Genomic DNA, 57671 nt, shown 5'->3' with positions numbered 1-57671 from the left:
CGGCTGGACCGCCTGATGCTCGAACAGGTGCTCAAGCAAATGGTTGGGCACGAAGAGGCTCTGGCGCTGAACCTGTCTTCGGCCACCCTGGCCGACCCGCAGGCGCTGAACAAAGTTTTTGAGATTCTGCGGGCCCATTCCAATCTCGGGTCGCGCCTGACCCTGGAAATCGGTGAGGAACAATTGCCTGAGCAAGCGGTGCTGGAGCAACTGACCCGGCGTCTGCGTGAGCTTGGTTTTTCCTTGAGCCTGCAGCGTTTTGGTGGGCGTTTCAGCATGATCGGCAACTTGTCGCGGTTGGGGTTGGCCTATTTGAAAATCGATGGCAGTTATATTCGAGCGATCGATCAGGAGAGTGATAAGCGTCTGTTTATCGAGGCTATCCAGCGTGCTGCCCACAGTATCGACCTGCCGTTGATTGCCGAACGGGTGGAGACCGAGGGGGAGTTGGCGGTGATTCGGGAGATGGGGTTGTTTGGGGTGCAGGGGCAGTTGGTGGGGGGGCCGCGGCGTTGGGGGTGAGGTTTGGGGTTTTAGGTTTGAGTACATATCCGTTGCTGCGGTAGCGGCCACTGGCGGTTCCGCTCTTACAGCGGGTTACTTTGGCAAACGCCCCAAAGTAACCAAAGGTCTTTGCCCCACCACTCGGCACCTCGCCAAGGCGAGGTGTTCCTTAACGAAGGCATTGCTACGTGGGCCCGCCGCGAAGGGCCATCCATGGCCCAGCGCGGCTAACCCGGCATCCATGCCGGGTTGCCCACTGCGCAATGCCTGCGTTCGGCCGTCGTGGTTAACGGGGCTTTCAGATCAAAAGCAAAAGCAAAAGCAAAAGCGAGGCGGCCTTAAGGCCGGCCTATTTCTTGCGGCTGACCTTGTTTCCCCCTGTGGGAGCGGGCTTGCTCGCGAAGGCGGCCTTACAGCCAACCTGCTCTCCGGACGTACCCCGATCCACTGTGGGAGCGAGCCTGCTCGCGATGGCGCCAGCCCAGACAACCCAACCTTGGGATATGCAGAGGGCAGCCAGGTCCTAGGAGATTTCCTTCAAGTTGTAGCGAAGTCGGTGAACTTGTCCAGCGCCGGACGGGTGGCTAGTCTGGGTTTGTCACTGAAAAAACGGTGACACGGACGTGCAAGTCCGGTTAAAAGGAGCCAAATAATGCCACCAGCCATTAACGAACATTCGTGCCTGTGTTTTATGGCGGCTGTGTGTGGGGAGACCTTCGGGTCTGCCGAGGTTTTTTGGTGTTTCCTACTCGGTCTTGCACACCCTCACATAGCTGCCACCCTTTGTATCGCGTGCAAGCGAGCCAGGGCGGCTCTTATTGAATAGGAAGCCAAAAATGTTCAAGGTCACTCCAAACCCGCCAGGCAACTTCTCTGACACATCCTCGAAAACCAAAAAACTCGACGAAGCCGCCGAGCGCGCCCTCGACTATTACCTCAAGCCCAAACCCGTCGACGAGTCCCCATCCGGTCAGCTCTTCGTCGTCGCCCCGGACATCGATACCGAAACCCTGCTGGCCAACGCTTCCGAAGACTTGCTGTCCATCAGCGCCATTGCCTCCGATCTGGCGGATGATGTCGACGGTTCACGCCGCAGTGTGATCCTGGCGATCAGTCGGATGGCCGATGGGGTGCATCTGTTGGTGGAGCGAGCGATGGACCGGCTGGAAGCCCGGGCGTCGGGCTGAGGGGGGCGGGGGCTTGGAGATCGCTATCGTCGGATCGCCGCCCGGAGCAGGCTCGCTTCCACAAGGGATGGGTGTTGCCTGAAATATTGCGGTCAACTCCGATCAACGGTGGGAGCGAGCCTGCTCGCGATGACGTCAGTCCAGGCGCCTAGATCAACCCCTTTTCATCATCATCGATCAACCGGCTCAGCCCGCCCAGGGCTTCCCGGGCCTGGTTGCGGTCCATCAGCTTGGCCTGGGCGGCCGGGGGCAGGTCGGTGACGCGGATGATGCCTTTGCTGGTCAGCACCTGGATCAGGTCGTCGAGTACCCGGATCATCTCCAGGTCGCTCTGCTTGAGTTGTTTCAGGCTGTTTTCCACGGCCTGGTTGGCGAACCAGTCCTGGATCTCGTGGCTGTCGGCCGGCAGGGTTTCGGTGGCTTCGGCATAGGCGATGGCTTCTACGCGCACCAGCAGGCCTTGTGCATCGCGTTGCACATAAAACATCGGGCATCCCTCATGGATTAAGCGGCGTCATGCCGAGCAGCATAGGCCAACTGTGCGCGAGTATGAACACTTATTGTGGCGAGGGAGCTTGCTCCCGCTGGGGCGCGAAGCGGCCCTTTCTTGGGGTCGCTTCGCAGTCCAGCGGGAGCAAGCTCCCTCGCCACGGGGCGTGTCAGGTTCAGCTGTTGTTGTGATCGACCTTGATGGTCGGGTCACTGCCAGCGATCAACGTGTTCAGGTTGACGTTCGACCAGTTGTTGCCTTCCAACTTGATTGTCACGTCCGGCGCGGCCGATGCACCGTTGGCGCCGTTGAACTGGCCGGTGGTGCTGACCTGCAACGACGACACGCCATCGACCGTGCTGATCTGCAGGAAGTGGTCGATGGTGCTGCCGGACTCGCCTTGCAACAGATCCCGCAGGTCGATTCGGTCGCCATCGGCAGCCTTGAAGTCCTTGATCACGTCGTTGCCGGTGTCCCCGGCCTTCCAGACAAAGGTATCGCCGCCCAGGCCACCGATCAGCGTGTCATGACCCTGACCGCCGATCAGCGTGTCGTTGCCAGTACCGCCGAGCAGGATGTCATTGCCCTTGCCGCCGTCGAGCGAGTCGTTACCGCCCTGGCCGAAGAGAATGTCGTTGCCGCCGCCACCCAGCAGCGTGTCGTTGCCATCATGGGCACCGGATACGTCGAACGCGGTATAGTGCTCGGTGATGTACTGGTGCACGTTGCTGGTGGTGACTTTGCTGACGTCCACGCCGCTCTGCTGGGCCACGAACGCCTGGATGGCCTGGTAACCCTCGCCGGTGACGCCGTTGAAACTCACCAGGTCGCCGAAGAGGATGTCGTTGCCTTCGCCACCGTTGACCGTGTCGGCGCCCGGCAGGGTCGCTTCGGTGTGGCCGATGATCGAGTTGGCCAGGTTGCTTGGGTCGATGTTGGTCTGCGGTACTCCATCCGAGTCGTACGGCTTGAGGTCGTTCAGGGTCACACCGTTGTTCAGGCCAATGGCTTCGACATTGCTCAGACCCTTGAGCAGGGTGAAGCTGGCGCTCGAACCCGTCGCTGCCCAGGAATCGGCGTAGCCGCTACCGTCCACGTAGGAGAACTCGAAGGTGCCGTTGCCCTCGGCGTGCACGGTACCGACATAGTTGTCGTTCCAGTTTTTGCCGTTTTTGGTCGACAGGTACATGTCACCGTTTTCGTAGATGGTGTATTTGTGCGTGCTGTCGATCGACTGGGTGTAGTACTTGCCGAGGGTGTAGTTGGCCGCGCTCAAGACGTCATCGAGCTTGACGGTGCCGTACAGGGTCGGGTTCGTCTGTTCGCCGGACTGGTAGAGCGTCGGTTGGCCGTCGGTAATGAAGTACGTCAGGTTTTTCGCGCCAGTATTGCTCAGGGCCTGGGTGCTGTTGAAGAAGTTCGCCGTGGTCTTGAACACGTCTTCGTAGTTGGTACCGCCGCCGGAGACCATCGAATCGATGACGTTCTTGAGCAACGTCAGCGCGTTCGGATCATTGAGGTTCACCGCAACGTTTTTGTTCACCTGGTTGTCGAAGTCCGCCAGGAAGATGTTCACGGTCCCGGAGTTGCTGCCCAGGCTCTGCTTGAGGGTATTGAATACCTGGGTCAACGAGTTCTTGGCTGCGGCAATGGACGACGAACTCATGCTGCCGGAGCTGTCGACCATGAACGCGATGTTGTAGTTGACGCCCGGCACGACGGTCAGCCCGCCGATGTCGGCAACCATGACGTCGTTGCCATCGGTACCGGTGACGTTGTCACTGCCCGAGGTGGCGGTCGCCGCGTTGTAGACCGCCGGGTACACGGTGACCGGGATATGCGCGGTAGTCACGGCGGACCCGCCGAGGGTTTCGGTGGATGTGGAGGTTACGGTCAGGTCCAGGTGGCCGTTGTAGTAGGCCGGTGGTGTCAGGGTCAGGCTGCCCAGGTTCCAGCCGCTGACCGTGGCTTCGCCGTTGCTGCCCACGGTCGCGGTGTGGCCCGCGCCGTCGGTCAGCACGCTGCCCTCCGGCATGCCACCGATCTTCACGCTCAGCTTCTCGGAGCCGTCGGTGTCGGTCAGCGCGGTGGTGATCTTCGACAGATGCACGCTGGTGCCTTCGGCGCCTTCGTTGAGTTTGTAGCCGTCGTAGTAGCCTTCACCATTGGTACCGTGCAGGTCGGAGACGGTCACGCCGGCTTTCGTCAGGTCGGTCACGCTGGTGTACAGCGGTACGCCAGCGCCGCTCAAGTCGACGGGCGTGCCGCCGTTGACCGACAGGTTCACGTCATAGCTGCCCGGGCCGGTCTGGTTGTGGTGATAGATATCGAGGGTGTAGTAACCGCTGGTGGTCGGCGTGAACGAGCCGTTCAACTTGCCGCCCGCGCCCCAGGTGATGGCCGCCACGTCCTTGCCGCCGACGGTAACCAGCAAGCTGTCGTCGCCGGTGCCGCTGAAAGTGTAGGTCTTGCCCGCTTCGAGGTAGATCAGGCCCGATGTCTTTGAGGCCGTGCCGGCGTTCACGTTGCTATCGGACTGCACATTGGTCACGGTGCTGGTGCTGTTCGGTGTGCCGGCGGCATCGATCACCGACTTGAGCGTGCCGGACGGCGCGCCGCTGCCATCGGTGCCCAGGCCCGACAGGCCGGTCCAGACTTCCTTGATCAGGCCGGTGGAGGTCACATTGTTGCCGGCCACGCTCAGGCTCGGTGCATCCGCTACCGGGGTGATGTCGATCTTCACGGTCCCGGTGTTGCCCAGTGCCTGGCCATCGGTGGGCTGGAACTGGATCTGTGCGTAATCGGACTTCTGATCGCCCACGCCGGTCGGGTTACCGTTGGCGCCGGATTCGTTAGCGTCCGGTGTGAAGCGCAGCTTGCCGCCGTCGATGTCAGCCTTGGTGAAGGTCTGGTTGTTGGTCACGTCTTTCCAGGTCGTGCCGTCCAGGTACTGCAACTTGCCGTCGCCTGGCAGACCGGTGATTTTCACGCCCTGGCTGGCGGCGGCACTATCCACGTCGCTGACGCCAAAGGTCGACCAGCCGAGGACCAGCGAAGTGTCTTCGGTGCCCGTCACTGTGCCACCCGTGGCAACCGGTGCATCGTTGACCCCGACCACGTTCACGGTGGTGGTGGCGGTGTTGGAGTAGTTGCTGCCATCGGTCACCGTCACGGTGATGATGCGCGGCACACTGCTCGGGTCTTCGCTGTTGTTGATGAAGGTGATGTTCTTGATCTGCTGCATGTAGTCGGCCAGCGTCGCATTTCCCGACAGCGTCAGCGTGACGGTGCCGTTGGTGCTGTTGGCGTTGATGCTGATACCGTTGACGCTGTTGCCCAGGTTCAGCGCATCGCCCGGCTGGCGGTTGGTCAGCACGACGGTGGCGCCGGTCAGCAGGGTGCTGTCCGGGTCGGTGATCTTCAGGTCGGTATCGCCAATCGACACGCCTGGCCCCGTGGTGCCTTCGGTGAACGTGACCTGATAATCGGCTCCGGTCTTGCCGCTGGAATTGTTGGCGTCCAGGTCGAGTACCGGTGGCGCATCGTTGTCGATGATCGAAGTGCTGACGCTGCCATTGGTGTTGCTGATCGCCAGGTGCTCGAAGTTGCCACCGGTCGCCGAATCGATCTTGACCACGAAGTTTTCCGTGCCTTCGGTGATCTTGTCGTCCAGCGTCGCCACGTTGAAGGTCGCGCTGGTGGCGTTGGCCGGGATCTTGACGGTGTAGACGCCAGTGAAGTCCGTGCCGTCGGCCGCGGTGCCGCTGTAGACGAGCTTGAGGGTCACCTCGGTCTGCGCCGGGTTGGTCAGGCTGACGGTGTAGGTCGCGGCCTGGCCTTCGGTGACCGACGAGCTGCCACTGATGCTGACGGTGGTGTTGTCGACCGTGTCGGAGACGGCGGTCACCGCTGGCGCGGTGCTCGGCACCAGGTGCTCGAAGTTGCCGCCGGTGGCGGACTGGATCGTCGCCTGGACATTGCCGGCATCCTGATAGACATCGTCCTTCGGCGCGTCGACGGTGACAGTACCGGTGGTCTTGCCGGCATCGATATTAATGACCGCGCCGTTGCTCAAGGTCACGGTAACCGGTGTGCCGGCGGCATGGGTCAGGGTCGCGGTGTAGGTGATCTGACCACCCTCGGCAACCGTGCCGGTGGCGCTCAGGCTCAGGCCGGTGTCGTCCTGGACATCGGTGACCGCGGTATTGGCCGGCTTGCCGTCGATGTCGAGTTTTTCGTAGTTGCCGCCCTTGGCGTCGTCGATCTTGACGCTGAGGCTATTGCCGCCAGCGAGGGCATCATTCGGTGCGATGAAGTTCACCGAACCGGAGCTCGCGCCGACCGGGATGGTGATGGTCTGGCCGTTCGACAGGGTGACAACCAGCGGCGCATCGGTCACTGGTGCGTTGACCGAAGCGGTATAGACGACAGTGCCGCCTTCCGCGATGGTCGACGTGGCGCTGAGCGAAACGGTGCTGGTATCGATGGTGTCGGTGATTGTGGTGACCGCTGGCGTGGTGCTTGGTACCAGATTCTCGAAGTTGCCGCCGGTGGCGCCGGTGATGGTGGTGCTGACGGTGCTGCCGTTGTTATAGACGTCATTCGCAGGTGTATTCACCGCGACGGTGCCGGTGGTTTCGCCAGCCGCGATGGTGATGACCGAGCCATTGCTCAGGGTCACGGTCACTGGCGTCTGCGCGGCGTTGGTCAGCGTTGCGGTGTAAACAATCGAACCTCCTTCGGTGATGCTCTCGCTGGCACTCAGAGTCAGGCCAGTGTTATCCACCGAATCGGTGATCGTGGTGACCGCAGGCGTAGTGTCCGGGACCAGGTTCTCGAAGTTTCCACCGGTGGCGCCGGTGATGGTGGTGCTGACGGTGCTGCCGTTGTTGTAAACGTCATTCGCAGGTGTGTTCACCGCGACGGTGCCGGTGGTTTCGCCAGCAGCGATATTAATGACCGAGCCGTTGCTCAGTGTGACGGTGACTGGTGTTTGAGCGGCGTTGGTCAGCGTCGCGGTGTAGGTGATCTGGCCGCCTTCGGTGATGGTTTCGCTGGCGCTCAGGGTCAGGCCGGTGTTATCCACTGAATCGGTGATCGTGGTGACCGCAGGCGTAGTGTCCGGGACCAGATTCTCGAAATTGCCACCGGTAGCACTGGTGATGGTGGTGCTGACAGTGCTGCCGTTGTTGTAGACATCATTCGCGGGTGTATTCACCGCGACGGTGCCGGTGGTTTCGCCAGCCGCAATCGTGATGACGGAGCCATTGCTCAACGTGACGGTGACCGGAGTCTGCGCGGCGTTGGTCAGGGTTGCGGTGTAAACAATCGAACCACCTTCGGTGATGGTTTCGCTGGCACTCAGCGTCAGGCCAGTGTTATCCACCGAATCGGTGATCGTGGTGACCGCAGGCGTAGTGTCCGGGACCAGGTTCTCGAAGTTTCCACCGATGGCGCCGGTGATGGTGGTGCTGACGGTGCTGCCGTTGTTGTAAACGTCATTCGCAGGTGTGTTCACCGCGACGGTGCCGGTGGTTTCGCCAGCAGCGATATTAATGACCGAGCCGTTGCTCAGTGTGACGGTGACTGGTGTTTGAGCGGCGTTGGTCAGCGTGGCGGTGTAGGTGATCTGGCCGCCTTCGGTGATGGTTTCGCTGGCGCTCAGGGTCAGGCCGGTGGTGTCCACCGAATCAGTGATAGTGGTAACCGCAGGCGTAGTGTCCGGCACCAGGTTCTCGAAGTTGCCGCCAGTTGCGCCAGTGATAGTGGTGCTGACGGTGCTGCCATTGTTGTAGACGTCGTTGGGCGATGTTTCCAGAGCAATGGTGCCGGTGGTTTCGCCGGCGGCGATGGTGATGACCGAGCCGTTGCTCAACGTCACGGTGACCGGGGTTTGGGCTGGGTTGCTCAGGGTGGCGGTGTAAACAATCGAACCGCCTTCAGTGATGTTCTCGCTGGCGCTCAAGGTCAGGCCAGTGGTGTCCACCGAGTCGGTGATCGTGGTAACCGCAGGCGTAGTGCTTGGCACCAGGTTTTCGAAGTTGCCGCCAGTTGCGCCAGTGATAGTGGTGCTGACGGTGCTGCCATTGTTGTAGACGTCATTCGCAGGTGTATTAACCGCAACGGTGCCGGTGGTTTCGCCCGCAGCGATGTTGATCACTGAGCCGTTGCTCAGCGTCACGGTCACTGGCGTTTGAGCGGCGTTGGTCAGCGTTGCGGTGTAAACAATCGATCCACCTTCGGTGATGCTCTCGCTGGCACTCAGAGTCAGGCCTGTGTTATCCACCGAATCGGTGATCGTGGTGACGGCTGGCGTGGTGTCTGGCACCAGGTTTTCGAAGTTGCCGCCAGTTGCGCCAGTGATAGTGGTGCTGACGGTGCTGCCATTGTTGTAGACGTCGTTGGGCGATGTCTCCAGAGCAATGGTGCCGGTGGTTTCGCCGGCGGCGATGGTGATGACCGAGCCGTTGCTCAACGTCACGGTGACCGGGGTTTGGGCAGGGTTGCTCAGGGTGGCGGTGTAAACAATCGAACCGCCTTCAGTGATGTTCTCGCTGGCGCTCAAGGTCAGGCCAGTGGTGTCCACCGAGTCGGTGATCGTGGTAACCGCAGGTGTAGTGCTTGGCACCAGGTTTTCGAAGTTGCCGCCAGTTGCGCCAGTGATAGTGGTGCTGACGGTGCTGCCATTGTTGTAGACGTCATTCGCAGGTGTATTAACCGCAACGGTGCCGGTGGTTTCGCCCGCAGCGATGTTGATCACTGAGCCGTTGCTCAGCGTCACGGTCACTGGCGTTTGAGCGGCGTTGGTCAGCGTTGCGGTGTAAACAATCGATCCACCTTCGGTGATGCTCTCGCTGGCACTCAGCGTCAGGCCAGTGTCGTCCACCGAATCAGTGATCGTGGTAACCGCAGGCGTAGTGTCCGGGACCAGATTTTCGAAGTTACCGCCGGTCGCACCGGTGATAGTGGTGCTGACAGTACTGCCGTTGTTGAAGACGTCGTTGGCAGGCGTATTCACCGCGACGGTGCCAGTGGTTTCGCCGGCTGCGATGGTGATCACCGAGCCATTGCTCAGCGTGACGGTGACCGGAGTCTGCGCGGCGTTGGTCAGGGTTGCGGTGTAAACAATCGAACCGCCTTCAGTGATGTTCTCGCTGGCGCTCAAGGTCAGGCCAGTGTTGTCCACCGAGTCGGTAATGGTAGTGACGGCAGGCGTGGTACTCGGCACCAGGTTCTCGAAGTTGCCGCCGGTGGCGCCGGTGATGGTGGTGCTGACGGTGCCGCCATTGTTGTAGACGTCGTTGGCTGGCGTCTCGACATTGACGGTACCCGTAGTCTGACCGGCAGCGATGGTGATAACCGAACCATTGCTCAAGGTTACAGTGACTGGGGTCTGGGCCGGATTGGTCAGCGTGGCGGTATAGGTAATCTGGCCGCCTTCGGTGATGGTTTCGCTGGCGCTCAGGGTCAGGCCAGTGTCGTCCACCGAATCAGTGATCGTGGTGACCGCAGGCGCGGTGCTCGGCACCAGGTTCTCGAAGTTGCCGCCAGTCGCACCAGTGATGGTGGTGCTGACTGTGCTGCCATTGTTGTAGACGTCGTTGGCAGGTGTCTCGACGTTGACGGTACCGGTGGTCTGGCCCGCAGCGATGGTGATGACCGAGCCATTGCTCAAGGTCACGGTCACTGGCGTTTGCGCCGGGTTGGTCAAGGTTGCGGTGTAGGTGATCTGCCCGCCTTCGGTCACGGTCTCGCCGGCGGTCAGGGTGACGTTGGTGGTGTCGATGGTGTCGGTGATCTGGGTCACGGCTGGCGTGGTGGGCACGGTCACGGCAATGCCGCTGCCACCGGTGGTGCCGGTCACGGTCACGCTGATCTGGCTTGGGTCGTTGTAGACGGTGTCGTTCGGTGCCAGTGGGACGTTGACGCTGCCGGTGGTCTGGCCGGCGGAAATCACGATCACCGAGCCATTGGACAGCGTCACCGTCAGGTCGGTCAGGGGGGCCTGGGTCACGGTCGCGGTATAGACCAGCACGCCGCCGGCTTCGGTCAGTGTCGGGGTGGCGCTCAGCGTCAGCGTCGAATTGATCAGAGTGTTGGCAGCGGTGTTGGCGTTGGCATTGGTGGCCAGGCCGGTGATGTTGTTATCAGCGGCGGCAGCCACGCTCAGGCCTTCAGTCGGGAAACCGACAGTCGGGTCGACGCTGCCAGCCGTAGCATCCAGCACGACAACGCTGTGGCCGCCCCCGGCGGAACCACCGGCACTCGCTTCGCCAGCTCCGGCGGCGGTGGCTTCCAGGGCGGTGGTCGGGTCGGCACCGGCGGCGATGGCTTGCTGCAGCTCTTCTACCGATGGCGCGGCCTGGGCAGTGGCCTGCGCAAGGTCGGTGGAAGAGTCCGGGGCGTTGGCGCTCCACTGGGTGTCTCGGCCCAGGTCGAGGGTGCGGCCGTCGGCCAGTTCCAAGGTGACGGCACCGGCAGGGCCGGTGTCCAACTGATCGCCTGTGAACAGACGATCGCCTTCAATGAGTACGCGCCGGATACCCTCCGGGGATACGGCGAAAACCTGACCGACAATGCTTTTGACGACGGCAATAACGCTGCTCATTGAAGACTCTCCGGGTGCCACGTTCAGTAAACTTCCATGAGTCCGCAAGCTATGGGCGGCGGTCTGGACGTTTTGGCTTTAACTTAATAAGGGTATTTGACGCTCTGCTGTGTCAATATTTTGGCTATAGATCCAATGGGTTTTGTTTCTGCCAAACTATTGACCTTCTGCCGGCCATCCTAAACAATCGTCTAGGTAATGTCACATTGATATTTAAGCGGCGACCTGTCCTTTCGGTGCAAGTTTCAGTACCAGTTTCGAACTTTCCGACATACGGTCATTCCGGTTGCCATCATCCGATGCAGCGCCTCGTTTCGCTGTGATCCAAGACAAGCGTTTCAGGAAAAAAACACATCATGCGTCCGCATTTGTTCATGGCTTTACCCTTTGCTCTGGCCGCCAGCTTCGTACAAGCACAAACCTTGCCGCAGGCTATGCAACAGGCGCTGAACGTGCACCCTGAAATCCAGGCCGGAGTGAACAGCCGCCTGGCGGCTGACTACCAACTCAAGGCGGCGAAGGGCGGTTACCTGCCTCGGGTCGACCTCGCAGCCGGGTACGGTCGCGAAGGCACTGACAGTGTTACCACCCGGTCGGGCAGCAACAATCATTGGGAAACCCTGAACCGCAGCGAGTCGAGCCTGCGTGTGACGCAAATGGTTTTTGACGGTTTTGCGACGTCCAGCGAAGTGGGGCGTCAACAAGCCACCGTTAATGCCCGTGCCTATTCGTTGCTCGATACCTCCGAGCGCACCGGTCTGACCGTGGCCCAGGTTTATCTGGATGTGCTGACCCGGCGCGAGTTCGTGCGCCTGGCCGAAGAGAACCTCAAAAGCCACGAGCGCATCTTCGATCAGATCAAGCTGCGCACCGAGCGCGGCGTGGGCAACCGTGCCGACCACGACCAGGCCGAAGCACGCGTGGCCCAGGCCCGCAACAACCTGATCACCGAGCAGACCAATCTGGCCGACGCCGAGACCAACTACCTCAGTGCCGTGGGGCAATTGCCCGACCAGCTGGAGCGTCCCGCCGATTTTATGGCGCTGCTGCCGGCCAACCTGACGGAAGCTCGCGCCCAGATGCTGGAGAACAGCCCGGTACTGCGTTCAGCTGAAGCAGACATCGTTGCCACCGAGAAACAGTACGAAGCCGCCAAGTCGAGCTTCTACCCGCGCTTTGACGCCGAGCTGGGCCGCACCGCCGACAACGATCTGGACGGCCAGAACGGTCACAACAATGAATGGCAGGCCATGCTGCGCATGCGTTTCAACCTGTATGCCGGTGGCAGTAACAAAGCCGATCTGGAATCCAAGTCTTACCTGTCCAACCAGGCCCTGGACATCCGTAACAACGCCCTGCGCCAATTGACCGAAGAGCTGGGCCTGGCCTGGAACGCCCTCAACAACGCCAATGCCCAGGTGCCGATTGCCCAGCAATACGTGGACCGCAGCTCCAGCGTGCGCAACGCCTACCAAAAGCAGTTCAGCCTTGGCGAGCGGACCCTGCTCGACCTGCTCGACAGCGAAAACGAGCTGTTCAGCGCCTCCCGGCGGTTGGCGGAAATCAAGAACGTACAGTTGTTCACCCAATACCGGATCAAGGCAACCATGGGTGAATTGCTCAAAAGTCAGGGCGTCGTCGCGCCGTTGGCATCCGTTGTGCAGAACGACGTCAAACCCAAGGTCCAGTTACCTGGGATGAATTGAGTCATCCATCCAGTTTGATCAGTAAAGAGTGCAGAGCGTGGAATCAGAAGTCAGTCGAGTCGAACTAGTCCATGACCCGCGCACGCTGCATGACGACCCGTTGCTGGACGGGTTGCTGGCGCTCTGCATGCTGCATCAGAAACCGGCCAGCGCGGCGATGCTGACCACCGGGCTGCCACTGCCCAAGCAGCGGCTGAGCGTCGAATTATTGTCGCGTGCGGCCGCCCGGGCCGGCTTGCAAGGCCGGGTGCTGCAACGCCGGCTCGAGCAGATCCCGACCATTGCCATGCCGGCCCTGTTGCTACTCAACGAGGGTCGCAGTGCGGTGTTGCTGGGCTGGGTCGGCGACGATCAGGCGCGGCTACTGCTCAGTGAAAGCGACGGCGGGGAGGTGACGGTCAGCCGTGAGCTGTTGGCCGACGATTACAGCGGCAAGGTCTTCTTCGCCCAACCTCAGCACAAATTCGATGTGAACCACGGCACGCTCATTCCCCGGGCGCGTTCGTGGTTTCGCGACACCCTCAAGCGTTCTCGTTGGCTGTACGCCGATGCGATTGCCGCCAGCCTGCTGATCAACATCATCGCCATGGCCGCGCCGCTGTTCGTGATGAACGTCTATGACCGCGTGGTGCCGAACCAGGCCGAGTCGACCCTGTGGGTGTTGGCCATCGGCATCACCGGTGCCTACCTGTTCGACCTGATCCTGAAAATGTTGCGCAGCCTGTGCCTGGACCTGGCGGGCAAGAAAACCGACCTGATCATTTCCGCCACGCTGTTCGAGCGAATCGTCGGCATGGCGATGAAGTACCGTCCGGCACGGGTCGGTAGCTTTGCCCAGAATATCCATGAGTTCCAGAGCCTGCGGGACTTCCTCGCCTCGCTGACCCTGACCAGCCTGATCGATTTGCCGTTCACCCTGTTGATCTTCATGGTCATCGCGATTATCGGTGGGCACCTGGTGTGGATTCCGGTGTTGGCTTTCCCGATTGCCCTGTTGATCGGCTATGCCTTGCAGAAGCCGTTGGTGGCGACCATGGAACGAACCATGGCCCTGGGCGCCGAGCGCCAGTCCAGCCTGATCGAGACCCTGGCCGGCCTGGATGCGGTGAAGGTCAACAATGCCGAGAGCGAGCGCCAATACCAATGGGAGCAGACTATCGGCACCCTCAGCCGTCTCGAACTGCGGGTAAAAATGCTCTCCGGGCTGGCGATGAACATCACCTTGCTGATCCAGCAGCTGGCTGGCGTGATCATGATTGTCTTCGGTGTCTACCTGATCATCGCCGGTAACCTGAGCATGGGTGGGCTGGTGGCCTGCTACATGCTCAGTGGCCGCGCCCTCAGCCCGTTGGCATCGCTGTCGGGCTTGCTGACCCGCTATCAGCAGGCGCGGGTGACGATGACGTCCGTCGACCAGATGATGGAACTGCCCCAGGAGCGCAATTTCGAAGAGCGCCCGCTGAGCCGCAAGGTCCTGCAGGGCGCCATTGAATGCCGGCAGTTGAATTTCACTTATCCGAACCAGCAGAACGCCGCGCTGAAGAACATCAACCTGGTGATCAAGCCGGGTGAAAAAATCGGCATCATCGGCCGCAGCGGTTCGGGCAAGAGCTCCCTGGCGAAGTTGCTGGTAGGCCTTTACCAGCCGGACGATGGCGCCTTGCTGGTGGACGGCGTGGACATCCGCCAGATCGATGTCAGCGAGCTGCGCTACAACATCGGCTACGTCCCCCAGGACATCCAGCTGCTGGCCGGTACCCTACGGGATAACCTGACCTCAGGCGCCCGCTATGTCGAAGACGAGCTGGTGCTCCAAGCCGCCGAACTGGCGGGCGTGCATGAGTTCGCGCGCCTGCATCCCCAGGGTTATGAGCTACAGGTTGGCGAACGCGGGCAGAACCTGTCTGGCGGTCAGCGCCAGAACGTCGCCCTGGCCCGAGCGTTGCTGCTCAACCCACCGATCCTGTTGCTCGACGAACCCACCAGCGCCATGGACAACACCGGTGAGGAGCGCCTCAAGCAGCGCCTGGCCGCCGTGGTTGAGAACAAGACCGTGCTGCTGGTGACGCACCGGGCATCCTTGCTGTCGCTGGTGGATCGCCTGCTGGTGATCGACCGTGGACAGATCCTGGCCGACGGCCCGAAAGCTGCCGTGATGGAAGCGTTGAAGAAGGGGCAGATCAGTGTTGCTTAAGTCGGGTTTCAAGGATTCCGTGGGCCGCTATTTCAAAGGCTCCGCTTCGCTTCGCGGACAACCCCTGCCGGAGGTCAACAAGGCCCTGATCGAAGACGCTCCGCGGGTGGTGCGCCTGACGATCTGGGGCATCATCGCGTTCTTTGTGTTCCTGGTGCTGTGGGCCAACTTCGCCGTGGTCGATGAAGTGACCAAGGGCGACGGCAAGGCCATTCCGTCGTCCAAGATCCAGAAGATCCAGAACCTGGAGGGCGGCATCGTCGCCGAGCTGTTTGTCAAGGAAGGGCAGATCGTCGAGGCCGGTGCGCCTTTGATTCGCCTGGACGACACGCGGTTTGTCTCGAATGTGGGGGAAACCGAGGCGGATCGCCTGTCCATGCTGTTGCGAGTCGAAAGATTGAGTGCCGAGGTCGACGACCGGCCGCTGAATTTCCCGGCCGACGTACTCAAGGCGGTGCCGGGTCAGGCCGCCAGTGAAGAGTCGCTGTACATCAGTCGTCGCCAGCAGTTGCACGATGAAATTGGCGGGTTGCAGGAACAACTGGTGCAGCGTCAGCAGGAGTTGCGCGAGTTCGTTTCGAAGCAGGCGCAGTACCGTTCCGGTCTGGCCTTGCAACGTCAGGAAATCAACATGTCCGAACCCCTGGTGGCCCAGGGCGCGGTATCGCCGGTGGAAGTGCTGCGGCTCAAGCGCGCTGAAGTCGAGACCCGCGGACAACTGGATGCCACGACACTGGCGATTCCTCGCGCCGAATCGGCGATCAAGGAAGTGCAACGCAAGATCGACGAGACCCGCGGCAAATTCCGCAGCGAAGCGCTGACCCAGCTCAACGAGGCGCGCACCGACCTGAACAAGGCCCAGGCGACCGGCAAGGCCCTGGAGGACCGCGTAAGCCGCACCCTGGTAACGTCGCCCGTGCGGGGGATCGTCAACAAAATGCTGGTCAACACCATCGGCGGCGTAATCCAGCCTGGCAGCGACCTGGTGGAAATCGTGCCTTTGGACGACACCCTCCTGGTGGAAGCGAAAATCCGTCCCCAGGACATCGCCTTCCTGCACCCTGGCCAGGACGCCACGGTGAAATTCACCGCCTATGACTACACCATCTACGGTGGGTTGAAAGCCAAGCTGGAGCAGATCGGTGCCGATACCGTCACCGACGAAGACAAGAAAACCACCTACTACATCATCAAGCTGCGCACTGAGCGCAGCCACTTGGGCACTGATGACAAACCGCTGCTGATCATCCCGGGCATGGTGGCCTCGGTGGACATCATCACCGGCAAGAAAACCGTGCTCAGCTACCTGCTCAAGCCCATCATCAAGGCCCGGGCCGAGGCGTTGCACGAGCGGTAAGGCTGCGCCTCATTCTCTATGCGGGCGAGCTTGCTCGCGAAAGCATTGGGTCAATGACTGAAATGTCGCTGCCACTCCGCCATCGCGAGCAGGCTGGCTCCCACATTGGTTTTGTACTGCCAGCTAGGCCGTGATTAACACCGATCCCTGTGGGAGCGAGCCTGCTCGCGATAGCGTTGGATCAGACATGAGTCTGTCACTGACACAATGTTTTCGCGAGCAAGCCTGCTCCCACAGGTTCTGTATTCTCGGGCTGAAAATCATATGGTTATTCTTTATCGGTATTTAATTTAATTTTCTTATATCGATAAAGTCATCCTCCTGCGTACCTGCCGACTAATCGGCGCGCCGCACGACACAAACCAACACGGTTCAACCGTGAGTTTTGATCGAGGCGCGTCAGTAAGGCGTGCCGTGCGTGGGAGTGATGTATGCCAGCCGTCTCTTATTCTCCGGATCCAAGCGCCGCCAACATCGCGCCGCAGTCCTTCGAAATCCGTCCGTTCAACGGCGCCGTGGGCGCTGAGATCGTTGGGCTGGATTTGTCCCGGCGGCTCAACGACCAGGACTTTGCCCGCATCCACCGCGCCCACCTGGATTATCACGTGGTGGTGTTTCGCGACCAGCGCATCACCCCCGAACAGCAGATCGCCTTCAGTCGCCGCTTCGGCGTATTGCAGATCCACGTGCTCAAGCAGTTCCTGCTGACCGGGCATCCGGAAATCCTCATTGTTTCCAACATCATCGAAAACGGCCAATCCATTGGCCTGGGTGATGCCGGCAAGTTCTGGCATTCCGATCTTTCCTATAAAGAACTGCCCAGCCTCGGCTCGATGCTCCACGCCCAGGAGCTGCCGAGCGAAGGCGGCGACACATTGTTCGCCGACATGCACAGAGCCTGGGATGGCCTGCCCGAAGCGCTGCGCAAAGCAGTCGAAGGCCGTTCGGCGGCGCATTCCTACACGGCGCGCTACAGCGAGACCAAATTCGAAGGCAACTGGCGGCCGACGCTGACCCCGCAGCAACTGGCCCAAGTCGCTGAAGTCGTGCATCCAATCGTGCGCACTCATCCGGAAACCGGGCGCAAGGCGCTGTTTGTCAGCGAGGGTTTCACCACCCGCATCGTTGGCCTGCCGGAAGACGAAAGCCAGGTGCTGCTGGCCGAGCTGTATGCCCACAGCGTGCTTCCCCAGAACATCTACCGCCATCAATGGCAGCCCCATGACCTGGTGTTCTGGGACAACCGCTCACTGATCCACCTGGCGGCCGGCTGCCCGAGTCATCTGCGCCGCAAGTTGTATCGCACCACCATCCAGGGCGATGCCCCTTTCTGATCGGCTGCGCCTTGCGCAAAGAGCCCGGAGATTCATCATGTCCAAACGCATTGCTTTCGCACCGTTGGCCGCCGCCATCGGCCTGGGGTTCAGCCTGTTGGCCGGCAGTCTGGTGGCGCCGCCCAGCGCCCAGGCCGAGGGCGAGATTCGCATCGCCGAACAGTTCGGCATCGTGTACCTGCTGTTGAACGTGGTGCGCGACCAGCAGTTGATCGAGAAATACGGCAAGCAGGAAGGTATCGACATCAAGGTCGACTGGACCCAGTTGTCCGGTGGCGCGGCGGTCAACGATGCGCTGCTTTCGGGCTCCATCGACATCGCCGGTGCCGGGGTCGGGCCGTTGCTGACCATCTGGGACCGTACCCGCGACAAGCAGAACGTCAAGGCCGTGGCCTCCTTGGGCAACTTTCCCTACTACCTGCTGAGCAACAATCCACAGGTCAAGACCATTGCCGATTTCACCGACAAGGACCGTATCGCGGTGCCGGCGGTGGGCGTGTCGGTGCAGTCGCGATTCTTGCAATACGCCGCTGCCAAGCAATGGGGCGACAAGGAGTTCAACCGCCTCGACAAATACACCCTGGCAGTGCCGCACCCGGATGCCACGGCGGCGTTGATTGCCGGCGGCACGGAGCTGACCGGGCATTTTTCCAACCCGCCGTTCCAGGACCAGGCCCTGGAGAACCCCAATGTCCATGTGGTGCTCAATTCCTATGACGTGCTCGGGCCGAACTCGCCCACGGTGCTGTTTGCCACTGAGAAATTCCGTGAGGAAAACCCGAAGACCTACAAGGCCTTCGTCGAGGCGTTGACCGAAGCGGCCGAGTTCGCCCAGAAGGATAAGGGCGCGGCGGCGGATACCTACCTGCGGGTGACCAAGGCCAAGATCGACCGGGCGACGTTGCTGAAGATCATCGACAACCCGCAGATCGAATTCACTGTTACGCCGAAAAATACCTACCCGCTGGCCGAATTCCTCTACCGCGTCGGCGCGATCAAGAACAAGCCGGCGTCGTGGCAGGACTATTTCTTCCAGGACGCCAAACCGTTGCAAGGGAGCTGATGGTCATGAACGCGCCTTTGCAAGGCCGCGCGGCCAGCAATCCCATCCCCACCGATACGGCGCTGTTGTCGGTGGATAACGTCAGCCTGGAATACCGCACCCCGCAGCGCGTGGTGCGGGCCACGCACCGGGTGAGTTTCGATGTCGATCCGGCGGACCGGTTTGTCCTGCTCGGCCCGTCCGGTTGCGGCAAGTCCACGCTGCTCAAGGCCATCGGCGGTTTCATCGCGCCGTGCGAAGGCCAGATCCGTTTGCAGGGGCAAACCGTCAGTGCCCCGGGGCCGGACCGGATCGTGGTGTTCCAGGAGTTCGATCAGCTGCCACCGTGGAAAACTGTCAAGCAGAACGTAATGTTCGCCCTGTTGGCGTCTCACACTCTCAAGCGTCGCGAGGCCGAAGAGCGGGCACTGCATTACCTGGACAAGGTAGGGCTGGCCGCTTTTGCCGATGCCTATCCCCATACCCTGTCTGGCGGCATGAAAGCCCGTGTCGCCATCGCCCGGGCGCTGGCGATGCAACCGAAAATCCTGCTGATGGACGAGCCCTTTGCCGCCCTCGATGCCCTGACCCGACGCAAGATGCAGGAAGAGTTACTGCTGCTGTGGGAGGAGGTGCGTTTCACGCTGCTCTTTGTCACCCATTCCATCGAGGAGGCGTTGGTGGTGGGTAATCGCATCCTGTTGCTGTCGCCGCATCCGGGGCGGGTGCGGGCGGAGATCCACAGCCATCAATACGACTTGCACAGCCTGGGTGGCGCGGCGTTCCAGCAGACGGCGCGACGGATTCATCGGCTGCTGTTCAATGAGGGCCAGTCGCCGGACAGCGAGCGTGAGCTGGATTTCGCCGACATCCGCATCGCGTATTAAGGGGAGCGTTCCATGAGCCAGTTATCGCCCGTGCGCGAAGAATACGAAGTTGACCTGCAGCCTCTGACCCAGGTGCCGCTGGAGCGCGAATTGCCGCTCGGCCAACGGCTCTGGCAACAGGGTTGGTTGCGCAAGAGCCTGATCCTGTTGCTGCTGGCGGTGTTGTGGGAAGCCGTGGCCCGTTACCAGAATAATGACCTGCTGCTGCCAGGTTTCCTGCAAACAGCCAATGCGTTGTACGACGGTCTGCTCAGCGGCGAGCTGCTGGGCAAGGTGTGGATTTCCCTGGTGGTGCTGCTCAAGGGCTATCTGCTGGGGATCGTGCTGGCGTTCGGGCTGACCACGCTGGCGGTGTCGACGCAGTTGGGCCGCGACCTGCTCAGCACCCTGACCTCGATGTTCAACCCACTGCCCGCCATCGCCCTGTTGCCGCTGGCATTGTTGTGGTTTGGCCTGGGGCAGAACAGCCTGATTTTCGTGCTGGTGCATTCGGTGCTGTGGGCGCTGGCGCTGAACATGTACGCGGGGTTTCTTGGTGTGTCCGAGACGTTGCGCATGGCCGGGCGTAACTATGGGCTCAGGGGGGTGCGCTTTGTGCTGTTCATCCTGATCCCGGCGGCGCTGCCATCGATCCTCGCCGGGCTGAAGATCGGCTGGGCCTTCGCCTGGCGCACCCTGATCGCCGCCGAGCTGGTATTCGGCGCCACCAGCGGCAAGGGTGGGTTGGGCTGGTACATCTTCCAGAACCGCAACGAGCTATACACCGACAAGGTCTTCGCCGGATTGGCGGTGGTGATTCTGATCGGGTTGTTGGTGGAAAACCTGGTGTTCGACAGCCTGGAGCGGGTGACGGTGAGGCGCTGGGGGATGCAGCGTTGAGCAGGTAAGACTCCTCGCCCGGGTTTTGGGTTGCCTGGGCTGACGTCATCGCGAGCAAGCTCGCGCTCACAGGGCCGTAGTCCAACAATAGAATAGACAAACAGGATTAGTTCCAAGCTATCGTTAACCTGAGCAGATAGGGTGATGTCCTTATCCCGGCTAGCCTAGCTCCATCGAAAGTATAAACATCACATTAGAGTTGCCTTGGCATAATATGTTTTCTCGTCAGGTACTGTTTCAAGGGTTGGACCTGCTAGGTGGTCTGGCTTCGACGCTGTTACTTTTCAGGCGTCGATTAGAACTTAATAGTAGTACTGCTTCGAAACAGTTACGTCAGGGTCGGGGGCATTCGGTTTATCGAAAATAAATAGGATATATACCGTTGCCCATTTATCCCAAATTCTCATGTCGGTGTTTCGCTCATAGGGATGCCATTGTCCGTCCTGCCACATCGAGTCGGGAGAAAAGCTTGACCACTGCCCAGCCGAATTATCTATAAGAATGTTAATGTTGGCTTTATTCCCACCACTTTGACCATTGCTTCGAGTTATTCGGTATGCAGTCGTTTTGAACTGCAATCGTCCATCAACATAACGATGCTGAAAAGTTAGTTCTCCTTTGTAGTTACCCGTGCTCCCTGAAAGCGTATCGGTTCGCCAGGGGATTTCGCTCGTTTTACCTTTGATGTTGTTTGAATCGATGTTGGCCGACTCAGGCTCCAAGATGGAGGGTTTAAGCTTGTCAAGAGATACTCTGATTGCAGATCTTAACTTTTTTCTCTTCTCCAGATGTGCCTTTTCAAGCACTTCATTACTGAGGTCGTCATTAATATTGGTTGTCTGGTTATTGCTCATGATGCTGTCCTCTAGTAGACGATCTGAGCGTTCCGTTGACGCTCAATTGCCGGAGCGCCGTGGATAGACGCAAGAGCAGTAGAAACCTTTAAGACCGGCTTGCGTACCTGTCGTAGTTGACAGTGCCGACGAACGGCGACCCTGTCCGACGGCTACTTTCCGAGTGTCTACGGCACTTTGCGCAAGGGACTGTAGATCCCCCAGAATCCGCCGGCTTGGAAGCCTTGGCCTTGCCCTTAATGTGATTCGTGTCGCTGATACCCAACGATGGGATTCAGTTGCCGGTCATGAAAAACAGATGCACAAGCTTCACCTGTGGAGTGAGCTTGCTTGCGGAGGCGATATTCGAAGTTCACCCAGGCGTATAAGCCGATCCGCCTCCCATTCCACCAGCAAATGCACCTTATCGACCATCCGGCTTAGGTTTCAGGCGCTCCAGGCGGCGAACGTTATTTATCGCTGCCCAGGCCATTAGCCAAGTAAAGCCCCGCCCTTTTCCTTTAGACTGGCCGCCCTCAAGCAAGCCTTCAGAACATGGAATGCCAACCTCTCCCAACACCCTTCGAAAAGCCCTGGTCGCTTGGCTATACGCCGCTGCCCTCATGCATCTGCTGGTCAGCCTCGTGCTGACCTGGGCAGGGCATTCCGGATTGCTCGACGGCTATCTGCAAACCATCGAACAGGCTTTCTGGCCCGACGCTGCGGTGCCTTCGGCTGCCCGGGCGCAGCAGGTCTGGTGGCTGGCGCTGTTCGGCGCCACGTTGCAAAGTTATTCGCTGTACATGCTGGCCCTGGTCCATCTCGGTAATCGACTGAGAAGCGCGATGCCTTGGGGGTGGTTGATTGCCGGCATCCTGCTCTGGGCGCCCCAGGACATCCTGCTTTCGGCCCAGGCGCAGGTCTGGTCGCATTTGTGGTTCGACAGCCTTGCCCTGTTTGCATTGCTGCCTCCGCTGTTCTGGCTCTACCGTCATGATCGCCGCAATCCCCTCGTCGACCACCTGCTAAGTGAGTCAAACCATGCCTGATTTTTCTCTCCTCGACTGGGCCATCGCGTTGTTGATTGCCCAGGCTGTCCTGGGCGCGCTGGATACCCTCTATCACCATGAACTGACCGTCGCGCTGCCCTATCGCCACAGCGCCCGGTTGGAGCTGTCGATCCACGCCCTGCGTTCGTGTTTCTACGGGGTTCTGTTCCTGGGCATCGCCCACCTGACCTTCCAGGGAGCGTGGGCGATTGTCATCGGGTTGCTGTTCGCCCTGGAGATCGGCCTGACGCTCTGGGATTTCGTGGTCGAGGACCGCAGCCGCAAGCTGCCGGCCATCGAGCGCATCATGCACACGGTGCTGGCGGTCAACGGCGGGGCGTTCTTCGCGCTGTACGGGGTGCAACTGGCGCAATGGGCGAGTTTGCCTACCGGCCTGGGCGCGCTCGATCTCGGCTGGCGCGGCTGGTTGCTGACGCTGTTTGCCGTAGGTGTCAGTGCCTCGGGTATTCGTGACGGGCTGGCGGCGCTGCGCATGCAACGCCAGGGCAAATCCGGCAATCCGTTCGCGGGCGGCATCCATAAGCGCGTGTTGGTGACCGGCGGCACCGGGTTTATCGGGGAGACGCTGGTCAATCAATTGCTCGATGCCGGGCACACCGTCAGTGTGCTGGCCCGGGATCCGTTGAAAGCGGCCTACCTGTTCGACGGCCGTGCCCGTTGCCTGCGCTCGCTGAACAAGCTGGGCCATGACGAAATCTTCGATGTGATGATCAATCTGGCGGGGGCGCCGGTGGCCGGTCCGCGCTGGAGCCCCCGGCGCCAGGCGCAGCTGATTGCCAGCCGGGTCAATACCACCGAAGCGTTGATGACCTGGCTGAAGAACGCCCGGAACAAACCGACGCTGTGGGTTCAGGCTTCGGCCATCGGTTTTTATGGCGTGCGCGATGCCAGTGAAAGACTGGATGAGCAAGCTTCCAAGGGCGATGGTTTTATGGCCGACCTCTGTGCTCGCTGGGAAGCGTCGGCGCGGCCAGCCGTTGAATTGGGCCTGCGGCAGGTGGTGATGCGCCTGGGCGTGGTCTTTGGTCCGGGCGGTGCGCTGTTGCCTTTGCTGATTCCGTTTCGCCTGGGGTTCGGTGGGCGGATGGGTGATGGGCGGCAGATCATGAGCTGGATACACCGCGATGATGTGATCCAGGTGATCGCCCGGGCCTTCGACGATGAGAGCCTGAGCGGCACCTACAACCTGGTGGCGCCGGACACGGTCAGCCAGGGAGAGTTTGCCGAGCGCGTCGGTAAGGTTCTCAAGCGCCCGGTATGGTTTCACATCCCTGCCGCACCGGTGCGAGCCCTGGCAGGGGAGATGGCCCAGTTGTTTTTCGACGGCCAACGCGTGGTGCCGAGCCGTCTCGCTGACGCCGGGTATCGGTTCCGTTACCCGACCCTCGACGCTGCCCTGCGTGATCTGGCCTGAGGACCGCTCATGAGCAAGCCCTTGATGTACCTGCTGGCCGGTAACGGAAGCGCCGCTGATTGGTGGGACGATGCATTGCCGCACTTCGAGCGCTACGAAGTGCTGCCGCTGGAACTGCCCGGCTTCGGCAATCATCCCCAGGCGCCTTGCGAAGACCTGGCCGCCTACGCCCAAGCTTTGCTGCAGATGACGGTCAAGGGCAGCGCGATCACCGCCGTCGGGGTGAATGCGCTGTTGGTGTTGCATGCCTTGCAGCGTCAGCCCGGGCACTTCTGTCGCAGTGTACTGCTGGCGCCGGTCGGGGCGTTTTTGTGGCAGCGCCGCCTACCGGCATTGATGTCGCCCCTGCCGCTGCGCAAAACCATTCATTGGCTGTTGGCAAACCAACCGACGCTGTTTGCCCGCAAGTTTTCCAACCAGACCTGGACGCCTGCGCAGTACCGGCGCATGGGTGCCGGGTATGCGCGCTGTCGGGCCTTTGTGCCGCACTGGGATCTGGTGCGCGCGGACACCGCGTTGCCACTGCTGGAGTGGATTACCGATCCGGTAGAACTGGTCTGGGGCGATCAGGACAATGTTCTGGGCATCGAGCAGGCCGCGGCGTGGTCAGCCATTCTCGCTCGCGCCGATCTGACCATCAGCCTGAAACCCGGCTGGGGTCATTATCCGTGGATTGACGCGCCGGCCGAGTTCGCCGCGTGGCTGGAGTCGGACGAGCGAGGATTCGTCGCCCATACCAAGGGTGGGCGCTTGCGCCTGGCGGCGCTGGCCGGGCAAGCGGTGCCTGCGGCGCTGTCGCTCAACGACTGCCATGATCCGCGCCTGCCGGCGTTCCTCGACGATCCATCGGACGCTCTTTGGGCGGTGCGTTCCTCCAGTTATGGCGAGGACCAGGCCGATGCGGCGAATGCGGGCCTGAGCACCACGTTCTTGCGTGTAGCGACGCAGGATGTGCCGGCGCGCGTTGCCGAGCTGAATGCAACGGGGGTCGAGGAAGTGGTGGTGCAGCGATTCATCACGCCGCGGCTGTCCGGGATCGCCTTCGTCCGTCACCTGGCCGTCGAGCTGGAGTGGGTCGAAGGTCATCTTGAATCATTGGCCGACGGTCAGGCGAGCCCTGAACGCGCGATCATTTCCCGGCTGGGCGATTCATGGAACAGCGACACGTTCAAACCTTCCCACGGCCTGACCGCCGATCAGCTGTGGCGATTCCTGCAAGGTGTGCTGCGGGTGTTCCACTACGTGCCCGGTGATGTTGAATGGGCCTGGGACGGCAAACAACTCTGGCTGCTGCAATACCGGCCGATCAGCGATTATGGCTGGCGTCGACACCTGACCGCCGCCAATATCGCCGAGATCCTGCCGCCGCGACCCAGTGTCCTGGTGGAGTACGCCCAGCGCCGTGCCGCGGCGAGCATTCCCGCTATCATGGCGCGTTGGGACGCGCGGATATTGCAGGACAACGAGCCCTTTACCGCGGTGTTTGGCGGTGCTTCGTACATCAACAACGACCTGTTTCTCGCGCGCCTGGCGGACTGGGGCATCAGTGCCAGCAACTACGCGGGTGAGGTCGGCGGCGCTACACCGCATCTGCCTTGGCGACCGCTTCGCCTGATCCGTTCGCTGCCGTTGTTCCTGCGCATGCAGCGCATCGCTCGTGGGCATCTGCCGAGGTTAGAAAAGGGTTTACTGCGCTTCGACCGGGAACTCTGCGAGCTGACCGAACAGGGGGCTGGCGGGCAACAATTGGCCGACTGGTTCACCCGTTTCTACGTATTTGTGGTCCAGGGCAACCTGTGCATCGCCACCGCATTGGCCAGCAGCGGTGGCGACTGGCTGGGCCGGCCCCCGACCGTCTATGACAACCTGGAATCCGCCCCGCATCGGCTGCCATGGGAAACCGACCCGGCTACGCCGCGTCCGGCACCGACCGAATTGCCGCTGCAGGCGTTCCCTCGATGGCCGTTGGCGGTGCGCCTGGCCCATTCGAGCGGTCTGCCGGGATTGCGCGGCTACTACCTGCAAGTGCGTGAGTGGTATCGCGACAACCTGATGCGGATTTTTTTTCGCCTGCATCACGCCATGCCGGCGGCCGAACGGGCCCATTGGTTCGCACCGCATCCGGACGTTCGCAGCCGGGAAGGCAGCTTCTGGCAGGACGGTCGCGAGGGCACCGAGCAAGCGAGTGGATTCCTGATCTACCCGGGACAGGTGCAAGGCATCCTGGGCGACGACATTCTGCTTGAAGAAACCCTGGACCCAGGTCGCCATGCACACTATCAAAACGCCCGGGCAGTGATTGCGCGCATGGGCGGACGCTTGTCCCATGGCTCGACCTTGCTGCGCGAATTGCGCAAGCCCTCGGCGGTACTGCCGCAGGTGGATGCGGCCTGGCTGGGTCGCGAGGTGCTGTATCGGGATGGGGAGTTGACGTTGGTGGAGTAGGGCGCGGCTGGGGTGGTCGCCAGCAGCGAGGGAGACCCTGAGTCGGGCGAATTCTGACGTCAATCGTTGCCTAACCCCTCTCCTAACCTTTTTGAAATAAGAGATTTCCCAAACCTGAACGCATCTCCCTTGACGCTCCCCACCGCTGTCGTAGACTCCGACCATCCGTCAGGGAGTAGCGGTCATGCAGCGTTTTTGCAGTTGGTTTGTGGGATTGGCCTTTATAACGTGTGCGGTCCAGGCGCAGACGTCTGTCGCGAACGATCCGTTGTTCGAGAGCAACGTGACGGCCGGGGCGCCGGGTGGCAACGAGGCGCGAGGGGTGCTGCGGGCGCGGGATCAGGCCGTGCTGGCCAGTGAGTTGGCCGGACGTATCGTCGAATTGCCGTTCAGTGAGGGCGAGTCGTTCAAGAAGGGCGATACCCTCGCGCGTTTCGATTGCTCGGCCTATCAGGCCCAGCTCAACGCCGCCCAGGCGGCGAGTCGGGGCGCCAATGAGGAGTTGGCGCATAACCGGCAGCTGGAGGCATTGAAATCCGTCGGGCGTTTCGAGGTCTCACGGGCCGAGGCCCGGCTCAGCGAGGCCCAGGCGCAATCCCAGGTGTATCAGGTCCAGGTCAAGCGCTGCAGTGTGGTCGCACCGTTCGATGGGCAGGTGGTGGCGCGCAAGGTCCAGCGTTATGAGAGCGTGGCGGCCGGCGCGCCGTTGCTGGACGTGGTCGACAACCGCACCCTGGAGATCCATCTGCTGGTGCCGTCGCGCTGGATGGACAGGCTCAAGCCCGGCCAATCCTTCACATTCATTCCCGACGAAACCGGCCGGCCGCTGCAAGCGACGGTCAAGCGCCTCGGCGCGCGTATCGATGAGGGCAGCCAGACGTTGCTGCTGGTGGCGAGCCTGCCTGATGCCAGTGGCTTGCTGTCCGGCATGAGCGGCACGGCGCGTTTCGCGGAGTCCAAGTGAACGCGCCGGTCATGGGTAACGCCGAGCAGGTATTTGCCCGCTTCCTCGATCTGGAGCGTCAGACGCGGGCCGCGCGTAACCCGACGCAACTGAGCTACAGCCTGGTCAACGATGGCCAGGCCCTGTTCGGGTTTCGCCACGCCGCGCTGTTGATTGCCGGCAAAGTGCAGGCAGTGACCGGCATCAGTGCCGTGGAACCGAATGCGCCTTTCGTGGCGTTTGTCGAGCAGGCGGTAGCGCAATTGTTCAAGCAAGGCCTGCTGAACCAGGCTCGGGTGATTGCTGCCGGTGGTGTCAGCGAGGCCGTTCAGGCGGACTGGCAAAGCCTGTCGGCCGGGCAGGTATTCTGGCTGCCGTTGATCGATCACAAGGGTCTGGTCTTCGGCGGTCTGTGGTTGGCCCGTGACCTGCCCTGGACGCCGGCCGAGCAAGTACTGCTGTCGCAATTGGGCGATACCTACAGCCATGCGTGGCTGGCGTTGCAACCGCGCAAGCCGTGGCGCCTGCGCTGGACGCGCAAGCGCCAGGTCGCGCTGGTGGCGGTGCTGTTACTGGGCTTGCTGGTCCCGGTGCGCCAGTCGGTGCTGGCCCCGGCCGAAGTGGTGCCGCTGGGTGGCCAGGTGGTGGCGGCGCCGCTGGACGGCGTGATCGCCGAATTCATGGTCAAGCCCAACCAGGCCGTCAAGAACGGCGACCTGTTGCTGCGCTTCGAAAGCACCAGCCTCAAGGCCCAGGCCGATGTGGCCGAACGCGCATTGGACGTGGCCGAGGCGGAGCTCAAGGCCAACTCCCAGCGCTCGTTTGCCGATGCCGAATCGAGCTCAAAGATCGACCTCCTGGCCGCTCGCGTCGAGCAGAAACGCGCCGAGCGCAACTATGCCCTGGAGTTGCTCAAACGCAGTGAGGTGCGTGCCGAACGGGATGGCATTGCGGTGTTTGCCGATGTCGAGCGCTGGCTCGGCAAGCCGGTGCAGACCGGCGAGCGGTTGATGGAAATCGCCGACCCCAGCCAGGCTGAGCTGCGTATCGAATTGGCGGTCGGCGACGCGATAACCCTGGCTCCCGGTGCGCAAGTCGCGTTGTTCCTCGACAGCGATCCGTTGCAGCGGCATGTGGCCTGGCTCGAGCGTTCGGCCTACGAGGCGCAACCCACTGCCGCCGGACAGCTGGCCTATCGGTTGGATGCGCGTTTCGATGCCGCGGCACCGCGCATCGGCCTGCGTGGCACGGCAAAAATATTCGGCGATCGTGCGCCGTTGGCGCTGTACCTGTTGCGTCGACCATTGGCTGGGCTGCGCCAGAGCGTAGGTCTGTAGCGTGGACCTGCCGAGCCTGCGGCCGGATCTGCAGCTGTCTCCGGCGGCAGCGGACCCTGATGGTTCGCCTCAATGGACGCTGGCCGATCCGGTACGCGGGCGCTATTTCAAGCTGGGTGCGGCGGCGATGCGCATGCTGCGGCATTGGTCCCTGGGCGACCCGGAGCGGGTGCTGCAAGCTGCGAACCGTGAGCCGGGCCTGCCCCTCAACGGCGAGTCGCTGGAGCAGTTGCTGGGCTTTCTACGCGGTCACGATCTGATCAGCGCAATGGATCCGCAACAGCGTGACAGCTATCAGTTCAAGACGGCCGCCCGGCGCCAGAGCCTGTGGCAAATCCTGCTGCATCAATACCTGTTTTTCCGGATTCCACTGTGGCGTCCAGACGCTTTCCTCAACCGCGCCTGGCCCTGGCTGGCACGGTTCGGGCCCAAGATCCTGCGCTATGGACTGCCGCTGACCCTGGGTGCCGGGATTTTCCTGGTGTCACGGGATTGGCAGCGGTTCCTGGCGACTTTTCCACACCTGTTCAGCCTGGGCGGTGCGCTTGCGTTCGGGGTGGCATTGTTTTTCGCCAAGCTGTGCCATGAGTTCGGCCATGCCTTCATGGCCAAGCGCGCCGGTTGCCGGGTGCAAAGCATGGGGGTGGCGTTCATGGTGCTGCTGCCGATGTTCTATACCGATGTCAGCGACGCCTGGCGGATCAATGATCGTCGGGCTCGATTGCTGATTGGCGCCGGTGGCGTGCTGGCGGAGCTGCTGCTGGCATGCATCGCGCTGCTGGCCTGGTCGTTGTTGCCCGATGGGCCGGCCCGCACCGCCGCGTTCATGCTGGCCAGCGCCACCTGGATCACCACGCTGATCATCAACCTGAATCCCTTCATGCGCTTTGACGGGTACTTCCTGCTCAGCGATTTCTGGGCGGTGGATAACCTTCAAGGCCGGGCATTCGCCTTGTGTCGCTGGCGCTTGCGCGAAGCCTTGTTCGGTTACGGCGCGGTGGCACCGGAACCCTGGTCGCCGAAGATGCGCCGTCGCTTGCTCATATGGGGATATGGGTCGTGGTTGTGGCGAGCGGTGTTGTTCTTTGGCATTGCCCTGGCGGTCTATCACCTGTTCTTCAAAGTGTTGGGCATTTTCCTGATGATGGTGGAATTGGTCTGGTTCATTTTCATGCCTATCGTGAATGAGTGGCGACAATGGTGGCAGCGTCGCGAGCAAGCCCATGGGCCGCGGGTGTTGCTGACCGGATTGGTCTTGCTGGCACTGATCCTGGCCTTGCTTTTGCCCTGGCGCAGCGCCGTGGAAGTGCCGGCGATGCTGGAGGCCGGTCGTGCCAGTGCCTTGTATGCACCGGTGGCGGCCCGGGTCAAACAGGTGAATGTGCACGATGGGCAGGTGGTGGCCCAGGGCGATGTGTTGATTGAATTGGAGTCGCCGGACATGGCGTCACGCCTGAGCATCGTGCGTCGGGAAATCGAGATCCAGCAATTGCAGATGCGTCGCCGGGCCGGCCGCAGCGAAACCGCTGCCGACGCAGGTATTGTCGAGCAACAACTGGCCGAAGCCGTTGCCGAGTATCGTGGCCTGGTCGCCCAACGTGAACGACTGTTGCTGCGAGCGCCCCATGCCGGCCAGGTGCGTGACCTGCTGCCACAATTGGCGGTAGGCCGCTGGTTGTCACCCACGCAACCGCTGGTGCGGGTGGTGCAGGCCGACTCCCGCCTGCGCGGTTACCTCACCGAGGCCGAGCTTTGGCGGGTCGGGCCTGGCGCCACGGGACGATTCATTGCCGATGATCCGATGCACCCTTCGATTGCCGTGCAACTGAATGAAATCGACACCAATGGCACCGCCTGGGTCGAGCAGCAGGCGTTGACATCCGATCATCATGGGCCGATTGCCGTTCGCCGTGATTCGCAACAGCGGGCCGAGCCGGTGCAGGCGCAATACGGTGTACGCCTGAGCGCCGTCGATGACGAAGCTGCTCCGTCGCAACCGCTGCGGGGAGTCGTGGTGCTGCAGGGGCAGGGCGAATCGATACTGGGAGCGGCCTGGCGTCGGTTGGCGGCGTTGGGTGTAAGGGAAAGCGGATTCTAAGGAGCATACATGGAGTCAGTAGCGGCAGAGGGACTGGTGGTGCGGCCGTCGCGGGTCAGCGATGGTCCGTTCTTGCAGAGTCTTTATCAGGCGGCGCGACCGGACCTGCAATGGATCGATGGCGAGCACGAGCAGGTGCAGCAGGTGATCGCGCAGCAGTTCCAGGTGCAGGAGCAGGGGCTGGGGGACAACTTTCCCAATGCCATGCATTACGTCGTGGAAAAACTCGGCACCGCTATCGGCGCGTTAAGCACCGATTTCGGTGCCAATGAAATTCGTGTGCTGTACCTGGCTTTCATTCCCCAGGCCCGCGGACAGGGTTATGGCCGGACGGTGTTGCAAGGCGTGCAGAAAGCCGCGCAACAGATCCGCTGCCCGGTGGCGACCGTGGTCTGGACCAGCAATCCTCACGCACGGCGGCATTACCTGGCGCTGGGCTTCGAAGTCGAGGAACGTAACCCGGCGGCGGAACGGTTGGTCTGGTATCCGAAAGGCAACTGACAGCTCAACATTCCTTAATGTGTGTGGGATGTTTCTGTGGGAGCAAAGCTTGCTCGCGATAGCGGCAGTCACGAGCAAGCTTTGCTCCCACAGGGCCGCTGCCCTGCGATTGGAAAATCAGTTACGGGATGGGAACAGACCGTTCAAGGCGATGCTGAAGTTGATGACCAGGAATGGGTTCATGATTGCCATCGGCAGTCCATTGCCCGTAGGAGCCACCGTGCCGCTGACCGTGGTGGTCACGCCTTTGAGCGGTACTGGCGACGCACCTAGCTGGTCGGAATAGATATTCGCCGCTCCCGGTCCGGTACCTGAAGTGCCGATGAAGGAGTTGGTGGCCGTTGGCGCGTTCAGTGGATTACTGGCCGGGTTCGCCAGTTGCAAGGTGGTTGCGGCGGTTATGCCCGTCAGGGTGTGGGTGTGGTTGGGCAGGTTGTTCAGTGTTGCCGTCACGTTTTCAGTGCCGGAAGTCTCGCCGATCACACGCGGGGACAGGCCCAGGCCGTTGCCCTGGCCCAAGGGCAGTCGGCTTTGCAGGTTTGGCAGCATGAAGTTGGTCTGGCCATTGCCTCCGTAGTAGGTGCCGATCAGTGAGAACAGTGCCTGGTACTGCGAGATGCCGAGCGTCTGCCCACTACACAACGCCCAGCCGCTGGGTGCGAAATTAAAGGCAAACGACTGGATAGTGCCCATGAATACTTCCATAGATTCCTCGTCCTTCAGGTTATCGTTCTGGTGTTGCCAAGGAAGAAGATTGCGTTCAGCCCGACTCCTTTATTCCCTGGCCTGATCACGCACGGCTGAGCGTAGACGTGGTTGCCATGCTCTGCCGAGTGAAGCTTCATTGCAGATCCCGTGGGGGAGCGGGCTTGCTCGCGAAATCGGTGTATCAGTCGACTTCACTGCTGCCTGACACGACGCCTCGCGAGCAGGCTCGCTCCCACATCAGTTGAACGCGATATAGAAATACCCCACAGCCGGGTCTCGTCCCATGGGCGGTACCCGCGACACGAACACCCCTTCGAGCCTGCCCAGTTCGGGCACTTCCAATGAGCACAAACCGTCTACGAAATCGGTGGCCTGCAAACTGTTGAATTCGATGCTGAAAGGCATGCGCTCTGTATTGGGCATTTTCGCCCGAGGCGCATGCTCGAGGGTTTCGATCCGTACGGGCAGACAACTGCCGTCAGGCAGGGTCAGGTGACTGGTCTGACCCAGCAGTGGTTGGAAATGGTGGCTATGGACGGCTTGCAACATATCGATACTCCAACAGGCCAGAGGGCCATGGTCCTCCGGCGGATCATCAGTTTCGGGATGGGAAGTAGCCTTGCAGGGCAATGCTGAAGTTGATCGCCAGGAATGGGTTCATGATTGCCATCGGCAGTCCATTGCCGGTAGGGGCGACCGTGCCGCTGACCGTCGTGGTCACACCCTGCAGCGGTACCGGCGAAGCACCTAGCTGGTCGGAATAGATATTCGCTGCACCCGGCCCGGTGCCCGAGGTACCGATGAAGGAGTTGGTGGCTGTTGGCGTATTCACCGGGTTGCTGGCTGGGTTCGCCAGTTGCAGGGTGGTCGCGGCGGTTATGCCGGTAAGGGCGTGGGTGTGGTTGGGCAGGTTGTTCAGCGTCGCCGTGACGTTTTCAGTGCCGGAGACGGTGCCGATCACCCGAGGGGTCAGCCCCAGGCCGTTGCCCTGGCCCATGGGCATCCGCCCCTGCAAGTTGGGGAGCAGAAAGGTGGTCTGGCCGTCGCCGCCGTAAGTCACCCCGATCAGGGCGAACAATGTCTCGTATTGAGCGAGACTGAGGGTCTGCCCGTTGCACAAGGCCCAATCCCGGGGGGCGAAGTTGAACGCGAACGGCTGGATAGTCCCGATAAATACTTCCATAGAATCCTCATCCTTCAGGTTGTTGGTCTGCGGTATCTGGATACAACGGGTAAAGATGCGATCACCTGGCCGGTCACGCCCGGCTGAGCGTAGACGGGGTTATTTCATTCTGCCCGTGGACTGAAAAAGGTTGCCGCGTGGCTTAATCGATTCAGGTTTGGGGGTGAGCTGTACCGTCCATCTTTTTTTCAGGAACAGGTGTGTTTGATGTCAAAGTAGTACTAGTCGAGGTTTGTTTCCTCGTCTACTCTTCGGACACAAATGGACTACAAACGGTGAAAGGGATTGTCAAAGTTTCACTTTATCTCCGGTCTACCGCGCTCAGGCTCGACCCTGCTTTCTGCGATCCTGTTGCAGAACCCACGCTTTCATGCCGGCATGACCAGCCCCGTCGGTACGCTGTTCAGCAGCGTATTGCAGCAATGCAGTGCCGGTAGCGAATTCGGTTCGGTGATCGACACTAACCTGCGCCGTCGCCTGCTGCGTGGGTTGTTCGATTCGTACTATGCCGACAAAGCCGACAAGCCCGTCATCTTCGATACCAACCGCCAGTGGTGCGCTCGTTTACCCGCGCTGCAGGATCTTTTCCCCCAGGCCAAGACCATCGCCTGCGTACGCAACGTTGCCTGGGTGCTCGACAGCCTGGAGCGGCTCTACCGCGCCAACCCGTTCGAGAACACCAAGCTGTTCAACGACGATGACGAGCGCAACACCGTCTACAGCCGCTGCGAAACCCTGGCCCAGCGCAACCGTCTGGTGGGATATGCCTGGACGGCACTCAAGGAAGCCTATTACGGCGAAAACGCCGAGTCGTTGCTGATCGTCGACTACGACCTGTTGAGCCAAGCGCCCGAGCGGGTGATGCGGCTGATCTACGAATTCATCGACGAGCCCTGGTATGAACACGATTTCAATCACTTGACCTACGACGCACCGGCCTTCGACCAGGCCCTGGGCGTTGCCGGCCTGCACAAGGTCAAGCCCCGGGTCGCGCCGCAAGCGCGACGGACCCTGCTGCCGCCGGATCTGTTCGAGAAGTATGCCGAGTTGTCGTTCTGGCGCGATGGCTCTGCCAGCGCCGCCAATGTCATTCGTATGAAAACCGACGCCGCGCTCAGCTGAGCGCGGTTTTTTCATTTACGTGTTCAGTAGTTCGAGTCCGGGTGAACATCATGTGGTGGAGCAAAGGTAAATCGCGGGTAACCGAGGGCGCACAGGCCCTGGCATCGCCAATGATCATGTCCCTGGAACCGCGGATGCTGTTCGACGGCGCCGTCGCCGCGACCGTGGCCGACGCCGCGCAGCCGGATGCCCATCCCACCGCGGACGCGGCCAAGACGCCCACGGCCGATCAGGCTACCGATACTCACGTGGCCCAGGGCCAGGCCGATGCCACCGAAGCCGCCGTGCCGGGCAAGTCGGTGGTATTCGTCGATTCCCGGGTCAAGGATGCCGCCAGCCTGCTCGAAGGCGTGGCGCCCGGCACCGAGGTCGTGCAACTGGATGCCACCAAGGACGGCTTGCAACAGATCGCCGATTACCTGGACACCCACCAGGGCGTCAGCTCGGTGCAGATCATTGCCCATGGCAACGCCGGTGATCTGTGGTTGGGCAACGCCTACCTGTCGGCGGACAACGTCCAGGCCCGCGCCGAGGTGCTGGCGCAGATTGGCCAGGACATGAACGCCGGAGGCGATATCCTGATCTATGGCTGCTACACCGCCCAAGGCGAACGTGGCCTGGAGCTGGTCGATTCGCTGGCGCAATTGACCGGTCGCGATGTGGCCGCTTCCAACGACCGTACCGGTCTGGGCGGCGACTGGGACCTGGAAATCGCCACCGGCAACATCGAAAGCGCCAACGTGTTGTCTGCCACTGCAATGAGCGACTACCAGTGGGGCCTCGCCACCTGGACCGCCACCAACAACGCCAACACCGGTGTCGGCTCGTTGCGTGCGGCCCTGTCCTCTGCGCAGAACGGCGACATCGTGACCTTCAGCAGCGGCATGACCGTCGCGCTGACCCAGGTGCTGGTGGTCAACAAGAACGTCACCATCGATGGCGACCTCAATAACGACAACGTTGCCGATGTCACCCTCGATGGGCAATTCCGCACCCAGGTCCTCAGCGTGACGTCCGGTACGACGGCAACCCTCGATGGTTTGGTGATCACCCGTGGCATGGTAGCGGGTGACGGCGGCAATGGTGGCGTCGATGCTGCGGTTGCCAAGGCCGGCGGTATTTATAACGCAGGAACCCTGACCCTGAAGAACGTCACGATTACCGCCAACGCCGCCTCGGGCGGTGGTGGCGGTGGTGGCGTGACGCCGCAATATGCCGGTGGCGGTGGTGGTGGCGGCGGCGCGGTCGGCAGCGGTACCGGCGGCAAGGGCGGCGACACACTCAATGCCACGGGCTCCGTCGGCTCGACGGGACAGGGCGGCGCCGGCGGCGGCTTCTTCAACATGGGCGGGCGGGGCGGTAACTCCACCGGTGGTGCCGGCGGTGCCGCTTACCCGGGCTACAGCACCGGATCGGCCGGCGGCACGGCGGCCAGCGCGGGATTATCCATCGGTGGTGGTGGGGGCGGTGACGGCTACAACTCCATAGGTGGTGCGGGTGGCGGCGCAGTGGGTGGTATCTACAACGACACCGGCGCGACCCTGCGCATCATCGGCAACTCGGTGATTTCCAACAACATCGGCGCCGGTGGTGGCGGTGGTGGTGGCGGTGCCGGAGGTGGCTACACCCACACTGGCGGTGCGGGCGGCGTCGGCGTTGGCGCCATCTGGAACAAGGGCGCGATCCTGATCACCGCGGCCAACTTCGCGGCCTTGTCAGGCAATGTCGGCGGCAGCGGTACCGGGGGCGGCAGTGCGGGCACCGCAGGTACGTCGCCGGCTTCCGTGGCCAATGTCTACGGTGACGGCGGAACCATCAACACCAACTATGTGCCGGATTTGACCCCGCCTACCGCAACTGTCGTGGTGGCCAATACCAGCCTGAACTCCGGTGGTACGTCGCTGGTGACTGTCACCTTCTCCGAGGCCGTGACGGGGTTTACCTCTGCCGACCTGACGGTGCAGAACGGCACCGTGGGTGCCTTCAGCAGCAGCGATGGCGGTATCACCTGGACCGGCACGCTGACGGCAGCCAGCAACATCGCCGATACCACCAACGTGATCACCCTGGACAACACCGGCGTTGTCGACCTGGCGGGTAACGCTGGCGTAGGCACCACCAGTTCGAACAACTATGTGGTCAACGACACCGTGGCGCCGACGGCGACCATCGTGGTGGCCGATACCGCACTCAAAAGCGGTGAAACCTCGGCCGTCACTATCACGTTCTCCGAAGCGGTCAGCGGCTTCACCACCGCCGACCTGACGGTGGCCAACGGTACCGTCACCGGGTTGAGCAGCAGCGACGGCGGCATCACCTGGACCGCGACCCTGACCCCGGATGCTGACGTGACCGACACCACCAACCTGGTGGTCCTGGACAAGACTGGCGTCGCGGACTTGTCCGGCAACGCCGGCGTGGGCACCACCAACTCGAACAACTACGCCGTCGATACGCTGCGCCCGACCGCGACCATCGTGGTGGCCGACACCGCGCTGAGCGTCGGCGAAACGTCGCTGGTGACCATCACCTTCAACGAAGCGGTCACTGGCTTCACCACCGCCGACCTGACGGTGGCCAACGGTACCGTCACCGGGCTGAGCAGCAGCGACGGCGGTATCACCTGGACCGGGACACTCACTCCCACCGCCAGCATCAGCGACACCACGAACCTGATTACGCTGGACAACAGCGGCATTGCCGATCTGTCTGGCAATGCCGGTACGGGCACCACCGACTCGAACAACTATGCCGTCGATACGCTGCGCCCCACCGCGACGATCGTAGTGGCCGACACCGCACTGAGCGCCGGTGAAACCTCGCTGGTGACCATCACGTTCAGCGAGGCGGTGACCGGTTTCACCCTGGCCGACCTGACGGTCGCCAACGGCTCCTTGAGTGGGTTGAGCAGTGCCGATGGCGGTATCACCTGGACCGCGACGCTTACCCCAAGCGTCAGTGTCACCGACGCCACCAACCTGATCGTCCTGGCCAATACCGGGGTGAGCGATGCGGCGGGCAACGCCGGTACCGGTACCACCAGCTCCAACAACTACGCCATCGACACGCAGCGCCCCACCGCCAGCATTGTCGTTGCCGACCCCACGTTGAGTATCGGCGAAACCTCGTTGGTGACCATTACCTTCAGCGAGGCGGTCACTGGCTTCACCAGCGCCGACCTGACGGTCGCCAACGGTAGCGTCACCGGGCTGAGCAGCGGCGACGGCGGCATTACCTGGACCGCTACATTCACCCCGAGCGCCAGCACCAGCGACGCGACCAATCTCATCACCCTGGACAATACCGGGGTGAGCGATGCGGCGGGTAATGCCGGCAGTGGCACCACCGACTCCAACAACTACGCCATCGACAACGTGCGCCCCACCGCCACCGTAGTGATTGCCGACACGGCGCTTGCCGCCGGCGAAACCTCGTTAGTGACTATCACCTTCAGCGAGGCGGTGACCGGGTTCACCCTGGCCGACCTGACCGTTGCCAACGGCAGCCTGAGCGGGCTGAGCACCAGCGACAACATCATCTACACCGCCACCTTCACTCCGAGCGTCGGCGTCAATGACACCACTAACCTGATCACCCTCGATAACACCGGCGTCGTGGACGGTGTGGGCAATGCCGGCACCGGCACCACCGATTCCAACAACTACATCGTCGATACGCAACGCCCGACCGCCACCATCGTCGTGGCCGATAACGCGCTGAGCGTCGGCGAAACCTCGCTGGTGACCATCACCTTCAGCGAAGCAGTCAGCGGTTTCGACAACTCGGACCTGAGTGTGGCCAACGGCACGCTGAGCGCGGTCAGCAGCAGCGATGGCGGAATCACCTGGACCGCTACCCTCACGCCAACTCTCGGGATCGTCGACACCACGAACGTCATCGTGCTGAACAACACCGGCTTCAGTGATGCGGCGGGCAACACTGGTACCGGCACGACCAGTTCGAACAACTACCAGGTCGACACCAACGTGCCGACGGCCACCATCGTGGTCGCCGACTCGTCGTTGAGTATCGGTGAAACCTCGCTGGTGACCATCACCTTCAACGAAGCGGTGAACGGGTTCGACAACAGTGACCTGACCGTCAGCAACGGCACCCTGACCAACGTTAGCAGCAGCGATGGCGGCGTGACCTGGACGGCCACCTTTACCCCGAGTGTCGGCGTTTCCGATACCAGCAACCTCATTACCCTGGACAACACCGGCGTGCGCAACGGGGCGAGCAATGCCGGGGTCGGCACCACCGACTCCAACAATTATGCTGTCGATACCGTACGCCCCACCGCGACCGTCGTCGTGGCCGACACCGCCATTGGCGCTGGCGAGACCTCGCTGGTGACCATCACCTTCAGCGAGGCGGTGACTGCTTTCACCGCTGCCGACCTGACGGTCGCCAATGGTACGGTCACCGGGTTGAGCAGCAGTGACGGCGGTATCACCTGGACCGCGACGTTCACGCCGAGTGCCGGGATCAACGACACCAGCAACGTCATCACCCTCACCAACGGCGGTATCGCCGACCTGGCGGGCAACATCGGCACCGGGACCACCGACTCCAACAACTATGCCATCGACACCCAGCGTCCGACCGCCACCATCGTGCTGAGCGACTCGACGCTGCGGCCGGGCGAAACCGCCCTGGTAACCATCACCTTCTCCGAGGCCGTGACTGGTTTCAGCAACGCTGATCTGAGCGTTGCCAATGGCAGCCTCAGCGCGGTCAGCAGCAGCGATGGAGGCCTGACCTGGACCGCCACGTTCACGCCAACCGTGGGCGTGAGCGATGCCACCAACCTCATCGTCCTGGACAACACCGGCGTGAGCGACTCAGCCGGCAACGCCGGGACAGGCACCACCAACTCGGCCAACTATGCGGTCGAGACACAGGTGCCGACCGCCACTGTCGTGGTCGCGGACAGCTCACTCACGGTGGGCGAAACCTCGCTGGTGACCATTACCTTCTCGGAAGCGGTCAGCGGCTTCGACAATTCGGACCTGAGCGTGAACAACGGCACGTTGAGCAACGTGTCGTCTTCCGACGGTGGCGTGACCTGGACGGCGACGTTCACCCCGAGTGCCGGCATTTCCGACACCAGCAACCTAATCAGCCTGGACACCAGCGGCGTGGTCAACGTTTCCGGCAACAGCGGTGTCGGCGTGGTGAACTCCAACAACTACGCTGTCGACACGGTGCGTCCGGGCGCCACCATCGTGGTCGGCGATACCAGCCTGGGTATCGGCCAGACCACCACCGTGACCATCAGCTTCACCGAGGCGGTGACCGGTTTCGACCTGTCGGACCTCAGTGTCGCCAATGGGGTGCTGTCCAACCTCGCCAGCAGTGACGGCGGCCTGACCTGGACAGCGACCCTGACACCTACGGCGGGTATCAACGATGCCACCAACCTGATCCTGCTCGACGCCAGCAACGTGCAGGACATTGCCGGCAACGCCGGTGCGGGTATCGCGATCTCCAGCAACTACGCACTCGACGCCACCCGGCCGACCGCGACCATCGTGGTCGCCGATCCGAGCCTGAGTGTGGGCGAAACCACCACCGTGACCATTACGTTCAGCGAAGCCGTGGCCGGTTTCGACCTGTCGGACCTGAGCGTCACCAATGGCGAACTGACCAACCTGACCAGCAGCGACGGTGGCAAGACCTGGACGGCGACTTTCACCCCCGCGGCGAATCTCACCGACCCGAGCAATTTCATTGCCCTGGACACCAGCAATGTCAGCGACGCGGCAGGCAATGCCGGGGCCAGCGTGGCGGTGTCCAACAATTACGCCATCGACACGGTAGTGCCCAACGACGTGAAGCCACCGCCGGAGTTCCTGACATCGGATCCCGTCACGGTCGCCCCACCGTCCGAAGTACCGTTGCAGCCGGTCGTCTTCACGCCGCCGACGGGCGATCTGGGCTCGCCGGTGGGCTTCCCACCGCTGTTCGAGCAACGGGATGTGGGCGGCGGCCTGCGGCCGATAGGCGATATCTTCATCAACCGTGGCGCGCTGGCGCCCAGTTACATCGCCCAGGTATTCAGCACTGATGCCGCCGGCGATGGCTCGGGTCAAGGGTTCCTCGGTTTTGGCGGCGGTGACGGTGGGGTGTTCGGCAGCAGCACCCTTTCGACCCTGTTCAACCATGATTCCGGCAGCGAAGGCGAGTCGATGGATGCCTTTGGCAATTCATCGATGCAGGGGGGCGATGTGTCCCAAGGTATGCGCGCAATGTTCGGCGCACCGACCTTGGGCCAGCAACTGCAACACCTCAAGGACACGGAGCAGCGTCAGGTCGACACCCTGGCAATGGCTCTGCAACAGGTCGGGATCAGCCAGATACAGGCCTGAAGCATTCAATAAGAAAATTTGCGGCAACCAGGGGCATTCCAGGGAATGAATAGAAGTCAGAAGTTATTCGGTATGAGTCTGCTGGCAGTGGTGGTCAGTGGGTGTGCAGTCACCAGTGAGCCGATCGATCGTAGCGTCAGCGAACAGCGCGCCCAAACCGATCTGCAGAATATGTACAAGGGCCAGGAGCCCCTCAGCGGCCCGCTGACCCTGCACCAGGCCATGGCCCGGGCAGTGAAGTACAACCTGGAGGGACGCCTGAAAATCATGGAAGAGGCCCTGGCCAAGCGGCAGCTGGACCTGGCCAGTTTCGACATGCTGCCACGCATGGCGCTGGACGCCGGCTACGTGGGCCGCAACAACGTCAACGCCTCCAGCAGCCAGAGCGTGGAGACCGGCACCCAGTCCCTGGAGCCGTCGACCTCCCAGGACCGTGACCGTGAAGTGGCCGACCTCACCATGGTTTGGAACGTGCTCGACTTCGGCGTGAGCTACATCAGCGCCAAGCAAGCCGGTGACCAGCGATTGATCGTCCAGGAACGCCGGCGCAAAGTGATCAACACCATCGTCCAGGATGTGCGTTCGGCCTATTGGCGAGCCATGGCTGCCGAACGCCTGCTCAAGCAGATCGACAGCCTGATGGCCCGGGTCGAGGCGGCGCGCAACAACAGCCAGAGCATGAGTGAGCAGCGCATCGGTGACCCGGTGCAGGCCCTGGGATACCAGCGCTCGCTGATCCAGGCCACCCGCCAGCTCGAAGAGCAGCGGCGTGCGTTGTCCCTGGCCAAGACCGAACTGGCCACCCTGATCAACCTGCCGCTGGGCACGGAGTTGACCCTTGCGACCCCGGATGAGTACGAGATCCCGGAACTCAAGGTCGACATGGCCCGTCTCGAACACGAAGCCCTGGCCAGCCGTCCGGAACTGCGCGAGCAGGATTACCAGACACGCATCACGGCCGCCGAAACCCGCAAGGCCATGCTGCGGCTGTTGCCGGGCCTGGAGTTCTCCGCCGGCGGGCACTACGACAGCAACTCGTTCCTGGTGGAGCAGGGCTGGGCCGACTATGGCGTGAAGGTCACCTGGAACCTGTTCAACGTGATCTCCGCCCCGGCGGCCATCGACGTGGCCAAGGCCGGTGAAGAAGTGGCGGCGGCACGGCGCCAGGCAATGTCGATTGCCGTGCTGGCGCAGTTGTACGTGGCTAACGCCAACTACCGTGATGCGGTGCGCCAGTTCAAGACCAACCAGCAACTGTCGGACATCGACGGGCAAATCGTCGGCCAGTTGCGCAGCCGCCATCAGGCCGCCGGCATCGGTGAGCTGGACCTGATCCAAGGCGAGTTGAATACCTTGCAGGCCGACCTGCGACGGGATCTGTCCTATGCCGATCTGCGTAATGCCTACGGCCAGGTCTTCGCCAGCGCCGGTCTCGACCCGATGCCCGATGAAGTGCAATCGACCCAGGTGCAGTCGATTGCCACGGCACTGGCCAGCCGTGAAGCGGCCTGGGCCCAGGGCGACATCACGGTGCCGAAGGCGGCGGTGAAGCCATAACCGGGCGTGGGCATGATGCGCCCGGCGTTTTCCCGGCTACCGGTGACGGTGGACCTGCCCTTGTTGCTGCAAGCGCTGGCGGCCATTGAGGACGATCGCTGGCAGGGGCATTTCAACAACGCCTATTACCACGGCGACTGGAGCGGCGTGGCGCTGATTTCGGCGGCCGACGCGCTGACCGAATTGTCTCCCGGACAGGGGCAGCCTTTGCACCGGCCGCCCTGGTCAAACGATGATCGCTGGCACCGGGCGTTGCGCGACTGGTCCCTGGCGATCGTTTCGGCTCGGCTGTTGCGGCTCGGTCCCGGTGGGCAGATTCATGAACACCGAGACTATGACCTGGGCGGGCCGGATGCCGACCTGCGTCTGCATATCCCACTGCTCAGCCCTCCCGAAGTAGATTTTTGGCTTGAGGGGCAGCGTATCCCGATGAAGGCTGGCGAGTGCTGGTTTCTCGACCTGTCGCGGCCCCATCGTGTCGACAATCGGGACCGGTCGCCACGGGTTCATCTGGTACTCGACTGTCGCCCCGGCCCTTGGTTGGAGCAACAGATTGTCGATGGGCTGCCCACCACCCCAGCTGTCCGCGACGAACGCGGCGACTTCCAGCGTTTTCAAGAGCAGGTGGCAAGCGATCCGCAACTCGCCCGGACCCTGCAGAGCCAGGAAGACCCGGACGCTTTCATCGAATGCGCCGTGACGTTGGCTGCGCAGCAAGGGTTGCAGGTGCGCCGGGAGGAGTTGCGGGCGGCGATGCGCAACGGTCGTCGGCAGTGGAGCGACCAATGGAAGGCCTGAATCTGCAAGGCTGGCTGCCGATCCGCGTGTGGCAAGAGGCGGGGCAGTGGCGGGTCGATTGGTGCTGGTTCGACGATCAGCCTCTGTCGCAACCCTTCTTCGGTGATGCCGTGGAAAACGCTTTGCGTTTGCCCTTCAATCAGGCGTTCCGGCGCCAGACTCCCTTGGACGCGCTCGCCCGGTGGCAGCATCAGAGCCCTGGCCTTGCGCCCAGTGCGTTCATCTTCCATGCCTCGCGCTGTGGTTCGACACTGATCAGCCAGATGCTGGCGCAACTGGACGACCACATCGTCGTCTCCGAACCGCCGCCGCTGGATCGGCTACTGCGCAGTGATCTGCCCGCCGCCGAACGCTGTGCGGCGCTCAAGGGGTTGCTATCGGCCTATGGGCAGCCTCGTCGAGGCGTGGAACGGCGATTGGTGATCAAGCTCGATGCCTGGAACATTGGTGAGCTGTCACGGCTGCATGATTGTTTTCCCGATACACCCTGGCTGTTCGTGTATCGCGATCCCCTGGAAATCGCCGTGTCTCATCTGCGCCGCCCCGGCATGCACATGGTGCCGGGGCTGATCGGTCCGAGTATCCTGGACGATGGGTTGCCTTTCGGCGGACCGGAAGATTTCATCGCACGCAGGGTCGGACGACTGCTACAGGCCGGGTTGGAGCAGTGCCGGGCATCCGTCGCGCAGACGATTGACTACAGCGAGCTGCCGGACGCCATGGCGGGCAGGCTGGCGGTCTTTTTCCAGCTTGATGAGGCGCAGCGCAGGCAGGCGTTCGCCAGCGTGAAGCGGCACGCCAAGCAGCCGGCGCAGGGGTTTACCGGCGACAGCGAGGAGAAGCGCCGAGAAGCGTCGCCCTTGTTGCGCGAGCGGGTGCAGGCCTGGGCGCAAGGGCCGTATGAAGCATTGCAGGCCCTGACGAAGTAAACGCTTCTGGCGAGGGAGTTGCTCAGGCTTGACTGCGACCCGTCAGGGCTTGTTCGGCGACAGCTCCGCCATCCCCTTGAGCAGCTCGATCGGCAGGGGAAACACAATGGTGGAGGACTTGTCTCCGGCAATCGATCCCAGCGTCTGCATGTAACGCAGTTGCATGGCGCCTGGCTGGCGTCCGAGCATCTCGGCGGCCTGCATGAGCTTTTCCGACGCCTGCAGTTCGCCTTCGGCGTGGATCACCTTGGCCCGTCGCTCCCGTTCGGCCTCGGCTTGCCGGGCGATGGCGCGGATCATCGATTCGTTGAGGTCCACATGCTTGATCTCGACATTCGCCACTTTGATGCCCCAGGCGTCGGTCTGGGCGTCCAGCACCTGCTGGATATCGCCATTCAATTGCTCGCGCTCGGCCAGCAGTTGGTCCAGGTCGTGTTTGCCGAGCACGGCGCGCAAGGTGGTCTGGGCCAATTGACTGGTCGCCATGAGAAAGTTCTCGACCTGGATGATCGCCTTCTGCGGGTCGAGGACGCGGAAATACAGTACCGCATTGACCTTCACCGAGACGTTGTCCCGGGTGATCACGTCCTGGGGCGGTACGTCGAGCACGATGGTGCGCAGGTCGACGCGGATCATTTGCTGCACCACTGGAATCAACAGGATCAGGCCGGGCCCCTTGACCTGCCAGAACCGGCCGAGCTGGAACACCACCGCACGCTCGTATTCGCGCAGGATCCGAAAGGTCGAGGCTGCCAGCGCGATCAGCAGTAACAGCAGCATTACAAAACCGATTTGCATACCCATCTCATGCTCCTTGTGAATCCGCGGGGGCCACTTCCAGCAGCAGGCCCTTGCGGGCAATGACACGCACCGCTTGTCCAGGCCGTAGCGACGTCGCGCATGCCACTTGCCAGCGTTCGCCTTCCAACTGCACCCAGCCATGGTGATGATTGCCGGCCTGCAGAGAGGTGACCACGGCGACGCTTCCCAATAACGCGGCGTCGCCGCTGACGGGTTGACGCGGCCGGGTTTTCAATGCGCGGACCAACAGGAAGATCAGCAGCAAGGCACTGACCACACCCAGCCCGATCATCAAGGGAATGGGGACCTCGGCATTGGTCAGGATAACCGCGCCGATGACACACAAAATGATGCCCCCGAGCCCGGCTACGCCATAGTTGGGCAAGGCCGCCTCAGCAATCAGTAATGCCACGCCCAGGGCGATCAGCCAGAAACCCAGGGAGTTGGCGACCATCAGCGCAGGGCCATCGGCTGCCAGCGTCGGCCCGCTCATGGCCAGCAGCGCAAGCATCAAGCAGCGAATATTCACCGGACCCTCCGCAACGCCTATGCGTGACGTTTATCCGTAGTCGTTACTCACAGTCTAGTCGAACCGTGGATTGATCGAGTTTTGAACAGTCTGGCGATGCTCCAGAAGCTAGACTGCTGGAAGAGACACCGCATCCAGCCATGTCAGGAGTTCCCATGGAAGCCCCAACCCACAGCCTTCCCGCCCTGTTCAAGCAACTGGGCCTGCCCGACGATGCCATCAGCATCGATCAGTTCATTGCCAGCCATTCACCCCTCAAGCCCGAACTGCACCTGGCTGACGCGTTTTTCTGGAACGAGGGTCAGCGGCAGTTGTTGCGCGACGAAATCCTCGAGGATGCCGATTGGGCGATGGTGGTGGATCGGTTGAACGAGTTGTTGAGAAAGGGCCGCAGTGACTGATGCATGGGACAGATCCTGGGGGAGCCAGTACAGCTCGCCCCATAAAACGTATATTCAATTTAATTATTAATAAATATCTTCTTATTCCTTAAATAATATATCTCTCCTCCCTATACTCGTCCCTGAACAGACACGCAGGAGAGCACCCATGCGCAACGAATCGACTCGCTACCTGATTGTGCCGGGCTGGCAAGGATCGCCGGAAAATCATTGGCAGACCTATTGGCAGAACAGTCTGCCTAACAGTACCCGGGTCGAGCAGGACGACTGGCTGACGCCCCGGCGTGAAGACTGGGTGGCCGCGCTGGCCGAAGCCATTGCCGCCGACCAAACGCCGGTGATCCTCATTGCCCATAGCCTGGGCTGCATCACGGTTGCCCATTGGGCCGCTACCGCGCCGTCGCAACTGCTACGACAGGTTCGCGGAGCATTGCTGGTCGCACCGGCGGATGTCGAACGGCCGACCTGCGCGCCTGCACTGCGCAATTTCGCACCGATTCCCACCGATCTGTTGCCCTTTCCCAGCCAAGTGGTCAGTTCCGACAACGACGCCGCGGTGAGTGCGCCGCGTGCGCTGGAACTGGCACGTAACTGGGGGGCCGAAGCCGGCATCCTGGCCGGGGCGGGGCACATCAATGTGCAGTCCGGCCATCAGCGCTGGGAGCAGGGTTTCGCCTATCTCTATCGTCTGCAAAACCGCATGGAGCATCACGCCCTGCGTCGCGCCTGAATTTTCAACGCCCTTCCGTTACCCGGCGGTGTGAGGCGGGAGTCTGCCATGAGCTTGCATGAAACCTTCGGTCAGCCGTTGCTGACCTTTCCCGATGCGGAAAAAAGCCCCCTGAGCATCCGCGCCAAGGCGCTGGTGTTCGTTGACCCACGCTCGCGTCAGTTGCGCCAGGCTCTGGAGCAATTGGCGCCACGCGCGATTCCGGTATTGATTCGCGGAGAAACCGGCACGGGCAAGGAATTGCTCGCTCGGCATATCCACCGCGAAAGTGATCGTGGTGGGTTGTTCGTTTCGGTCAATTGCGGCGCCATCAGTCCGACTTATGCCGACGCCGAATTGTTCGGCTATGCGGCCGGCAGCTACAGCGGTTCGGCCAGCAGCCGTGCCGGCTGGTTCGGTTCGGCCAATGGCGGCACGTTATACCTGGATGAAATCGGCGATCTGCCACTGCCGATCCAGGTCAAATTGCTGGCGGCCCTGGAAAATCACGAGGTCACCCGTGTTGGCGCTCATCAGCCCAGCCCCGTGGACGTGCGGCTGGTGGCAGCCACCAGCATCGACCTGGCGCAAGCGGTGGCCGCCGGAAAATTTCACGAACGGCTTTATCACTACCTCAGCGAAGGCCGTCTCGAATTGCCGGCTCTGCGCGAGCGGGTGGGGGACATCCTGCCCCTGGCCGAGTACTTCCTGGGCATCTATACCCAACGCCTTGGCCTGACCATGCCGCTGATCAGCGAGGCAGCCCAACAGGCGCTTGAGCGGCATGGTTGGCCGGGCAATACCCGTGAACTGGAGAACGTCATCCATTTCGCGTTGCTGGTGAGCACGGAAGAGGAGATCTTGCCGGAGCATTTGAACCTGCCGTCCCTGCCCTTGGCACTCGACGCCATCGAGCAGGCAGCAGTGACCCTCGCAAGCGGAACGGCTGCCGAGCGTGTGGCACTCAAGGCGCTGCTGACCCGTCTGGATCAACTCTTCTGAAGCGTTGCCGAGAACGCTTTGTCTATATGAGAAATTTGAATATGAACTTGAATAAAAGATATTGTTAAGGAATAAAGAATGTCGGTATCGTCCGCTTCACGCGAGCAATAGCACTTCGCTGGCACCTCACCCTTTGGCCGTCGTCCATGACGACCGTGATTTTTCGATAAGGACACTGCATGAAAAAAGTTCTGTTGTTCACCGCATTGGCGGCAGCGTTGGCTTCGGGTCTGGCCCAGGCTGCGGAGAAACTGGTGGTGGCGGCGACTCCGGTCCCCCACGCTGAAATCCTCGAATTGATCAAGCCGGCCCTGGCAAAAGAAGGTGTGGACCTGCAGATCAAGGTCTTTACCGACTACGTGCAACCCAATGTACAGGTCGATCAGAAGCGCCTGGATGCCAACTACTTCCAGACCCTGCCGTATCTCAAGAGCTTCAACGAAGGCAAAGGCACGAACCTGGTCACTGTGATCGGTGTGCACGTCGAACCGTTTGGCGGCTACTCGAAGAAAGTCAAAAGCCTGGCCGAGCTGAAAGACGGCGCTACCATCGCCATTCCCAACGAGGGCAGCAACAGCGGCCGCGCCTTGATCCTCTTGCAGAAGGCTGGCCTGATCGAACTGAAGGACCCGAAAAACGCCCTGGCGACACCCAAGGACATCGGCAAGAATCCGCATAACTTCAAGTTCAAGGAATTGGAATCGGCCATGCTGCCGCGGGTGCTGGATCAGGTCGACCTGGACATGATCAACACCAACTATGCCCTGGAAGCGGGTCTCAACCCGGCCAAGGATGCGCTGGTGATCGAGGGTTCGGATTCGCCTTATGTCAACTTCCTGGTGGCCCGCCCGGACAACAAGGACAGCGCCGCCATGCAGAAACTGGCCAAGGCCCTGACCAGCCCGGAAGTGAAGGCGTTCATCGAGAAGAAATACAGCGGCGCGGTATTGCCGGCGTTCTGATCGAATCCACCCTGTAAAAAGCTATATGGCGAGGGAGTAAGCTCCCTTGCCATAGGGATGATGGATCTACGCCGCCCTGTTTTTCAGCGCCCGGCGTAGGGCCACGAGCAGTTTGAGCATGTCTTGCGGGTCGAGTTGTTGCGGGGCTTTCACGTCGGCCATTTCAATTCTCCTTGTGCATGTCGCCAGAAAGCCTGGCCTGAAGCTGCGATTCCTTGGCGGTATCATCGGACCCGTCCTGCAGCGCAGGAAAAATAGACCTCCTGCAAGCCTTCTGCAAATACCATGGATCAATCCGGCCAGCTCCACGCCGGCGCATCCAGCATTCCCTGGCCGACGATCCCTGTCTGGCCCATGTCTTTTTCCAGCACGATGCAATTGCAATCGCCCTCCTTCTGCAAGGCCGTGATCAAGCGCCGGGCGTGGGAAACCACCCAGACCTGACAGTGCTTCGAAGCCCTGATGATCAAACGCGCCAGCGCCGGCAACAGATCCGGATGCAGGCTTGTCTCCGGTTCGTTGAGTACCATCAGCGAAGGCGCGCGGGGCGTGAGCAGTGCGGCGATCAACAGCAGGTAGCGCAGGGTCCCGTCTGACAGTTCGGCGGCGGACAGCGGTCGCAGCAGGCCATGCTGGTGAAATTCGATGCCGAAACGCCCGCCTGGCAATTTATCGATGTGCAGCCGGGCGCCAGGGAAGGCATCGCTGATGGACGTGTGCAGGGCTTGATCGTCGCCAATTTCCAGAATGGTCTGCAGGGCGGCTGCCAGGTCACGTCCGTCGTGGTGCAGCACTGGCGTGCGGGTGCCCAGTTGCGGTTGGCGCGCCGGGGCGTCGGCGTCGCTGCGAAAATGGTCGTAGAAGCGCCAGCGTCGAATGAACTCGCGTATCTGCAGCACTTCCGGCGAGGTGCGCAGGCTGCCGACCTGGTCGAACAGGCTGTCGAAGGTGGGCGTGTGTTGGGCCAGAACGTCCCACGCGCGGCCATCCCGTGCACGAATCATGGGGCCGTTGCGATCCACCAGCAGGCTGGCCGGTCGGAACGTGGGGCCGGCCCAGATGCATTCGCGCTTGATTTCAGGGTCCAGGGAAAACGCGGACGAACTCGGTTCCGGCAGGCCGAGGGAAATCGAATAGCTGAAGTCTTCCATGGCGAACCCCAGGCGCAGGCGTTTGGTATTGAGCCGCACCGTCGCGCCAACGGGCACCTCGCCGCTGCGCATGCGTCGGCTGATCACTTCCGGCCCGGCCCAGAACGTCGAGTCCAGTCCACCTTCACGGGCCAGGGCATTGACCACTCCACCCTGTGCTGTTTCAGCCAAAAGGCGTAGGGCGCGGTACAGGTTGGACTTGCCACTGCCATTGGGGCCGGTAATCAGGTTCAACCGCCCCAGAGGGATCACCAACGTGTTGATGGATCGATAATTTGCCACCGCGAGGGTTTTGAGCATGAGCGTTTCCTGTTGCCGAGTGATCCGTGGAACCCTGTTCTAAGCTCACAGTCGTATCGTCACTGGCACATTCGTGCAATGCAAGGAGTCTGCATGGCTGGTCCCCGAATCAAACTGGTTGCTGGCTTGGGTTTGTGTGCATTGCTGGCGGGATGCGGTGACGAAAAAATCGGTGAAAAAGCCCTGCCACGGGTTTTCGTGCAGCAAGCCGTGCCAACCGAGTATGCGGCCTCGGTGACCCTGACCGGGGATGTCCAGGCTCGGGTGCAGACCGATCTGTCGTTTCGTGTAGGCGGCAAAATCATCGAGCGCAAGGTCGATGTCGGTGACCGTGTCTCGGCCCGGCAAGTGCTGGCCCGGCTCGATCCCAGGGACCTGCAGACCAACGTCGACTCCGCCGAGGCCCAGGTGGCTGCCGAACAGGCGCGGGTCAAGCAAAGCGCGGCGGCCTTCGTGCGCCAGCAGAAACTCCTGCCCAAGGGCTATACCAGCCAAAGCGAATACGACGCGGCCCAGGCGCAATTGCGCAGCAGCCAGAGCGCGCTGACGGCCGCCCAAGCCCAGTTGGCCAATGCGCGGGAGCAACTGAGCTACACCGCACTGATAGCCGAGGCGCCGGGCATCATCACGGCGCGTCAGGCCGAGGTCGGCCAGGTGGTACAGGCCACGGAGCCGATCTTCAGCCTGGCCCGGGACGGCGAGCGTGACGCGGTGTTCAACATCTACGAATCGCTGCTGAGCGAGCCCCCCTCGGATCCGGCCATTGTCATAAGCTTGCTGGACAACCCGGCCATCCAGACCACCGGCAAGGTGCGCGAGATCACCCCGGCAGTGTCCGCCGAAACCGGCACCGTACAGGTCAAGGTGACCCTCGACGATTTGCCCGAGGGCATGCGCCTGGGCTCGGTGGTCAGTGCCACCGCCAAATCCGCCGGCAAGACTGCCGTGGAGCTGCCCTGGTCGGCATTGACCAAGAGCCTCAGCGAGCCGGCCGTGTGGCTGGTGGACGGCGAGGGCAAGGCGCAATTGCGCACCGTCACTGTCGGCCGCTACCTGACCGGGAAAGTCATCATCAGCGACGGGCTCAAGAAAGGGGAGACCGTCGTCACAGCCGGCGGGCAATTGCTGCATCCTGGCGTGCGTGTCGAGATCGCTGAAAACAGCCATGACAAACCGCCGGCAGGAGCCCAGCCATGAAGCGCTTGTGGATGGTCCTGGCGAGTCTGGCCCTGACGGCCTGCTCGAAGGAAGACGCGCCACCCGAGCCGGTACGTCCGGTGTTGTCCATCGAAGTCCGGGCGCTCGACCAGCAGGCCCTCGGACGCTTCGCCGGGAATATCCAGGCGCGTTACGAGAGCAATGTGGGTTTCCGCGTACCGGGGAGAATTGCCAGCCGTAATGTCGATGTCGGCGCCGAGGTGAAGAAAGGCGACCTGTTGGCGACCCTCGACCCCACCGACCAACAGAACCGGTTGCGTGCTGCCCAGGGCGACCTTGCGCGGATCGAGGCGCAGTACATCAACGCCCAGGCCAATGCCCGTCGCCAGCAGCAGTTATTCGATCGGGGTGTCGGTGCCCAGGCGCAGCTGGACGTCGCCCAGACCGACCTGAAAACCACCGGCGCCTCCCTCGAACAGGCCCGGGCCGCGGTGGAGCAGGCCCGTGACCAGCTCAACTACAGTGAGCTGCGCACCGACCACGATGCCGTTGTCACGGCCTGGACTGCAGAAGCCGGGCAGGTGGTGACTGCCGGCCAACAGGTGGTGACCCTGGCTCGCCCGGATATCAAGGAGGCGGTGATCGACCTGCCGGCCGGGCTGGTCGAACGTTTGCCCGAGGGCGTGGTGTTCCAAGTCGCGGCGCAACTCGACCCGAGTATCCGCACCACCGCCACCGTGCGCGAGATCGAGCCTCAGGCCCAGAGCGCCACCCGCACCCGTCGCGCGCGCCTGACCTTGACCGATACCCCACCGGGCCTGCGCCTGGGCACGGCCATCAGCGTGACGCTGAGCTCGGCCATCGAACCGCGCATCGAGTTGCCGCTCAGTGCGTTGCAGGAGGCCGATGGCAAGGCGCGAATCTGGCTCGTCGACCCGCAGAGCCAGACCGTCTCCCCCCGTGAGGTGAAGATTCTCGAACGTTCGGCCGACTCGGTGTTGGTGGCCAACGGCATCAAGCCCGGCGACCGCGTGGTCAGTGCCGGCGTCAACAGCCTCCAGCCGGGGCAGAAAGTGAAACTCGACGAGGATTCACGATGAAAGGGCCCTTCAACCTGTCCGAGTGGGCCCTGCGGCATCAGTCGTTTGTCTGGTACCTGATGTTCGTTGCGTTGCTGATGGGCGTATTTTCCTACGTGAACCTGGGCCGCGAAGAAGACCCGTCGTTCACCATCAAGACCATGATCATCCAGACCCGTTGGCCGGGCGCGACCCAGGAGGAGACCCTCAAGCAGGTCACCGACCGCATCGAGAAAAAACTCGAAGAGCTGGACTCCCTCGACTACGTCAAAAGCTATACCCGGCCGGGCGAGTCGACGGTCTTCGTGTACCTGCGCGACACCACCAGCGCCAAGGACATCCCCGAGATCTGGTATCAGGTACGCAAGAAGATCAACGACATTCGTGGCGACTTCCCCGAAGGTTTGCAGGGGCCGGGTTTCAACGACGAGTTCGGCGACGTGTACGGTTCGGTGTATGCCTTTACCGGTGACGGCCTGTCGATGCGCCAGTTGCGCGACTACGTGGAACAGGTGCGGGCCGAAATCCGCGACGTGCCCGGCCTGGGCAAGGTGGAAATGCTCGGCGAGCAGAATGAAGTGCTGTATCTGAACTTCTCCACGCGCAAGCTTGCTGCATTGGGCATCGACCAACGCCAGGTGGTGCAGAGCCTGCAATCCCAGAATGCGGTGACGCCCGCCGGGGTGATCGACGCCGGGCCGGAGCGGATTTCCGTGCGCACGTCCGGGCAGTTCCAATCGGAAAAGGACCTAGCCAACGTCAACCTGCGCCTCAATGACCGGTTCTATCGACTGGCCGACATCGCCGAGATCAGTCGCGGCTACGTCGATCCGGCTACGCCGCTGTTCCGTTTCAACGGCACACCGGCCATCGGCCTGGCCATCGCCATGAAGAAGGGCGGCAACATCCAGGAATTCGGCAAGGCGCTGCACGCCCGTATGACCGAGCTGACCGCCGACCTGCCGGTGGGCATCGGCGTGCATACGGTGTCGGACCAGGCCGAAGTGGTACAGGAGGCCGTCGGCGGCTTCACCAGCGCCTTGTTCGAGGCGGTGGTGATCGTGCTGGTGGTCAGCTTCATCAGTCTCGGCATCCGCGCCGGGCTGGTGGTGGCCTGCTCGATTCCCCTGGTGCTGGCGATGGTCTTTGTGTTCATGGAATACAGCGGCATCACCATGCAGCGGATCTCCCTCGGCGCGTTGATCATCGCCCTCGGTCTGCTGGTGGACGACGCGATGATTACCGTGGAGATGATGGTCACGCGCCTGGAGAAAGGCGAAACCAAGGAGCAGGCCGCGACCTTCGCCTACACCTCGACCGCGTTCCCGATGCTCACCGGCACCCTGGTGACCGTGGCCGGTTTCGTGCCGATCGGCCTGAATGCGAGTTCCGCCGGTGAGTACACCTTTACCCTGTTCGCGGTGATCGCCGTGGCGATGCTGGTGTCGTGGATCGTCGCGGTGCTGTTCGCCCCGGTGATTGGCGTGCACATTCTCAGCACCAACGTGAAGCCTCACAGTGCCGAGCCGGGGCGAATCGGCCGGGCGTTCAATGGCGGCCTGCTGTGGGCGATGCGCAATCGCTGGTGGGCCATCGGCATCACCGTGCTGCTGTTCGTGCTGGCGGTATTTTGCATGCGCTTCGTGCAAAACCAGTTCTTCCCGTCTTCGGACCGGCCGGAGATCCTGGTGGACCTCAACCTGCCGCAGAACGCCTCGATGGACGAGACGCGCAAGGCTGTCGACCGCCTGGAAGCGACGCTCAAGGGCGACCCGGACATCGAGCGTTGGAGCACCTACATCGGCGAAGGCGCGATTCGTTTCTACCTGCCGTTGGACCAGCAACTGCAGAATCCCTACTACGCGCAATTGGTGATCGTCAGCAAGGGCCTGGAGTCGCGCACGGCCCTCACCGAGCGCCTGCAAAAACGCCTGCGCGAGGACTTCGTCGGCATTGGCAGCTACGTGCAGGCCCTGGAAATGGGCCCGCCGGTAGGACGGCCAATCCAGTACCGGGTCAGCGGCAAGGACATCGACCAGGTGCGCAAGCATGCCATCGAACTGGCCACCGAACTGGACAAGAACGAGCACATCGGCGAAATCATTTACGACTGGAACGAGCCGGGCAAGGTTCTGCGCATCGACATCGCCCAGGACAAGGCACGGCAACTGGGGTTGTCCTCCGATGACGTGGCCAAGCTGATGAACAGCATCGTCAGCGGATCGCCGGTCACCCAGGTCGACGACGACATCTACCTGATCAACGTGGTCGGGCGTGCCGTGGACAGTGAACGGGGTTCGCCGGAAACCTTGCAGAATCTGCAGATCGTCACGCCGGGCGGCACGTCGATTCCGTTGCTGGCGTTCGCCACGGTGCGCTATGAGTTGGAACAGCCGCTGGTGTGGCGTCGCGACCGCAAGCCAACGATCACCATCAAGGCCGCCGTACGCGATGAAATCCAGCCCACCGATCTGGTGAAGCAGTTGCAACCGGACATCGACAAGTTCGCCGCCGGCTTGCCCGTGGGCTACAAGGTCGCCACCGGGGGGACGGTGGAAGAGAGCGGCAAGGCCCAGGGGCCGATTGCCAGTGTCGTGCCGCTGATGCTGTTCCTGATGGCGACGTTCCTGATGATCCAGCTGCACAGCGTGCAGAAGCTGTTCCTGGTGGCCAGCGTCGCGCCCCTCGGGTTGATCGGCGTGGTGCTGGCGTTGGTTCCCACAGGCACGCCCATGGGCTTCGTGGCGATCCTGGGGATTCTTGCGCTGATCGGCATCATCATCCGCAACTCGGTGATCCTGGTCACCCAGATCGATGAGTATGAGCGCGACGGCTATGAGCCTTGGGATGCGGTGGTGGAAGCTACCCAACACCGGCGACGACCGATCCTGCTCACGGCGGCTGCGGCGAGCCTGGGGATGATCCCGATTGCCCGGGAAGTGTTCTGGGGACCGATGGCCTACGCGATGATCGGCGGGATCATCATCGCCACGCTGCTGACCCTGCTGTTCCTGCCGGCGCTGTATGTGGCCTGGTACAAAATTCGCGAACCGAAGCGCGATTGAGGGGGGCTGCCGGGCAGCCCATCGCGAGCAGGCTCGCTCCCACAGGGACCGCAGTGATCCCATTCTTTGTGGGCAACCGAGATCCAATGTGGGAGCGAGCCTGCTCGCGATAGGGCCCACCAGTCATGCGAGCTTTTTACTTATGCACCAACCGCAACCCATTGAACACCACCAGCAAACTCACCCCCATGTCGGCAAACACCGCCATCCACATCGTGGCGAACCCGGCAAAGGTGACGCCGAGGAAGATCGCCTTGATGATCAGCGCCAGGGCGATGTTCTGTTTCAGGATGCTTGAGGTTTGCCGCGAGAGGCGGATGAAGGTCGGGATCTTGCGCAGATCATCGTCCATCAAGGCGACATCGGCGGTCTCGATGGCCGTATCGGTGCCGGCCGCCGCCATGGCGAAGCCGATTTCCGATCGGGCCAGGGCGGGGGCGTCGTTGATGCCGTCGCCCACCATGCCGACCCGGTGACCCTGGGTGTACAGGTCTTCGATGGCCTGCAGCTTGTCCCCCGGCAGCAGGTCGCCTCGCGCTTGATCCATGCCGACCTGGCCGGCAATCGCCTCGGCGGTGTGGGCGTTGTCGCCGGTGAGCATCAGGGTCTTGATGCCCAGGTCGTGCAATTGCCGGATGGCTTCGCGGCTGGAGTCCTTTACGGTGTCGGCCACGGCGAACAGCGCCAAGGGGCCTGTAGCGTCGAGCAGCAGCACCACCGACTTGCCTTGTTTTTCCAGGGCGAAGAGTTTCTCTTCCAGTTCCGGGGAACACAGGCCCAGGTCTTCCACCAGGCGATGATTACCTAAGTGGTAGGTCTGGCCGTTGATATCACCGCGTACCCCACGACCCGGGAGGGCCTCGAAGTTATCCACAGGCTGTGGCGCCAATTGTTTATCCACAGCGGCAATGGCTCGGGACACCGGGTGATCGGAGCGGGCGGCGAGGCTGGCGGCCAGGGCTGGGGCGCTGCCTGCCACGGTCGGGTCCAGTGCCATGTAGTCGGTCTGGATCGGTTTGCCGTGGGTGATCGTACCGGTCTTGTCCAGGGCCAGGTAGTCGAGCTTGTAGCCACCCTCCAGGTATACGCCACCCTTGACCAGGATGCCTTTGCGCGCTGCCGCGGCAAGACCGCTGACGATGGTCACCGGGGTGGAAATCACCAGCGCACAGGGACAGGCCACCACCAGCAGTACCAGGGCCCGGTAGATCCAGTCGAACCACGCCGCGCCCATGAACAAAGGTGGAATGACGGCTACCGCCAGCGCCAGGGCAAACACCGCCGGGGTATAGATTGTCGAGAATCGGTCGACGAAGCGTTGGGTCGGCGCGCGGGAGCCCTGGGCCTGCTCCACGGCGTGGATGATTCGCGCCAGGGTGGATTGATCGGCTACCGCGGTCACGCTGTATTCCAGCTCGCCGGCCTGGTTGATGGTGCCGGCGAACACCTTGTCGCCCACTGTTTTTTCCACCGGCAGGCTTTCGCCGGTAATCGGCGCCTGGTCGATGGTCGAGCGACCGGCCACCACTTCACCGTCCAGCCCGACGCGCTCGCCGGGACGAACCCGTACCCGCGCGCCGAGGGCAATGACCTTGACTTCCTGCACCTGCCACGTGCCATCGGCCTGCAGTACGGTGGCTTGTTCCGGGGCCATCTGCATCAGGCCGCTGATGGCATTGCGCGCCCGGTCGAGGGATTTGGCTTCGATCAACTCGGCCACGGTGAACAGGAACATCACCATTGCTGCTTCGGGCCATTGGCCGATCAGCACGGCACCGGTCACGGCGATGCTCATCAGTGCATTGATGTTCAGGTTACGGTTCTTCAGGGCGATCCAGCCCTTCTTGTACGTGCCCAGGCCTCCGCTGAGGATCGACACCAACGCCACCAGCGCGACCACCCAGTTTGGCGCGGCATTGGTGAAATGAATCACCTCGGCACCCAAGGCCGTCACGCCGGACAGCGCCAACGGCCACCAGGGTTTGGCCGGGGCAGGCAGGTCGTTGGTTTGCGGTTTCTGGCCTGGGGCCAGCGGGTCGGCCTGCATCCCTAAGGACTCGATGGCCTGGATGATCGGTGCGTCGCTGGGCAAATCGTGAGTCACGCCCAGCACACGGTTGATCAGGTTGAATTCCAGTCGCTGCACGCCTTCGAGCTTGCCGAGCTTGTTCTGAATCAGCGTCTGCTCGGTGGGGCAGTCCATCGCTTCGATGCGAAAACTGCTCAGCCGGGCACCGTCCGTCGGCGCTTTACCGAGGTTGACCACGGACGGCGCTGCTTTCGAAGCGCAGCAGGAATGCCCGTGGTCATGACCGTGGACGGGCTTGTGGATGTGAAGGGAATCGCTCATTGGGTGACGTCCATGAAAAGTGCTTGTTGCACAGTAAAGACCCTGTAGCCACTATAGGGTCAAGCACCTGTTCAGGAGGCAATGTCATGAAGATCGGCGAGCTGGCGAAAATCACCGACTGCCAAGTCGAAACCATCCGTTATTACGAGCGCGAAGGCCTGCTGCCGGAGCCGGCCCGCAGCGACGGCAATTACCGCGTCTACACCCAGGCCCACGCCGAGCGGCTGACGTTCATCCGCAACTGCCGCACCCTGGACATGACCCTGGAAGAAATCCGCAGTTTGCTGGCCTTGCGCGACAGCCCCCAGGATCAGTGCGAGAGCGTCAACGCGTTGATCGACGAACACATCCTGCACGTCACGGCCCGCATCGACGGCCTGCTGGCCTTGCAAGCGCAACTGATCGACCTGCGCCGTCGCTGCGGCGAAGGGCCGGATCCCGAGCAATGCGGGATCTTGCAGCGCCTGGAAGTGAGCGGGGCGGTGGTGCCGGAGCCGGAGCCTTCGCATGTGGGGCGCAGTCACGGGCATTGAGTGCCCTTGCGCCGGAACTTGAAGGTCATGAAGATCCAATGTGGGAGCGGGCTTGCTCTGCGATTAAACTGATGGTGAGAGCGGTGAGTGGCAAGCTGAATGCCCGGAGTGCTTAAAGCACGTGTGGGAGCCCA

Annotated in this window: 39 protein-coding genes (1 of these 39 running past the window's edge); 29 read left to right on the top strand and 10 right to left on the bottom strand. The window is 61.9% G+C overall.

Going from position 1 to position 57671, the window contains the following annotated elements:
• A protein-coding gene (gene lapD, locus FBY02_RS18945) for a cyclic di-GMP receptor LapD (RefSeq protein WP_144929768.1) crosses the window boundary here: on the top strand, positions 1 to 522 show its end. The gene continues 1425 nt to the left of window position 1, outside the view; the window shows 522 of its 1947 coding nt (coding positions 1426-1947); the start codon falls outside the window, past its left edge; its stop codon occupies positions 520 to 522.
• Between the two features lie 818 nt (positions 523 to 1340).
• Positions 1341 to 1691 (top strand): DUF6124 family protein, encoded by a 351-nt coding sequence (locus tag FBY02_RS18940; RefSeq protein ID WP_144929767.1) that lies wholly within the window; start codon positions 1341 to 1343, stop codon positions 1689 to 1691.
• A 148-nt stretch (positions 1692 to 1839) separates the two neighbouring features.
• On the opposite strand, the gene FBY02_RS18935 is transcribed toward FBY02_RS18940, so the two are convergent.
• Positions 1840 to 2178: a tryptophan synthase subunit beta gene (locus FBY02_RS18935; RefSeq protein WP_144929766.1), complete on the bottom strand. Its 339-nt coding sequence runs from the start codon at positions 2176 to 2178 to the stop codon at positions 1840 to 1842.
• 178 nt (positions 2179 to 2356) lie between these two features.
• On the bottom strand, positions 2357 to 10789 hold the full coding sequence (locus tag FBY02_RS18925; RefSeq protein WP_144929765.1) for a retention module-containing protein: 8433 nt from the start codon (positions 10787 to 10789) through the stop codon (positions 2357 to 2359).
• Between the two features lie 356 nt (positions 10790 to 11145).
• Here FBY02_RS18925 and FBY02_RS18920 point away from each other — a divergent pair, with 356 nt between their 5' ends.
• The 7 genes from FBY02_RS18920 (at position 11146) to FBY02_RS18890 (ending at position 20188) form a co-directional block, all read left to right on the top strand.
• Positions 11146 to 12495: a TolC family outer membrane protein gene (locus tag FBY02_RS18920; protein WP_144929764.1), complete on the top strand. Its 1350-nt coding sequence runs from the start codon at positions 11146 to 11148 to the stop codon at positions 12493 to 12495.
• Positions 12496 to 12532: 37 nt separating this feature from the next.
• Positions 12533 to 14689 (top strand): type I secretion system permease/ATPase, encoded by a 2157-nt coding sequence (locus FBY02_RS18915; protein ID WP_144929763.1) that lies wholly within the window; start codon positions 12533 to 12535, stop codon positions 14687 to 14689.
• Positions 14679 to 16046 (top strand): HlyD family type I secretion periplasmic adaptor subunit, encoded by a 1368-nt coding sequence (locus FBY02_RS18910; RefSeq protein WP_144929762.1) that lies wholly within the window; start codon positions 14679 to 14681, stop codon positions 16044 to 16046. Before FBY02_RS18915 ends, FBY02_RS18910 begins: the two co-directional genes overlap by 11 nt.
• A 431-nt stretch (positions 16047 to 16477) precedes the next feature.
• Complete coding sequence (locus FBY02_RS18905; protein ID WP_144929761.1) at positions 16478 to 17380, top strand: TauD/TfdA family dioxygenase; 903 nt, start codon at positions 16478 to 16480, stop codon at positions 17378 to 17380.
• Between the two features lie 37 nt (positions 17381 to 17417).
• The gene (locus FBY02_RS18900) at positions 17418 to 18443 is read left to right on the top strand and encodes an ABC transporter substrate-binding protein (protein WP_144929760.1); all 1026 of its coding nucleotides are present in this window, start codon (positions 17418 to 17420) and stop codon (positions 18441 to 18443) included.
• Positions 18444 to 18448: 5 nt separating this feature from the next.
• Positions 18449 to 19309 (top strand): ABC transporter ATP-binding protein, encoded by an 861-nt coding sequence (locus FBY02_RS18895; RefSeq protein WP_144929759.1) that lies wholly within the window; start codon positions 18449 to 18451, stop codon positions 19307 to 19309.
• 12 nt (positions 19310 to 19321) lie between these two features.
• Positions 19322 to 20188 (top strand): ABC transporter permease, encoded by an 867-nt coding sequence (locus FBY02_RS18890; RefSeq protein WP_144929758.1) that lies wholly within the window; start codon positions 19322 to 19324, stop codon positions 20186 to 20188.
• A 302-nt stretch (positions 20189 to 20490) separates the two neighbouring features.
• On the opposite strand, the gene FBY02_RS18885 is transcribed toward FBY02_RS18890, so the two are convergent.
• The gene (locus tag FBY02_RS18885) at positions 20491 to 21042 is read right to left on the bottom strand and encodes a hypothetical protein (protein WP_144929757.1); all 552 of its coding nucleotides are present in this window, start codon (positions 21040 to 21042) and stop codon (positions 20491 to 20493) included.
• A 539-nt stretch (positions 21043 to 21581) separates the two neighbouring features.
• Here FBY02_RS18885 and FBY02_RS18880 point away from each other — a divergent pair.
• The 7 genes from FBY02_RS18880 to FBY02_RS18850 all read left to right on the top strand — a co-directional run bounded on the left by FBY02_RS18880 (position 21582) and on the right by FBY02_RS18850 (position 30829).
• Entirely contained in the window at positions 21582 to 22070 is a 489-nt protein-coding gene (locus FBY02_RS18880) for a cell division protein (RefSeq protein WP_144929756.1), read from the top strand.
• Positions 22063 to 23505, top strand: a complete 1443-nt coding sequence (locus FBY02_RS18875; protein ID WP_144929755.1) for a TIGR01777 family oxidoreductase — start codon at positions 22063 to 22065, stop codon at positions 23503 to 23505. The genes FBY02_RS18880 and FBY02_RS18875 overlap by 8 nt, the downstream gene beginning before the upstream one ends.
• 9 nt (positions 23506 to 23514) lie before the next feature.
• Entirely contained in the window at positions 23515 to 25950 is a 2436-nt protein-coding gene (locus tag FBY02_RS18870) for an alpha/beta fold hydrolase (protein WP_144929754.1), read from the top strand.
• Positions 25951 to 26134: 184 nt separating this feature from the next.
• The gene (locus FBY02_RS18865) at positions 26135 to 26914 is read left to right on the top strand and encodes an efflux RND transporter periplasmic adaptor subunit (protein ID WP_144929753.1); all 780 of its coding nucleotides are present in this window, start codon (positions 26135 to 26137) and stop codon (positions 26912 to 26914) included.
• Positions 26911 to 28230 carry an efflux RND transporter periplasmic adaptor subunit gene (locus tag FBY02_RS18860; RefSeq protein WP_144929752.1) on the top strand — a complete coding sequence of 440 codons (1320 nt, stop codon included), beginning with the start codon at positions 26911 to 26913 and terminating at the stop codon, positions 28228 to 28230. Before FBY02_RS18865 ends, FBY02_RS18860 begins: the two co-directional genes overlap by 4 nt.
• Position 28231: 1 nt before the next feature.
• A complete protein-coding gene (locus FBY02_RS18855) occupies positions 28232 to 30328 on the top strand; it encodes an efflux RND transporter periplasmic adaptor subunit (protein ID WP_144929751.1) in 2097 nt (698 codons plus the stop codon).
• Positions 30329 to 30337: 9 nt separating this feature from the next.
• Complete coding sequence (locus FBY02_RS18850; RefSeq protein WP_144929750.1) at positions 30338 to 30829, top strand: GNAT family N-acetyltransferase; 492 nt, start codon at positions 30338 to 30340, stop codon at positions 30827 to 30829.
• 117 nt (positions 30830 to 30946) lie between these two features.
• On the opposite strand, the gene FBY02_RS18845 is transcribed toward FBY02_RS18850, so the two are convergent.
• From FBY02_RS18845 to FBY02_RS18835, 3 genes are all read right to left on the bottom strand, one after another.
• Positions 30947 to 31534 carry a phage tail protein gene (locus FBY02_RS18845; RefSeq protein ID WP_144929749.1) on the bottom strand — a complete coding sequence of 196 codons (588 nt, stop codon included), beginning with the start codon at positions 31532 to 31534 and terminating at the stop codon, positions 30947 to 30949.
• A gap of 240 nt (positions 31535 to 31774) precedes the next feature.
• Complete coding sequence (locus tag FBY02_RS18840) at positions 31775 to 32086, bottom strand: hypothetical protein (protein WP_144929748.1); 312 nt, start codon at positions 32084 to 32086, stop codon at positions 31775 to 31777.
• A 46-nt stretch (positions 32087 to 32132) separates the two neighbouring features.
• Positions 32133 to 32720, bottom strand: a complete 588-nt coding sequence (locus FBY02_RS18835; protein WP_144929747.1) for a phage tail protein — start codon at positions 32718 to 32720, stop codon at positions 32133 to 32135.
• 285 nt (positions 32721 to 33005) lie between these two features.
• Here FBY02_RS18835 and FBY02_RS18830 point away from each other — a divergent pair, with 285 nt between their 5' ends.
• Genes FBY02_RS18830 through FBY02_RS18810 form a run of 5 tightly spaced genes read left to right on the top strand, consistent with a single transcriptional unit; the run spans position 33006 to position 43497 of the window.
• Positions 33006 to 33842 carry a sulfotransferase gene (locus tag FBY02_RS18830; RefSeq protein ID WP_144929746.1) on the top strand — a complete coding sequence of 279 codons (837 nt, stop codon included), beginning with the start codon at positions 33006 to 33008 and terminating at the stop codon, positions 33840 to 33842.
• A gap of 50 nt (positions 33843 to 33892) precedes the next feature.
• Positions 33893 to 40213: an Ig-like domain-containing protein gene (locus tag FBY02_RS18825; protein ID WP_144929745.1), complete on the top strand. Its 6321-nt coding sequence runs from the start codon at positions 33893 to 33895 to the stop codon at positions 40211 to 40213.
• A 45-nt stretch (positions 40214 to 40258) separates the two neighbouring features.
• Positions 40259 to 41770, top strand: a complete 1512-nt coding sequence (locus FBY02_RS18820; RefSeq protein ID WP_144929744.1) for a TolC family protein — start codon at positions 40259 to 40261, stop codon at positions 41768 to 41770.
• 12 nt (positions 41771 to 41782) lie between these two features.
• Positions 41783 to 42568, top strand: a complete 786-nt coding sequence (locus FBY02_RS18815) for an aspartyl/asparaginyl beta-hydroxylase domain-containing protein (RefSeq protein ID WP_144929743.1) — start codon at positions 41783 to 41785, stop codon at positions 42566 to 42568.
• Positions 42556 to 43497: a sulfotransferase family protein gene (locus FBY02_RS18810; protein ID WP_144929742.1), complete on the top strand. Its 942-nt coding sequence runs from the start codon at positions 42556 to 42558 to the stop codon at positions 43495 to 43497. Before FBY02_RS18815 ends, FBY02_RS18810 begins: the two co-directional genes overlap by 13 nt.
• Positions 43498 to 43539: 42 nt before the next feature.
• On the opposite strand, the gene FBY02_RS18805 is transcribed toward FBY02_RS18810, so the two are convergent.
• Positions 43540 to 44301 carry a slipin family protein gene (locus tag FBY02_RS18805; RefSeq protein ID WP_144929741.1) on the bottom strand — a complete coding sequence of 254 codons (762 nt, stop codon included), beginning with the start codon at positions 44299 to 44301 and terminating at the stop codon, positions 43540 to 43542.
• 1 nt (position 44302) lies between these two features.
• A complete protein-coding gene (locus FBY02_RS18800; protein ID WP_144929740.1) occupies positions 44303 to 44827 on the bottom strand; it encodes an NfeD family protein in 525 nt (174 codons plus the stop codon).
• Positions 44828 to 44982: 155 nt separating this feature from the next.
• Here FBY02_RS18800 and FBY02_RS18795 point away from each other — a divergent pair, with 155 nt between their 5' ends.
• The 4 genes from FBY02_RS18795 to FBY02_RS18780 all read left to right on the top strand — a co-directional run bounded on the left by FBY02_RS18795 (position 44983) and on the right by FBY02_RS18780 (position 47901).
• On the top strand, positions 44983 to 45228 hold the full coding sequence (locus FBY02_RS18795) for a DUF2789 domain-containing protein (protein ID WP_144929739.1): 246 nt from the start codon (positions 44983 to 44985) through the stop codon (positions 45226 to 45228).
• A gap of 148 nt (positions 45229 to 45376) precedes the next feature.
• Positions 45377 to 45958, top strand: coding sequence for an alpha/beta hydrolase (locus tag FBY02_RS18790; protein ID WP_144929738.1), 582 nt, complete (start codon positions 45377 to 45379; stop codon positions 45956 to 45958).
• Between the two features lie 48 nt (positions 45959 to 46006).
• A complete protein-coding gene (locus FBY02_RS18785) occupies positions 46007 to 46939 on the top strand; it encodes a sigma 54-interacting transcriptional regulator (protein WP_144929737.1) in 933 nt (310 codons plus the stop codon).
• A 179-nt stretch (positions 46940 to 47118) separates the two neighbouring features.
• The gene (locus tag FBY02_RS18780; RefSeq protein WP_144929736.1) at positions 47119 to 47901 is read left to right on the top strand and encodes a MetQ/NlpA family ABC transporter substrate-binding protein; all 783 of its coding nucleotides are present in this window, start codon (positions 47119 to 47121) and stop codon (positions 47899 to 47901) included.
• A 290-nt stretch (positions 47902 to 48191) separates the two neighbouring features.
• On the opposite strand, the gene FBY02_RS18775 is transcribed toward FBY02_RS18780, so the two are convergent.
• On the bottom strand, positions 48192 to 49352 hold the full coding sequence (locus FBY02_RS18775) for an AAA family ATPase (RefSeq protein ID WP_144929735.1): 1161 nt from the start codon (positions 49350 to 49352) through the stop codon (positions 48192 to 48194).
• A 93-nt stretch (positions 49353 to 49445) separates the two neighbouring features.
• On the opposite strand from FBY02_RS18775, the gene FBY02_RS18770 reads away from it, so the two are divergent.
• Genes FBY02_RS18770 through FBY02_RS18760 form a run of 3 tightly spaced genes read left to right on the top strand, consistent with a single transcriptional unit; the run spans position 49446 to position 54654 of the window.
• The gene (locus FBY02_RS18770; RefSeq protein WP_144929734.1) at positions 49446 to 50549 is read left to right on the top strand and encodes an efflux RND transporter periplasmic adaptor subunit; all 1104 of its coding nucleotides are present in this window, start codon (positions 49446 to 49448) and stop codon (positions 50547 to 50549) included.
• Entirely contained in the window at positions 50546 to 51610 is a 1065-nt protein-coding gene (locus FBY02_RS18765) for an efflux RND transporter periplasmic adaptor subunit (protein ID WP_144929733.1), read from the top strand. Before FBY02_RS18770 ends, FBY02_RS18765 begins: the two co-directional genes overlap by 4 nt.
• Positions 51607 to 54654: an efflux RND transporter permease subunit gene (locus tag FBY02_RS18760; protein WP_144929732.1), complete on the top strand. Its 3048-nt coding sequence runs from the start codon at positions 51607 to 51609 to the stop codon at positions 54652 to 54654. The genes FBY02_RS18765 and FBY02_RS18760 overlap by 4 nt, the downstream gene beginning before the upstream one ends.
• A gap of 136 nt (positions 54655 to 54790) precedes the next feature.
• On the opposite strand, the gene FBY02_RS18755 is transcribed toward FBY02_RS18760, so the two are convergent.
• Positions 54791 to 57004 (bottom strand): heavy metal translocating P-type ATPase, encoded by a 2214-nt coding sequence (locus FBY02_RS18755; protein ID WP_144929731.1) that lies wholly within the window; start codon positions 57002 to 57004, stop codon positions 54791 to 54793.
• Positions 57005 to 57090: 86 nt separating this feature from the next.
• Here FBY02_RS18755 and cadR point away from each other — a divergent pair, with 86 nt between their 5' ends.
• Positions 57091 to 57537, top strand: coding sequence for a Cd(II)/Pb(II)-responsive transcriptional regulator (gene cadR, locus FBY02_RS18750; protein ID WP_144929730.1), 447 nt, complete (start codon positions 57091 to 57093; stop codon positions 57535 to 57537).
• Positions 57538 to 57671: the final 134 nt, after the last annotated feature.

Source organism: Pseudomonas sp. SJZ078, from assembly GCF_007828255.1.
Classification (GTDB): Bacteria; Pseudomonadota; Gammaproteobacteria; order Pseudomonadales; family Pseudomonadaceae; genus Aquipseudomonas.
Note: the sequence above shows the minus strand (reverse complement) of the source record. Positions and strands in the feature narration are given on the sequence as shown.

What these genes read in the sequence shown, in the direction of transcription:
- FBY02_RS18940 (WP_144929767.1), top strand. Translation starts at nt 1,341, where the DNA reads ATGTTCAAGGTCACTCCAAACCCGCCAGGCAACTTCTCTGACACATCC.
- FBY02_RS18935 (WP_144929766.1), bottom strand. Translation starts at nt 2,178, where the DNA reads ATGTTTTATGTGCAACGCGATGCACAAGGCCTGCTGGTGCGCGTAGAA.
- FBY02_RS18925 (WP_144929765.1), bottom strand. Translation starts at nt 10,789, where the DNA reads ATGAGCAGCGTTATTGCCGTCGTCAAAAGCATTGTCGGTCAGGTTTTC.
- FBY02_RS18920 (WP_144929764.1), top strand. Translation starts at nt 11,146, where the DNA reads ATGCGTCCGCATTTGTTCATGGCTTTACCCTTTGCTCTGGCCGCCAGC.
- FBY02_RS18905 (WP_144929761.1), top strand. Translation starts at nt 16,478, where the DNA reads ATGCCAGCCGTCTCTTATTCTCCGGATCCAAGCGCCGCCAACATCGCG.
- FBY02_RS18900 (WP_144929760.1), top strand. Translation starts at nt 17,418, where the DNA reads ATGTCCAAACGCATTGCTTTCGCACCGTTGGCCGCCGCCATCGGCCTG.
- FBY02_RS18895 (WP_144929759.1), top strand. Translation starts at nt 18,449, where the DNA reads ATGAACGCGCCTTTGCAAGGCCGCGCGGCCAGCAATCCCATCCCCACC.
- FBY02_RS18890 (WP_144929758.1), top strand. Translation starts at nt 19,322, where the DNA reads ATGAGCCAGTTATCGCCCGTGCGCGAAGAATACGAAGTTGACCTGCAG.
- FBY02_RS18885 (WP_144929757.1), bottom strand. Translation starts at nt 21,042, where the DNA reads ATGAGCAATAACCAGACAACCAATATTAATGACGACCTCAGTAATGAA.
- FBY02_RS18880 (WP_144929756.1), top strand. Translation starts at nt 21,582, where the DNA reads ATGCCAACCTCTCCCAACACCCTTCGAAAAGCCCTGGTCGCTTGGCTA.
- FBY02_RS18875 (WP_144929755.1), top strand. Translation starts at nt 22,063, where the DNA reads ATGCCTGATTTTTCTCTCCTCGACTGGGCCATCGCGTTGTTGATTGCC.
- FBY02_RS18870 (WP_144929754.1), top strand. Translation starts at nt 23,515, where the DNA reads ATGAGCAAGCCCTTGATGTACCTGCTGGCCGGTAACGGAAGCGCCGCT.
- FBY02_RS18865 (WP_144929753.1), top strand. Translation starts at nt 26,135, where the DNA reads ATGCAGCGTTTTTGCAGTTGGTTTGTGGGATTGGCCTTTATAACGTGT.
- FBY02_RS18850 (WP_144929750.1), top strand. Translation starts at nt 30,338, where the DNA reads ATGGAGTCAGTAGCGGCAGAGGGACTGGTGGTGCGGCCGTCGCGGGTC.
- FBY02_RS18845 (WP_144929749.1), bottom strand. Translation starts at nt 31,534, where the DNA reads ATGGAAGTATTCATGGGCACTATCCAGTCGTTTGCCTTTAATTTCGCA.
- FBY02_RS18840 (WP_144929748.1), bottom strand. Translation starts at nt 32,086, where the DNA reads ATGTTGCAAGCCGTCCATAGCCACCATTTCCAACCACTGCTGGGTCAG.
- FBY02_RS18835 (WP_144929747.1), bottom strand. Translation starts at nt 32,720, where the DNA reads ATGGAAGTATTTATCGGGACTATCCAGCCGTTCGCGTTCAACTTCGCC.
- FBY02_RS18825 (WP_144929745.1), top strand. Translation starts at nt 33,893, where the DNA reads ATGTGGTGGAGCAAAGGTAAATCGCGGGTAACCGAGGGCGCACAGGCC.
- FBY02_RS18820 (WP_144929744.1), top strand. Translation starts at nt 40,259, where the DNA reads ATGAATAGAAGTCAGAAGTTATTCGGTATGAGTCTGCTGGCAGTGGTG.
- FBY02_RS18815 (WP_144929743.1), top strand. Translation starts at nt 41,783, where the DNA reads ATGATGCGCCCGGCGTTTTCCCGGCTACCGGTGACGGTGGACCTGCCC.
- FBY02_RS18810 (WP_144929742.1), top strand. Translation starts at nt 42,556, where the DNA reads ATGGAAGGCCTGAATCTGCAAGGCTGGCTGCCGATCCGCGTGTGGCAA.
- FBY02_RS18805 (WP_144929741.1), bottom strand. Translation starts at nt 44,301, where the DNA reads ATGGGTATGCAAATCGGTTTTGTAATGCTGCTGTTACTGCTGATCGCG.
- FBY02_RS18795 (WP_144929739.1), top strand. Translation starts at nt 44,983, where the DNA reads ATGGAAGCCCCAACCCACAGCCTTCCCGCCCTGTTCAAGCAACTGGGC.
- FBY02_RS18790 (WP_144929738.1), top strand. Translation starts at nt 45,377, where the DNA reads ATGCGCAACGAATCGACTCGCTACCTGATTGTGCCGGGCTGGCAAGGA.
- FBY02_RS18785 (WP_144929737.1), top strand. Translation starts at nt 46,007, where the DNA reads ATGAGCTTGCATGAAACCTTCGGTCAGCCGTTGCTGACCTTTCCCGAT.
- FBY02_RS18780 (WP_144929736.1), top strand. Translation starts at nt 47,119, where the DNA reads ATGAAAAAAGTTCTGTTGTTCACCGCATTGGCGGCAGCGTTGGCTTCG.
- FBY02_RS18775 (WP_144929735.1), bottom strand. Translation starts at nt 49,352, where the DNA reads ATGCTCAAAACCCTCGCGGTGGCAAATTATCGATCCATCAACACGTTG.
- FBY02_RS18770 (WP_144929734.1), top strand. Translation starts at nt 49,446, where the DNA reads ATGGCTGGTCCCCGAATCAAACTGGTTGCTGGCTTGGGTTTGTGTGCA.
- FBY02_RS18765 (WP_144929733.1), top strand. Translation starts at nt 50,546, where the DNA reads ATGAAGCGCTTGTGGATGGTCCTGGCGAGTCTGGCCCTGACGGCCTGC.
- FBY02_RS18760 (WP_144929732.1), top strand. Translation starts at nt 51,607, where the DNA reads ATGAAAGGGCCCTTCAACCTGTCCGAGTGGGCCCTGCGGCATCAGTCG.
- FBY02_RS18755 (WP_144929731.1), bottom strand. Translation starts at nt 57,004, where the DNA reads ATGAGCGATTCCCTTCACATCCACAAGCCCGTCCACGGTCATGACCAC.
- cadR (WP_144929730.1), top strand. Translation starts at nt 57,091, where the DNA reads ATGAAGATCGGCGAGCTGGCGAAAATCACCGACTGCCAAGTCGAAACC.